This is a genomic window from Anaeromyxobacter sp. Fw109-5 (assembly GCF_000017505.1).
In the GTDB taxonomy this organism is placed as follows: Bacteria; Myxococcota; Myxococcia; order Myxococcales; family Anaeromyxobacteraceae; genus Anaeromyxobacter.
Window position 1 is genome coordinate 2,026,975 of record NC_009675.1, and the last position, 57,671, is coordinate 2,084,645.

The following is a 57,671-nucleotide window of genomic DNA, read 5'->3' on the forward strand; positions in this document are numbered from 1 at the left end:
GACGCCGCTCCTCCTCGCGCTCGCGCTCATCGAGATCTCGGACGTCGTGTTCGCCCTCGACTCCATCCCCGCGATCTTCGGCGTGACGCTCGACCCGTTCATCGTGTTCACGTCGAACATCTTCGCGATCCTGGGGCTGCGCTCGCTCTACTTCGCGGTGGCGCAGCTGCTCAACCGGTTCGAGTACCTGTCGGCGGGCCTCTCGGCCGTGCTGGTGTTCATCGGCGGGAAGATGCTCGTGTCGCGGTGGATCCACGTGCACCCGCTCGTGTCGCTCGCCGTCGTCGTCGCGATCCTCGGCGGCGCGATGATCTTCTCGTTCGTGAAGACGCGCCGCGCCGAGACGGCCGCGCCCGTGGAGCGGCCGTCTCCCTGACGCGACCGCCGCCCTGACCTCAGGCCGTCGCGCGGCGGTACATCGTGCCCGGCACGAGGGACAGCAGCAGCATCGCGATCGCCACGGCGAGGTCGTTCCAGCGCGCCGACGGCGAGCGCAGCGGCAGCACGAAGGCGGAGACGAGCAGCCAGGCCGAGAGGGCGGTGTTCGCGAAGCGGGCGCGCGCGTTCGTCATCCCGATCACCGCGAAGATGGCGGCGAGCAGCCCCACCACCCAGGCGTTGGTGAACGAGGCGGAGGAGCGCGGCCAGGCGAAGGCCGAGAAGAACAGCCACAGCGCGAGGATGAGGTTCAGCGTCCGGGCAGGCATTCGGACCTCCTGCCCCAGAAGATGGCGCGGACCGCCACGCGGGGCCCGCCGCCGCGCTCCCCCAGCCGGCGACCATCCGGGCGCCCGGTGCCGTGGGAGGGCCCCGCGCGAAGCGGCGCGAAGCGCGGGAGGGGCCCCACCGCCCTTCGGCAGGCTCAGGACGGTGGGCGGAGGGACGCAGTCCCCTCTCTAATCGAACACGACCGTCTTGTTCCCGTGGACGATCACCCGGTCCTCGCAGTGCCAGTGCACCGCGCGGGCGAGGACCCTGCGCTCGAGCTCGCGGCCGAGCCGCTTGAGGTCCTCCACGTCGTGGCGGTGCGTCACCCGCCCGACGTCCTGCTCGATGATCGGTCCGGCGTCGAGCTGGGCCGTCACGTAGTGCGCGGTCGCGCCCACGATCTTGACCCCGCGCTCGTGCGCCTGGCGGTACGGGTCGGCGCCCACGAACGCCGGCAGGAACGAATGGTGGATGTTGATCATCCGGTTCGGCCAGCGGGCGACCAGGTCGGGCGAGACGATCTGCATGTAGCGGGCGAGCACCACGACGTCGGCGCGTCCGTCGAGGAGCTCGGCGAGCCGCGCCTCCGCCTGCGGGCGGATCTCGCGCGTGTTGGGCACGTGCTCGAAGGGGACCCCGAACGCCTCGACGGCCGGGCGCAGATCCGGGTGGTTGGAGACCACGAGCGTCACGTCGCCGCGGAGATCGCCGCGCTTCCACGTCCAGAGCAGCTCGAGCATGGCGTGGTCGTGCTTCGAGACGAGCACCGCGATGCGCTTGCGCTGGGAGGAGAGCGTGAGCCGCCAGTCCATCGCGAACGGGCGCGCGACGTCGAGCGCGAACGCGCGCTCGAGATCCTCGATCGGCAGGTCGAGGCGGTCGGTCTGGAACTCCAGCCGCGTGAAGTAGACGCCGCCCTCCTCGTCGGCGGTGTGCTGGTCGAAGTCGGTGATGTTCGCCCCGTGGCGGAAGAGGAAGCTGGAGATCGCGGCGACGATCCCGGGGCGGTCGGGGCACTGGACGAGGAGGATGGCGCGAGCGGTGGTCACGGGTGGGGCAGGCTACCAAAAAAAGCGGGGCCGGCCGCGCGCACGCCAGCGCTCGCGCTCACGGCCAGCCCCGGCCCCCTCCCGGTGAACTCGTAGGCAGGCCGGTGCGCTGCGTCCGGTGTGCCAGCCGAACGTTTGGTGAAACCGTCGAGAGAACGGCAGGTTACGTGTGTGGTCCTCCATGGGATGCGCCTCCCGCCCCAGCGCCGGTCTCCCAGACATGGGGGATATGGCGCAAAGGTGGGGAAGCGCCCCACGGTGCGGCAGCGCCGCGCGTCGTACGCCGAGGCCGCTCTCGACGGGACCGGTCTCCCTGCCGGGTACCCGGCTCACGCCGTGCCTCGCGCCGGGCGGCCAGGGTGAGGAGGTGAGGACGGCTCGGTCCACATTCCGGCTCACCGCGGGCGCTCCCCAATGGTGCGGCGATTGAGCGCGGCGCGCTCCGCAATGGTGCGGCGATTGAGCGCAATTACGCCCCAAACATTGCGCCACGTAATGCGTCGGTGTTGATGTGCGACAAGGCCTCGCACGTGTCCCGAGCGTATCGGTGATCGAAGCATCGCGAGGCGGCGGCTTCCGAAGGGGGCAGGATGTCGAGGGCCGCAGGGAACCCGGCCGAGAGCGCGCCCCGAGACGGCGAGCGCGGGCCCGCGCAGCGTCCCGACCGAGGCGAGGAGACGCGCGCGCTCGAGCGGCTCGCCCGGGCCATCGCCCCTCGGTCGCTCGGGGACCTCGGCCTCGAGATCCCCTGGTACCAGCGGCTCTCCACCAAGCTCTTCGTGATGATCGGCTTCGTCGCGCTGGGCGTGATCGCCGCGTTCTTCTTCGCCGAGGTCGCGGTGCAGCGCCACCTGCTCTCGCAGGTCGTCGCCGAGTCCGACCTCCTCAGCCACACCATCCGCAACTCGCTCCACCGCGCGATGCTCCAGGACCGCCGCGGCGACGCCTACCTCATCATGCAGGACATCGGCGGCCAGCCCGGGATCGAGAAGGTCCGCATGATGGACGCGGAGGGCCTCATCACCTACTCGACCGAGCGGGGGGAGATCGGGCGCACCGTGGACCGGAACGCGGAGGCCTGCTCCGGCTGTCACGCCGCCGGCGAGCCGCTCCACCACGTCGACCTGCAGGACCGGAGCCGCGTCTTCCCCACGAACGGGCACCGCGTCCTCGGGATCATCACCCCCATCTACAACGAGGCCTCCTGCGCGAACGCGGCCTGCCACGCCCACCCGGCGCAGCGGAAGGTCCTCGGGGTCCTCGACGTGGCCGTCTCGCTCAGGCGCCTCGACGCGGAGACCGCCGGGTTCCGCTGGCGCACGCTCGCGGCGGCGGCGGCGGCGGCGGCGCTGCTCGGCAGCTTCGCCTGGCTGTACACGCGGCACCACCTGGTCCGACCGGTCGCCGCGCTCGTCCAGGCCACGCGACGGGTGGCGCGCGATCAGCTCGAGCTCGAGATCCCGGTCACCTGGAAGGGCGAGCTCGGCCTGCTCGGCGCGTCCTTCAACGACATGACGCGCTCGCTCCGCAAGGCGAAGGGCGACCTCGACTCCCTCATGCACGGGCTCGAGCGCGAGGTGCAGGAGCGGACCGCCGCGCTGCGCGCGGCCCAGGACCAGCTCGTCCGCAACGAGAAGCTCTCGTCCCTCGGCAAGCTCTCCGCCTCCATCGCCCACGAGATCAACAACCCGCTCGCCGGCATCCTCACCTTCGCGAAGCTCATCGTGCGGACCCTCGAGCAGGGCGTGCCGGACGAGGCGACGCGGGCGGCCCTCATCAAGCACCTCCACCTCGTCCAGCGGGAGACGGAGCGCTGCACCGCCATCGTGCGGAACCTGCTCGACTTCGCCCGCGAGCGGCCGCTCGCGGTGAAGGACGTGGACGTGAACGAGGTGGTGGAGGAGGCGGTCCTCCTCCTCGCCAACCAGATCCGGATCCAGGGCGTCACGCTCGACAAGCGGCTCGGCGCGATCCCGGTGGTCTCCGCCGACTTCGGGCAGCTCCGTCAGGCCTGCGTCAACGTCATCATGAACGCCATCGAGGCGATGGGGCGCGGCGGGCGGCTCGAGATCGAGAGCGCGCTCGTGGACGGCGGCCGCTGGGTGGAGGTCGCGTTCAAGGACACCGGCCCCGGCATCGCGCCGGAGCACCTCACGAAGATCTTCGACCCGTTCTTCACCACGAAGGAGCGCGGCACGGGCCTCGGGCTGTCGGTCGTGTACGGCATCGTCGAGCGCCACGGAGGGAAGGTCGACCTGACGAGCGAGGTGGGGAAGGGGACGCGCATCGCGTTCCGGATCCCGCCGCGCCCCTGGGCAGAGGCGCCGTCGGAGGTGAGGGGATGAACAGGCGCGCAGCGCGGGGCGGCGGCGAGGAGCCCGCCACCGCCGGGAACCGGAATGTCATCGATCTTCGTCTGGTGGATCGGTGAGGAGGAGGTCGATCACGAGCTGATGGAGCACGTGCGCCTCCACCTCGCCGCCGCGTTCGGCCGCCCCGTCTTCCTCTGGGACTCCCCGGAGCGGCCGCGCCACGCCTACGACGAGAAGCGGAAGCAGTACCGGACGACCCCGATCCTGGGCTGGCTCGGCGAGGCCGGGCCCGGCGCGGGGAAGGTGCTCGGCGTCACCGACGCGGATCTGTTCATCCCCATCCTCACCTACGTGTTCGGGGAGGCCCAGCTGGGCGGCGGGGCCGCGGTGGTCTCGCTGAAGCGCCTCCTGGATCCCGCCGGAGGCCGCGCGCAGCTCGTGGAGCGGCTCGCGAAGGAGGCGGTGCACGAGGTGGGGCACGCGTTCGGGCTCGTGCACTGCGGCCACGAGCACTGCGTCATGTCGCGCTCGCCGGCCGTGCGCGAGGTGGACGCCAAGGGCGTCGACCTCTGCGGCGAGTGCCGGGGACACCTCGAAGAGCTCGCTGGAGGAGCGTGAAGCCATGCCGACCGAGACGACCCGCATCCTGGTGGTCGACGACGAGGAGATCGTTCGCGAGTCGCTGGGCGGCTGGCTGGAGAAGGACGGCTACGTCGTGGCGCCGCTGCCCGACGGCCGCTCCGCCGTGGAGAAGCTGAAGAGCGAGCGCTGGTCCATCATGATCGTGGATCTGAAGATGCCGGGCATGGACGGCCTGCAGGTCCTGGAGGCGGCGAAGAAGCTCCAGCCGGAGCTGGCGGTGGTGATCATGACCGCCTACGCGACGGTGGACACCGCGGTGACGGCGATGAAGCTGGGCGCCTACGACTACCTCGTGAAGCCGTTCGATCCCGAGGAGCTGTCGATCATGATGCAGAAGATCGTCTCCCAGCAGTCGCTCGTGAGGGAGAACGCGGTCCTGCGCCAGGCGCTGAAGCAGGAGTACCGTTTCCGCGACCTCCTCTCGAAGAGCCCGGCGATGCAGTCGGTGTTCGAGCTCGCGCGCACCGCCGCCCGATCGAACTCCACCATCCTGGTGCTCGGCGAGTCCGGAAGCGGCAAGGAGGTGCTCGCGCGGGCGGTCCACGCGGAGAGCCCGCGCGCCGGCGGCCCGTTCGTGGCGGTCTCCTGCGCGGCGCTCACCGAGAGCCTCCTGGAGTCGGAGCTGTTCGGCCACGAGAAGGGGTCGTTCACCGGCGCCATCTCGCGCCGCAAGGGCAAGTTCGAGGCGGCGCACGGCGGCACGCTCTTCCTCGACGAGGTCGGCGACATCGGCCCGAAGCTGCAGCTCGACCTGCTGCGCGTGCTCGAGGAGCGGCGCTTCCACCGGGTCGGCGGCAACGAGCCCATCGAGGTGGACGTCCGGATCATCGCGGCGACGAACCGCGACCTGCGCCGGGCGGCGCACGAGGGCAAGTTCCGCGAGGACCTGTTCTACCGCCTCAACGTGATCCCCATCCTCGTCCCCCCGCTGCGCGAGCGGCGCGAGGACATCCCCCTCCTCGTCGAGAACTTCGTCGAGCGGCTCTCGGTGGAGATGAAGCGGCGCATCGAGGGGGTCTCGCCCGACGCGATGGGCGCCCTCATGGCCCACGACTGGCCGGGCAACGTGCGCGAGCTCCGCAACGTGCTGGAGCGTGGCGCGGTGGTCGCGACGGGGACCGTCATCCAGCTCTCCGACCTGGGGCTCCCGACGCGGCTCGAGGCCGCGTCCAAGCCCGGCACGCTCGCCTCGCTCGAGGAGGTCGAGAAGCGCCACGTCGCGGCGGTGCTGGCGCACGCCAACGGGAACGTGAGCCAGTCGGCGCGCATCCTCGGGATCGACCGGGTGACGCTCTACAACAAGATGAGGAAGTACGGGCTGCGTCGCGACGGCGAGGAGGCGGACGCCGCGCACGAGGGCGAGCGGAACGCGAGGGGATAGGGGGGCGGTTCGCCTACCGGGCGCGCCGGCGCCCTCCAGGCGGCGGCCCGACCCGCACGTTTGACACCTCGGGAGGGGAGCGGCGATCCTCCCCCGCCGTGAGAGACGCCTCCGAGATGGCTCCGGGCGAGCCCCCGCTCGCCGCCGGCGACCGCGCCGGAACACCTGGCTCGCCCGCGCTCGCCCGCGTCGCGCGCGCGCACGGTCCCGCGCTCGGGGCGGCCCTCGCCGGCGTGGTCTGGCTGGCGTTGCAGGTGGGGCTCGACGCCGTCGATCCGAGGAACGTCGGCTGGCTCATGCACGGCGACTGGGCCGCCAACCACCTCGGCTGGCTGTTCTTCCGGTCGGCGCCGTTCTCGCTGCCGCTGGGCGCCAACCCGCTGTACCCGTACCCCGTCGGCTCGACGCTCGGCTTCACCGACTCGATCCCCCTGGTGGCGATCGCGCTGCGTCCCGTCGCGTCCGTGCTTCCGCAGGACTTCCAGTACGTCGGGGCCTGGCTCCTCGCAGCGTTCGCGCTGCAGGGCTTCGTCGGCGCGAAGCTCGTGAAGCTCGCGACCCCGAACGCCGCGGCGCAGGCGCTCGGTGGCGCCCTGTTCGCGCTCGCGCCGCCGCTGCTCCATCGCCTCGTCGGGCCGCTGACCGGCCACGCGAGCCTGTGCGCCCACTGGATCGTGCTCGTCGCGCTGTGGCTCGCCCTCGCGCCCGTGGACCCCGCGCGGATCCGTGCCCGCCTGCTGGCCGCGCTCCTGCTCGTCGGGGGTGCGGCAGGTGTGCACCCGTACTTCGTGGTGATGACCGCCGCGCTCGCGGCCGCGCTGGTCGTCCGGCTCGCGGCCGTCGAGCGGCGTGGCGTCGCGCTTCTCGCGGGCGGCCTCGCCGCCGCCGCGCTGGCGGCCGGCGCCGGGCTCGCCCTCTTCGGCTTCGTCGGCAACGGCGTCCGGTCCAAGGCCGAGGGCTTCGGCTACTTCTCCTCCGACCTCGCCACCCTCGTGAACCCGATGGGCTGGTCGCGCGCCCTCGCGAGCCTTCCGGTTCGGGCCGGTCAGTACGAGGGGTTCGGATATCTGGGGGGCGGGGTCCTGCTGCTGGCGGCCACGGCGATCGTCCTCGCCCTCGTCCCGCGCGGCGCCCGGCCCTCGACCGGCGCCTTCGCGCGCGCGGCGCCGGTCGCCGCCGTGGCGGTGCTCCTGTTCGCGTTCGCCCTCTCCGACGCGATCTCCTGGGGCGGCGAGCGGATCGCGAAGGTCGGGCTGTACGCGCTCGTCCCCGCGCTCGGGGGCACGTTCCGGTCGTCGGGCCGGTTCGTCTGGCCGGTGCACTACGTCGTGCTCCTCGGCGCGATCGCGCTGCTCGCGGCGGCGCTGCGGTCGCGGCCCCGGGTCCTCGTCGCCGTCCTCGCGATCGCGCTCGGGGTGCAGGCGGCGGACGTGGCGCCTCCGGTCCCCGTCCGGCTGGGTGCGGAGCCGTGGCGACCGCCCGGCTCGGACGTCTGGGGGCTCGCGCGCGGCGCTTACCGGCACCTCGCGATGTATCCGCCCTACCTCATCGCGGGCGGGGAGCCGGTGGCGGAGCAGCCGGACGGGTGCGGGCCGCCGATCTGGCCGTGGGACGCGCAGGTCGGCCTCGCGCACGTCGCCTACCGGCTCGGGGCCACCTTCAACGGATCGTACGCCGCGCGGCTAGACCCCGAGCGCGCGGCCTCCTCCTGTCAGGAGCTGTACGGCGCGGTGGCCCGGGGGCAGCTCGACGGCGCGACGATCTACGTCGTGCATGCGCAGGCCCTCGCGCCGTTCCGCCGCGCCGGCGCGAGCTGCGGGGTCGTGGACGGCGCGCCGGTGTGCGTGAGCGGCGAGCGCAACGACCCGTTCGCGCAGGCGGTCCGGCTGAGCCCGCTTCCCTGAGGGACCGATCCGCGCAGCGGCGCGGCGGACGGTCGCGCGCGTCCGGGGCTCTTCATCAGGGGATTGCATCCCGGCGCGCCCTGCGCCGTCGCTGCGAAGTGGCCCCTTCCCGAGCGGCGTTGAATCCCTCCACGCCCGTGGAGTAACTCCTCAGCAGGGCGCGAATCGCACGTAACCGTGCGTGATCGCGGAGGGCGCCACCTTCGCCCCGGCGCGGGGTCGTAGAGCTTCTCGACGCTCGCCGGCGTCCCGCGAGGGCGCGGCGTCGCGGCGCGGTCGCGCGCCGGCTCCATAACCCACCGTAAACAGCGCCGTTCCGCGCCGCGCGTGCGCTCGCCTCCACGATGGCCCGTCGCGTGCTCTTGCGAGGAGTCGAGAAGAGCCACCACCCCGCAGGCCCAAAGGAGCTCGCCATGATGTTCGCCTTCGTGATCGCGCTGTTCGGAGTCGCGGTGCTCGGGACCATGAACCTCGTCGCCGCCAGCTAGCGGAGCCGGTTCGCCGGAGACGACCATGAGCATCGGACGCAGAGAGTTCATCAAGATCGCCGCAGTGACGGCAGGGGCCGCGGGCGCCGGTTCGGCGTCGGCGGCCACGCCGCACGCAGAGGGGACGGACGGGCCGGGCGTGCTCGTCGACACGACCCTCTGCGTCGGCTGCCGCGCCTGCGAGGCCGCGTGCGCCGAGAAGAACGAGCTCCCGACGCCGCCCGAGAGCGACGACGTGATGCTGCAGCGGCGGGACACCGCGCCGCAGGTCTTCACCGTCGTGAACCGCGCCGAGAAGGACGACGGCACGGTCCGCTTCGCCAAGAAGCAGTGCATGCACTGCCTCGCCCCCGGGTGCGCCTCGGCGTGCCCGGTCCGCGCGATGGACAAGTCGCCGGAGGGCCCGGTGGTGTACGACCCGTCGAAGTGCATGGGCTGCCGCTACTGCATGGTCGCGTGCCCCTTCGACGTGCCGAAGTACGAGTACGACAGCTGGAAGCCGCGCGTGCGGAAGTGCTCGTTCTGCGCGGACCGCCAGGCGAAGGGCCTGAAGCCCGCGTGCACCGAGGTCTGCCCCTCCGGCGCGCTGACCTTCGGCCGCCGCTCCGAGCTGCTCGAGCTCGCGAAGACCCGCATCTACACGAACCCCGGCAAGTACGTGCCGCACGTCTACGGCGAGCACGAGGCCGGTGGCACGAGCTGGCTCTACATCACCGACCTCGACCTCGAGAAGCTCGCGTTCCGCGCCGACGTGCCGGAGAAGGACATCCCCAGCCACGTCTCCGGCGCGCTGAGCGCCCCGCCGTTCGTGATGACCCTGTGGCCCCCGCTCTTGATGGGGCTCTACGTGTTCTCGCGGCGCAAGAACGGGGCCGAGGGCGAGGAGCACGGGAAGGAGGACCACCATGGCTAGCGTCCAGGCCGGCGCCGTCACCGCCCAGCAGTCGTTCGTCCGCGAGAAGATCCTGCTCGGCATGGGGTGGCGCGAGTACGCCCGCTCCTGCTGCACCAAGGGGAACGCCATCGCCGCGGCGATCCTCGTGGTCGGCTTGCCGATCTTCGTCTACCGCTTCATCGCCGGGCTCGGCGCCACCACGGCCCTCTCCCAGACCGCCCCCTGGGGCCTGTGGATCGGGTTCGACATGATGACCGGCATCGCGCTCGCCGCGGGCGGGTTCACCATCGGCGCGACCGTCCAGATCTTCGGCCTCGAGGAGTACCACCCCATCGAGCGGCCGGCGATCCTCACGGCGTTCCTCGGCTACGTGATGGCGGTGATCGGGCTGCTCGCCGACCTCGGCCGCCCCTGGAACATCGTGATGGCGATGTTCAACTTCGGCACCGCCTCGGCGCTGTTCGAGGTCGCCTGGTGCGTCATGTGCTACACGACCGTGCTCCTGCTGGAGTTCACGGTCCCGGCCTTCGAGTGGCTCGGCTGGAGGAAGCTCCACGCGGTGATGCGCAAGGCGCTCATCGGGCTCACGGTCCTGTCCGTGATGTTCTCGACCATGCACCAGAGCGCGCTCGGCTCGCTGTTCCTGCTCGCGCCGACGAAGCTCCATCCGCTCTGGTACACGCCCTTCATCTTCGTCTTCTTCTTCATCTCCGCGATCATCGCGGGCATCTCGATGGTCATCGTCGAGTCGATGCTGTCGCACCGCGCGTTCCACTCGCAGGTCGCGGGCAACCACGTCGACATGGACAAGCTGACGCTCGGGCTCGGGAAGGCGGGGGCGCTCGTCATGTTCGCCTACTTCTTCCTGAAGCTGCAGGGGGTCATCGACGGGCACGCCTGGGGCTACCTGCCCACCGCCTACGGCGCGCTCTTCCTGGTCGAGACGGTCGGGTTCGTGCTCGTGCCGGCGTTCCTCTTCGCCTACGGCGCCCGCAACGCCAAGGTGAAGCTGGTCCGCGCGGCCGGCGTGATGGGGGTCCTCGGGGTCATCCTGAACCGCCTCAACGTCTCGATCGTCGCCTTCAACTGGAACCAGCCGGTCCGCTACGTGCCGAGCGCGAGCGAGGTGATCGTCTCGATCACCCTCGTCACCATCGGCGTGCTGGCGTTCCGGTGGATCGTGAACCGCATGCCCATCCTCCGCGAAGACCCACGCTTCGCGGCCGGGCATCACTGAGGGAGGACGTCATGGCCCATGACTTCCTGAGCATCTACCCCGCCAAGCTCCTCGAGTACGCCCTCGCAGTCGGCTACCTGCTCCTCTTCATCCCCTTCTGGCGCTACGTCCAGGGCGGGCGGTTGAAGGAGGCCACCGTCCGCGTCGCCGCGCCGCGCCCCGTCGCGCGCGCCGCCGCCGCGGTCGCCGCCGGCGCCCGGGCGCTGCGGCCCACCGCCGGGTGGTTCCAGCTGCCCGCCGGCGTCCACCTGCACCCGGGGCACACCTGGGCGCGGCTCGAGGACGACGGCCTCGTCGCGGTGGGCGTGGACGACTTCGCCCACAAGCTCGTCGGTCCGGCGCGCGTGGAGCTCCCCGCCGTCGGCGCGATCGTCGCGCAGGGCGAGCCCGCCCTGGCGATGGGCGACCAGGCGCGCACGGTCCCGCTCCTCTCCCCGATCGACGGCACCGTGGTCGCCGTGAACGCCAAGATCCGGGACGGCAAGGAGCCCCTCGAGGATCCGTACGGCGCCGGCTGGCTGTTCAAGGTGAAGGCGCCCCGCCTCGCCGCGAACCTCCGCCAGCTCCTGACGGACGGTCCCGCGCGGCACTTCGTGGAGGACGCCGGCGAGCGGCTCGCGCTCCGGATGAGCCCCGAGCTCGCCCACGTCCTGCAGGACGGCGGCGCGCCCATCCACGGCATCGCCCACGCCCTCGCCGGCGACGACTGGGAGCGGCTCGCCCGCGAGCACTTCCTCACCTAGGCACGGAGACCGCCATGACGACGACGAAGCTCATGAGGATCGGCGCGGTGGTCGGGGCGCTCCTCGCCGGCGGTGCGCTGGCCGGTGACCTGCCGAGGCTGCCGCAGGCGCTGCCCCTGCCGCAGGGGGCGGAGAGCCCGGGGGAGGTGACCTTCCGGCACGACAGTCACGTCGACTCGGCGAAGCCGGCGTGCGCGAGCTGCCACCCGAGGCTGTTCAGCATCCTCGGCCGCTCGGCCGAGCGCCGCGACCGCGTGGTGAAGCACGCGGCGATGGAGAAGGGGGAGAGCTGTGGCGCGTGCCACGGGAAGCAGGCGTTCGGGTTCGACGACTGCACCATGTGCCACGCGCAGTGAGTGGGGTGGGACCTCGCCCGCCCCGTCCGCGCGAGCGGCGGGGCGGGTGGGGGTGGTGGCAGGACCGCTCGCGCCGAGGCGGTCGGAGCACGGGCGGGTCACGGGCGCGGCACGCAGGGCGCGCCCGGGAGAGCGAGGAGGGAAGCCATGTCCGCGGTGATCGAGGTCCTCCAGTCGGCCGGCGTGTTCCTCGGAGGCATCCTGGCGCGGTTCGGCGTGTTCCTCGCCATGATCGCGCTCTTCGCCGTCCCCGCGCTCGCGCTGGCGCTCGCGATGCGCGCCGTCGAGCGGCGACGCGAGCGGCGGCTCGGGCTGCACAGCGTAGGCGGCGTCCTCTTCCGTCCCGGGCTCGTCTACGCCCCCGGTCACACCTGGCTGCAGCCGCGGATCGGCGGCGCCCTGGAGCTGGGGGTGGACGACCTGGCCAATCGGCTCCTCCCGGCCGTGTCCGCGGTCGAGCTGCCGCGCGCCGGGACGCAGGTCGCCCGCGGCGAGACCATCGCCACGATCTCCGGAGGTGGCCGCGAGGTGCGCGTCCGGGCACCCGTACCCGGAATCATCGCCGCCGTGAACGCGGCGGTCGTGCGGGATCCCGGGCTGGTGAAGCGCGAAGGGTACGGCCGCGGATGGCTCGTCGCGATCTCGCCGGCAGACGGGTCGTGGGCGTCGCTCCCGCACGGAGAATCGGCGGAGAGCTGGATGCGGCGAGAGGCCACGCGCTGGAATCGCTTCCTCGAGGACCAGCTCGGCTTCGCCGCGGCCGACGGTGGCGAGCTCGTGGCACCTGCGCCCTGGCTGATCGGAGACGCGGGGTGGCGCGCGCTGGCGGCGGCGTTCCTCACGGTGTGAGGGGCGCCATGCTGCGGCAATCGACCGCGCCCCGCACGTCTTTCGCGGACTCCCCGCGTCGAGTTCACGGTATGGAAACGGCGCGGCAACCTGTCGCAGAGGCGGCAACGCGAGTGGTGCGGCTCCTTGCCGCACCGCTCGTGGCGCTCGTGGCCCTCGTCGCAGGCGCACTCTTCGTGATTCTCCTGCCCGTATGCGGGATTGCGTCGATCGCGCAGGGCCTCGCGATCGCCTGCTGGCGGTTCCTGCGCGCTGGAGCCCGTTCTGGTTCACGCGCTCGGGCCATTTCGCGTTGACGGTCGTCAATCCTCCTCCGCCTCGAGAGCGCGTTTTGCGAAAATTGCGCACTCGATGGAGGAGGCCTGCGACTTCGGCGAGTTTTGCGCGCCAGGCGGCCGAGCGGGCCTCTTCGAGAATGTCACTGCGTTTACGCGGCTTTATCCGGGTGAAGGCGTTGGACTTTCACCTGGCCTCCCTGGTAGGAATCGCTCGTCCGTTTTGTGCAACGGATTGATGACTCCCTCCAGGGTGGGCCAATGAAGAGATTTCTACTGCCGCTCCTCGTCGCGGTCGCCGCATCCCCGGCCTGGGCCGGGATCCCGGCGGAGTCCGAGGACTGTCTCGGCTGCCACAGCGACCCGGATCAGACGTACGACCTACCGAGCGGCGAGAAGCTGTCGCTCTACGTGAACCAGGAGGTGTTCGCCAAGTCGGTGCACGGCGAGATGCTCCGGTGCACGGAATGTCACACCGACAAGACGAGCGACCACGCGACCGGCGAGCTCAAGTTCAAGACCCGCCGGGAGGTGACCCGCGCGTATTACGAGCAGTGCAAGGGCTGCCACTTCGCGAACTACACGAAGACGCTCGACGGCGTTCACTTCGCGGTGATGGCGAAGGGCAACGACAAGGCCGCGCTCTGCGTCGACTGCCACGGGGCGCACGACATCTCCCGCCCCGGCCAGCCGCGCGCGCGCATCTCGAAGATGTGCTCCGGCTGCCACGCCTCCGAGGCGGACGTCTACGCGAAGAGCGTGCACGGCCGCGCGGCGGAGGGGAGCTCGGACGTGCCGGTGTGCACCGACTGCCACCGCGCGCACGACACCACCGACCCGCGCGACGGGGCGCTCGCGATGCGCACCCCCGAGATCTGCGGGCGCTGCCACACCGACGAGAAGCTCATGAAGAAGTACGGGCTCTCGACCAAGGTCGTGGACACCTACCTCGCCGACTTCCACGGCATGGCCGCGACGCTCCAGCAGGGCCAGAAGAAGGGCCCGGGCGTCCGCCTCGCCGCCGTCTGCACCGACTGCCACGGGGTGCACGACATCGAGAAGGCCGACAACCCGAACTCCGCCGTGATGTCGTCGAACCTCCAGAAGACCTGCGCGAAGTGCCACGAGGGCGCGAGCGAGAGCTTCCCGAAGGCGTGGCTCTCGCACTACGAGCCGACTCCGGAGAAGGCGCCGATCGTCTGGGGCGTGATGCTCTTCTACAAGCTGATGATCCCGTTCATGGTGGGCGGGCTCGTGCTGCAGATCGCGCTGCACCTCTGGCGCGTCGTGGTGAATCGATGAGCAACTACATCGTCCGTTTCAGCCTCAAGCAGCGGATCGAGCACTTCGTCACGATGACGACGTTCGCGGCCCTCTGCCTCACGGGGCTGCCGCAGAAGTTCTACACGACGGGGTGGGCGCACTCCTTCGTCGGCTTCTTCGGCGGCATCGACAACACCCGCTGGATCCACCGCTGGTTCGGGATCCTGCTCGCCATCTCCACGGTGGTGCACTTCGCGAGCGGGATCGCCGCGATCCTCTCGCGCAAGATCGGCTTCTCGATGGTCCCGACGAAGAAGGACTTCGAGGACGCCATCCAGCAGCTCCGGTACTACCTGGGCATGACGAACGAGCATCCCCAGTACGATCGCTTCACCTACAAGGAGAAGTTCGAGTACTGGGGCCTCGTCGCCGGCAACGTGATCATGGTCGTCACCGGGTTCATGCTCTTCTTCCCGGTGAAGGCCGCCATGCTGATCCCGGGCGAGATCATCCCCGCCGCCAAGGTGGCCCACTCCAACGAAGGGCTGATGGCGTTCTTCGTCATCACCATCTGGCACATCTTCAACGCGCACCTGAACCCGGACGTCTTCCCGTTCGACGCGTCCATCTTCACCGGCAAGGTCAGCCGTGAGCGCTACCTGCACGAGCACCCGCTCGAGCTGGCGCGCCTCGAGGGCGGGCTGCCGCCGGACGCGCACGGCCACTCCGCGCACGGGCACGCGTCCCCCGGCCACGGTGGAAAGCGCGACGTGGGCTGACATCCTGGCGCAGGCCATCTTCCACACCCTGGTCGCCTCGCTGCTCGTGGAGGCGCTGGTGCGGAGCTGGGGCGTGCGCGAACCTCGCCAGCGGATGGCCCTGCGCCTCACGGCGCTGGGCTATCCGCTGGTGCTGTTTCCGGCGCTCGTGGCGCTGTTCCCGGGCCGCGCCGGCGAGGGCTTCCGCGAGGACCTCGCGATCTTCGACGCGCGGAGCTGGGAGGCCGTCCGCCTCCTCGGCGTCGGCCTCTACTGGTGGTGGCTCGCCGCGTTCGCGGCGGTGGGGGCGGCGCTGTTCTTCATGGACCTCCTCCCCGTGCTGCGCGGGCGTGGGCGCCGCGCTCCGGAGGGCCAGCTGCCCGGCGCGGAGAGCGCGGCCGTGCTTGACGCGGAGCTGCCGCGCGCCGCCGCCGCGCTCGGCATCCCGGAGCCTCCGGTGGTGTTCCTCGACCGCGACCTGCCGGTGCTCTTCTGCACCGGCGTGCGGCGCCCGGCCCTCGTGGTGTCTCGCGGAACGCTGGCGCGGCTCGATCGGGACGAGCTGCGCGCGGCGCTCGCGCACGAGCTCGCGCACGTCGCCGGGCGCGATCCGCTGAAGAGCTGGATCCTCATGGGGCTGCGGGCGCTCATGTTCTGGAACCCGGCGTTCCAGGTGGTGTCGCGCGCCCTGGCCCGCGACGCCGAGTGGCTCGCCGACGAGCGCGGCGCGGCCGCGTGCGGCGACCGGGTGGCGCTCGCGAGCGGGCTCCTCAAGCTCCACCGGGCCACGGGCGGCGCCGCGGTGCCCCGCACGCTCCCCTTCGCCGCCGCGCTCGCCGAGCCGCTGGCGCGGGTGCGATCGCACGACATCGAGGTCCGCTGCCGGCGGCTGCTCGACGGCGCGCCCGCCCGGCTCCCGTACGGCGGCGCACGGGTCGCGCTGGCGGGCGCGGGCCTCACGGCGCTGCTGTTCTTCGTGGTATGACCATCGGTACGGCCATGACCGCGCGGGTGAACGCCGCGGGCGGCGAGATCGCCCGGATGCTCGCGACGCTCGCCTACGTGCTGGCGACCGCGGCGGTGGTCGTGGCCGGGCTGGGCGCGCTGCCGCGCCTGCTCACCGGTGACTCCGGCGCCCACCGCGCCGCCACGATCCAGGAGGCCGAGCGCCGGCTCGGCGTGCGCATCGTCCTGCCTGGCTACTACCCGCAGCGCCTCGCCTGGCCCCCCGCGGAGATCCGCGTGGCGGGCGGGCGGCACGGCTCGGTCAAGCTCGCGTTCGCGGACAGGGCCGGGGGGCCCGGGCTGCAGCTCCTCGCGGCCACCGAGCCGGGCGAGGAGATCGACCCGGCGCTCATGGGCGACCGCAACGTCCTGTCCTTCCGCCGGACCGCGGTGGGCGGCCACCCCGCCGTCCTCGCGACGGTGCTCCTCGACGGCGACGCCTGGCAGGAGCTCAACTGGATGGTGGAGGGGCGCGCCATCGTCCTCCGCACGCAGGGCGATCTGGACGAGCTCCTCCGCATCGCGCACAGCCTCCACGGGAGGCGCGAGCCGTGAGCGCGCCGGGATCGACCTCCGGCGGGGGGATCTCGCTCCGCACCCGCGTGTACCTGCTCATGGGCATCGGGATCTTCTTCCCGATCGTGCTCATGGCGGCGGCGGGCCTCTACTGGATCCGGGGCTTCGACGAGCGGATCCTCGTGGGGCGCAGCGCGGCCGCGGGCGCGGTGGCGGCGCACTTCGACGAGGGGCTCACGGCGGACCTCGAGTCGCTGCAGCGGCTCGCGTCGGCGCTCTCGGCCGGGTTCGGCGACGCCGACCACGCCGAGGAGCAGCGCCTCGTCCGGGCGGCCCACGAGTCGCTCCGCTATCGCGAGACGATCTTCGTGCTCGACCGCGAGCAGCACCTGCTCGCTCACGAGCCCACCGGCACCCTCACCGAGGTGCCCGAGGCGGCGCGACCGCTCGTGGAGGAGGTGCTCGCGACCGGTCGCCCCCGCATGTCGGGACTCTCCCTCGACGCGCGGGGAGCCGTGGTCCACGAGCTCGTCCCGGTGCGGAGCTGGACCGGGGAGGTGGTCGGCGTCGTCGGCGGCACCTTCCGCCCGGATCGCCGCGACTTCGGCCGGATGCTGCAGCACCTGCGCCGCGGCCGGAGCGGCTTCGCCGACCTGGTGGACGGGAGCGGCCTGGTGGTCGCGTCGAGCGACCGCGGGCGCGCCGGGAAGCCGGCCGGTTGCGGCGGCGGTCTCCGCAGCCTCATGTCGGACCGCCGCACCACCAGCGTCAGCTGCCGGGGGTGCCACCAGGACCGCAGCGTGCCCGAGCTCGGGGGCGAGGCCCTGCCGGACGACGAGCTGCTCACCTTCGCCCCGCTCGGCAGCGCGCCGTGGGCGGTAGTCGTCCGGCAGGCCATCGGGGAGGCGCTGCCGACGCAGGGATCGCTGCCCTGGTACGTCGTCGGCATCGGCCTGCTGCTCCAGCTCGCGCTGGTCGGCACGTTCGCCTGGGGCGCGGCGCTGAGCGTCACGCGGCCGGTGGGCGTGCTCACCTTCGAGGCGGAGCGGATCGCCCGGGGAGAGCTCGATTGGCCCATCCCGGACCTCGGCTCCGACGAGGTGGGCCGCCTCGGGGGGGCGCTCGAGCGGATGCGCGGGGCGCTGCGCGGGACGCTCGCGCAGCTCGCGGAGGCGAACGTCGGGCTCGAGCAGCGCGTGCAGGAGCGGACCCGGGAGCTGAACGAGGCGCTCGCCCGGGTGCGCGAGCGGGACGCGGATCGCTCCCAGCTCCTGCGCAAGGTCATCACCGCGCAGGAGGACGAGCGGAAGCGCATCGCCCGGGAGCTGCACGACGAGACCACGCAGAGCCTCGCCGTGCTCGCCATGGGGCTCGAGGCCGCGCAGGACGCGCTCCGGACCGGGCTGACGCCGCGGCTCGACGAGGTGAAGGCGGTGGCCCTGCGCACGCTGGAGGACGTCCATCGCCTCATCCTGGACCTGCGCCCGTCCGTGCTCGACGACCTGGGCCTCTTCTCGGCGATCCAGTGGTACGCCGAGCGGAGCCTCGAGACGCGCGGCATCTCCGTCCGCTGCGAGTTCGGCGAGCTGGACCGCCGCCTGCCGCCCGAGCTCGAGACCGCGCTCTTCCGCATGTGCCAGGAGGCGATGAGCAACGTCGCCCGCCACGCCCAGGCCAGCGCGGTGCTCGTGCAGGTGGGCGTGGAGAACGGCGCCATCCAGATAGACATCGAGGACGACGGCCGGGGCTTCGACGTGGAGGCCGCCGCGCGGCGCGAGGGACGGCGGCCCTGGGGCCTGCTCGGAATCCGCGAGCGAGCGGAGATCCTCGGGGGCTCGGCTCGGATAGACTCGGCGCCGGGTCAGGGGACGCGGGTGCAGGTGCGCGTCCCGCTCCCGCCGGCGGAGCCGGCGCAGGCCGACGGGGCGAAGGAAGGGCGTGGAGGAGTGGTGGCATGAGCAAGATCCGGGTCCTCATCGCGGACGACCACGCCATCCTGCGTGAGGGCATCCGCGCGCTCCTGCAGCTCCACCCCGACATCGAGGTCGTCGGCGACGCGGCGGACGGCAAGGAGGCCATCGCCCAGGTCGAGCGGCTCGACCCCGACGTCGTGCTCATGGACATCGCCATGCCCGGCCTGGGGGGCATCGAGGCCGCCCTCGAGCTGCACAAGCTCGGCAAGCGATCGAAGGTCCTCATCCTGTCCCAGTACGAGGATCGCGAGTACGTGCGGCGCCTGCTCAAGGCCGGGGTCGCCGGCTACGTGCTGAAGAAGTCGGCCGGGTCCGAGCTCGCGAACGCCATCCGCGCGGTGAACCGCGGCGGCCTGGTGCTCGATCCGGAGGTCGCCCGGACCGCCATGCAGGACGCCGGCCAGGCCACCCCCGGCGGCGCCGCCGATCCCTACGAGGCGCTGACCGACCGCGAGAAGCAGGTCCTGAAGCTCGTCGCGGAGGGGCGGTCCAACAAGGAGGTCGCCGAGGTCCTCGGCATCAGCGTGAAGACCGCCATGAGCCACCGCGAGCACGTCATGGAGAAGCTCCAGGTGCACAACCGGACGGAGCTCGTGCGGTTCGCGCTGAAGAAGGGCGTGATCCGGGTGGATGAGTGAGCGGAGCCCGGCTTTCCTTCAGTCTCGGGGAAACCACTCGCTCCCTGCGCCGACGGGATCCGCTCGCGTGACTGGCTTGAATCCGCTCGCCCTGAGCCTGTCGAAGGGCGAGCGGAATGTCGAGGACGGCGCTCGACTCAGCCCTGCCGCTCCTCCCGCGCCTGGCCCGCGCGCACCCGCCTCCGCGCAGTGACCCGCTTCGCCGGCCGCTTCCCGCTCGCCGCGAGCACCGCCTCCACCGCCTGCCGCGCGGACACCCGCCCGTTGCCGTAGCGCGCGTCCCATCCGGCCGCGCCGGCCGGCGTGACGGCCGAGAGGACGATCGCGCGGAGCTCCTCGATGGAGAGCGACCGCCCCGCGGCGCGGGCCTCCGCGAGCACGAGCGCGGCGAGCCCCGTCACCGCGGGCGACGCCATGCTCGTCCCCGACATCGCGATCGCGCCGTCGCTGGATCTCGCCGACGCCGCGACGACCTGGTGCCCCGGCGCACTCACCTCCGGCTTGTGCCGTCCGTCGCGGGTCGGTCCGGCGCTCGAGAAGAAAGAGATCGGCGCCGCCGCCCGGTGCGCGTCGAACGAGCCGACCACGATCGAGTGGTGCCCGCACGAGATCGACCCGAGCGTGTGGGAGTTGTCGAGCGGCCGCGCCGCGAACGACGACGGGCCTGCGTCGTCCCGCTCGATCCACGCGTGGAAGCGCCCGTCCTTCACGTCCGCCCCGTGGAGCCGCAGCGTCCAGGGCCCCGGCGGCGCGCCGACGTCCAGGAACACGTTCACGACGTTGTCGCCGTTGTTCGGGTCCTTCGCCCGGTGCGCCGCGAACAGCACGGTGCGGCCCTTCGATCTCGCGGTGGCGCTCTCTCCGAGCGCGACCCGCCCGGCCGACTCGCCGTCCGGGCCGATGAGCTCCACGTCGAAGCGGTCGTCGCCGTCGTACCAGAGCTCGACCTCGTTGGAGGTGTCGTCGCCGCGGCTGATCTCCCAGGAGACGTCCGCCGTCTTGCCGGCGCGGACGACGCCGGACGCGTGGATGCCGTCCGCGTACGCGTTCGACGCCGCGATGACGACGGCGCGGTCAGGGCGCGCCGCCACGAGCGCGTCGATGGCTTGCTCGACGAGCGTGCTGCCGTCGTGCGGGCCGCCATTGGTGCCGAGGCTGATGTTCACGGCGCAGGGCCTCTCCCCGGCGCGATCGAAGATGAACTTGAGCGCCTCGACGAGGTGGACGGAGTCGCCGAAGGTGCGGCCGACGACATCCGGGCCGTCCCAGGGGAGGTCGCCCGCGGACAGCTCGACGAAGACGAGGTCGGCGTTCGGCGCGACGCCCGGCGTGCCCGTGCCGCGGCCGTTCCCGGCGGCGATGTCCGTCACGTGCGTGCCATGCGAGCCGGGCTCGGGCTCGTAGCGGAGCGCGGCGTACGGGTCCTTCGCGCGCAGCGCCTTGTCGATGTCGGCGCGCTCGTGGACGCGGCCGTAGCCGGCGCGGCCCTTGGCGCGCGGCGTGCCGTCCTGGTCCCAGAGCGCGAGGAGCCGCGTGCTCCCGTCGGGGTTCCGGAAGTTCCGGTGCACGAAGTCGCAGCCGAAGTCGATGACGCCGATGACGACCCCCTGGCCCTGCGCGCCGCGCGCGCCCGCGGGCAGGAGGGTCTTGCGCGCCCCCATGCTCCGCGTCGTCGCGTCGAGGGTGGGACGCAGCAGCGTCGCCGCCTTGAGGCTCAGGACGGTGGGCTCCTGGCGGAGCGACTCGATGCGGTCGACCGGCACGCGGCCGGTGACGAGTACGCCGCCGTCCCTTGCAGGCCCGAGCTCAGTACCCTCGCGTATGTCTGCGAGCGCGCGCCAGGCGGCGGGATCGGCGACGCGGGCGATGACGGGGATCTCGCCGCGATCGGTCGACGCGGTCGCGCGCGGGATGAAGCCCCGGCGCTTGCGCTCGATGAGGGCCTGGAGGCGGGGATCGAGGGAGGGGAGGACGTCGCTCTTCTCGAGCTTCATGGGGACGAGCGTAGCAGACGGATGCGCCGGCGTGTCACCCCTTGTGCCAAGTCACGGAGAGAGAAAGTAGATGGAGTGGCAGGGATAGAGCTCTCATCACCCACCCGCGTTCAGCGACCTCACGAAGACCTCGGGGTCGGAGGTCGCAGTCCACACGGCTGTGTCCGAGTGGGGTGGTGGGCCGCGATCAGTGAACACGACGCACGGCCACGCATCCGGACCTACTACATGGCGAACGGTGACGCCGCGCTGCATGGCCCGCCATGTCAGAGGGTAGTCCCAGCTGTCGCCACCGATGTAGAGGCCCAGGCGGTCACAGTTCGTCGAGTTTAGTAGGTGGAGTACCGAGTCGTGGCTCTTCTTAAGGTCGGGCCGGTTCGAGTAGTACGTATCGTCCCTCGAGGTGATTCCGCCGAACGGCCGGCGACTGATGTTCATTCCCGCAACGAGGAGCCCGTGCGCCAACAGGGCCAGCACGGCGGCGCCGAGCGTGCGTTCGACGCAGCGCGGTCGCGACCGGTGCGCCCCCCCGAGCGCAGCGAGCGCGACAACGCTCCACGCGAAGAGCGGAGTCTGAAGGCGAGATACCCAGGCATTCTCGCGGACGAAAAGGTGGAACACGATCCAGGACGCCGTCAGCGCGACCAGCGAGGCCCGGACTCGCGGACGGAGGCGGGTCCATGAGAACGCCGACACCGCGAGAAGTAACGCGATGACTCCGGCATGCGCGGGGTTCCCCACCACATCCTCGTGTGGCATCAGGACGACCGCGAAGCAGATTGGGTGCGTGCCACAGGACTGGGTCACGTCGACCCCGATCGCCGATGCCAGGCTGCGTGGCAGGACCGCGTGATGCATGAGTCCGAGGATGATGTTGACCCCGCGCTCTCCCCAATCGCCCCACACCGGGAACAAGTAGCCCGCGAGGATTTGAACTCGGCCCGCGGCGGCATCGAGAGAGGTCCGGAGAGAACCGAGAGCCAGCGGGAGCGACAGCGCAGCGCCTCCCGCCAGCGCGCTCAGCGCCCGCACGCGGCCGCGCGAGCCGTCCAAGACCGCAGCGGCCGCCCCGGACGCTGCGAGGAGGATCACAGGAAGCGCGGCAATGATCGCGAGTGGCTTCACGAGTAGCGACGCTGCGCCCGAGATGCCCAGCAGCACGACATCAGCTAGACGCCACCGGCGACCCGACGCGTGAAGGAACGGCGTCGACGCGGCGAGTATCGCGACCGTCAGTACGGCAGCGACGAGATCGTTTTGCGTGCTCGTCGCCTGAAGGACGAGCATCGGCAGCCCGGCCACGAAGGGGCTCGCCCACCGACTCACCACGAGAGGCGCCCCGGCGATCCGGGCAAGGGACGGCGCCGCGACGACCACCACGGTCCAGCAGAAGAGTTGCAGGAAATTGGCGAGTCGGTCGGAGCCGGACACGACCTGAAGCACGAGTAGCAGGTACTCGGCGCCCGGGCCCAGCAGCACTTGCCGCGAAATGTTCGTCGGGTACGGCGCGACGGAACGGTTCTGGACCCAATGTGCCACCCGCGCCAGGTGGTACGTCATGCTGTCCCACGTGTTGGGCGCATAACGCACCGCGCTCAGGACGAGGAGCACGAACAGGGGGAGGACGAACACGCCTGGCGTCCCGAGCCGCGCAAGCGCCTTGCTGAGCGCGCCAGGAACGGAGCGCACGTAGTCGCCAACGCGTCGTGGGCTGGCCGCCAGGGCGATGATCACTGGGACGAGGTGCGCGACGAGGACGCCGTCGCGCGTGATCGCCTGGAGCGCCGAGAGGGCCGTGAGCACGACCGATTCGAAACATACGATCACCGCGAGCGCGATGGGAGCCACCAGCTGGCCGGGACGCTGGCGCACGAGTCGAACGATCGCAAACGCGAGCGCGTAGTCGGCGAGCAACACGGCGATCGCGATGCAGAGCCACATCCGGAGAACCTCTCGACGCGAGTCTTCTACCAGATCGCTCGTGCACGACGCTGGTCTGTCACGCGGCGCTTGGCGTGCCAATCCAGGAGGAAGCAAGCCCCCCACCAGAAGCTACGTGGCGGCGCGGAGCAGGGCGACATCGTCGTCTTCCAGGGGCCGCGCCGCGACGGCTCGATACAGCGCGCGGTACGATCTCGCGACGTGGTGCCAGGAGACGTGCTCGACACGCTGCGCCCCACGCTCCACCAGCTCTTCGCGCAGACGCGAGTCCGTCCACAGGCGTCGGATGGCGTTCGCCATCGCGTCCACGTCGTGAGGCTCGAATTGCAGCGCCGCGTCGCCGGCGATGTCCGAGAGGGCAGCCGCGTTGGAGCAGGCGACGGCGAGGTGGGCTCGGAAGGCCTCCTGGACGGGCATCCCGAACCCCTCGAACTCGCTCGGGAACACGAGGAGGCGGGCGAGGGCGTAGAGGGAACGGAGCTCCGCGGGGGTGACGAAGCCGACGAATCGCAGCAGGTGAGAGACACGAAGCTCGCGGGCCCGTCGCTCGATTCGCGAGCGAAGCACGGTCGTGCGACCGGAACACACCACGGGAACTTCGATGCCGTAACGATCCCTCGCGAGCGCGAGGGACTCCACCAGGCCTCGGTGGTTCTTGTGTCCGAACGTCTGTGCAGGGTAGAGCGCGAAGGCGTCCGGCAGATGGAACGTGCTGCGGACGCGCCGCTGCTCTGCTTCCGTCGGCTCGGGATAGGCATCGAGGACGGGGGCCCAGCCGACGACTGCGACCTTCGATGCAGCCATCCCGAACTGCTCTACGAGGTCACGCTTTCCGCTAGGCGTGAGCGCCACGACGCGGGAAGCCTGCGCGCAGAGCGCGCGATACGTGCCCTCTCTCCAGCGCAGCTCGGAACGCGAGAAGTATCCGGGAAGATGGCGGTGCTGCAGATCATGCGGGACGTAGAGGCTCGGCGTCGCCGTGCGGAACCCGTGCTGAAGCGCGAAGTGCATCACGTCGGGTCGCGCGGACTCCACCACGGAGACCGGCGGCGGAAGCTGAACCGGGCGAAACGCCGCCACCTCCTGGGAGACGCGATCGAGGACGCGCGATGGGACTACCGACCGGACCGCTGCGCGCCACCCTCCACGTCGCACGACGAGTAGCCGGCAAGGGCCCTGCAGGTGTGGCTTGAGCCAATCGCAGTCCTCGTACGAGAGGAACAGGTACTCGTCGTCCCCGTCGAGGCGGGACAACCCGTCCGCGAGGCCGATGAGCGTCTGTTGAACGCCCCCTGATACCCCGTCCGTCAGCCGGGCGTCGATGCACACACGAAGCTTGCCAGCGGCGGGCATCAGATAGCGGCCGGGGAGCGTGCTGGAGGGAGCACTCGGTGGACGTTCGCAAGTGCGGCGGCGAACAAGACGAGTTGAGCGGTGACCATCAAGATTCCCTGCGTGCCCGCGACGACCGCCCGAACTGGAATCCCTCACATCGACCTGGAGCGAACATAGCACGCGAAGGGGCGTCCGCAGGCTGCAGGGGAGACGAGCGTTCGGCGGTGTCGAGACGTTCCCCGGCGACTTCTTCGGCTCGCAACAGCGTCAAGGCATCCAGGCTGGTTGGGTCGGGCCTCGCGGGGTAGACTCAGCGCTCCCATGAAGCCCGAACGCGCGCTCGTGCGCCACGTCTTGGACATGTCGCTCGGGCGCGGGTCGACGGATGGGAGCCGCAGGTACGCTCGGCTTCTGCAGGCGGCTGTCGCCGCGCTCGCGAGCAAGGCGCTCGGGATTCTGGTGGGTCTTGCGATCGTGCCGCTCACGGTCCGGTACCTGGGGAGCGAGCGCTACGGGATCTGGATGACGGTGAGCAGCATCGTCGTCTGGTTGCAGCTCGCTGACCTGGGGCTCGCGAACGGGCTGACCAATGCGGTGTCTCGGGCGTACGCCCTGGACGATCGCATCGGGGCGCAGCGGCACGTCGCGAGCGCCTTCTGGCTACTCACGGTCATCGCGGCGGTGTTGGGGATTGCCCTTGCGGTCGCGTGGCCACATGTCGACTGGGCTTCGCTGCTGAACGTTCGCTCGCAACAGGTCAGGATCGAGGTGGGGCCTGCGCTTGCCGTCGGATTCGCGATCTTCCTCGTGGGACTTCCGCTTTCGATCCTGGAGCGGCTCTACGCGTCCCAGCAGGAAGGCTGGATCGCGAATGGATGGGCATCCGCGGGGAGCATCGCGGCGCTTGCGGCCGTGTGGATGGTCACCCAGGCTGAGGGCGGGCTCGTGTCGCTCGTCGCCGCGTATTCCGGGACGCAGCTCGCGACGTCCCTCCTCAGCGCAGGCTGGCTCTTCGGTCGTCACAAACCCCACCTCGCGCCTCGTGCATCGGCAGCCGAGTGGTCCAGTGCTCGACGGCTCATTCGCGACGGAGGGAAGTTCTTCGTCGTCCAGGTCGCCTTCCTGCTGGTGATGAGCACGGACAACATCATCATCGCGAGGGTCCTCGGGGCGGAGCACGTGACGCCGTACAGCGTGGCATGGCGGCTGTTCGGATTGCCGATGCTGCTGGTCGGCGTCTACCTCCCGTATCTGTGGCCCGCTTACACCGAAGCGATCGTGCGCGGCGACGCTCAGTGGACCGCGAAGACCTTCCGCGCCTCGCTGCTCGTGACCGGGATCGGCTCCCTCGTTCTCTCGCTCCCGCTCGCGATCTTCGGAACCGAGATCATCCGGTTCTGGGCGGGTCCACAGGCGGTGCCACCGCCTGCGCTCCTGTGGTGGATGGGGGCCTGGGCGGTGATCGGCGCGACCATGAGCGCGGTCGCCGCCCTGCTCAACGGCTCGGGTCACCTTCGCGGTCAGATGGTCTACGGCGTCGCCGCTGCCGTCCTGAATGTCGGGCTCTCGGTGTGGTTCGCCCGCTCTCACGGCATCACGGGGGTCATCGCCGCGACCGTGATTTCATTCCTCTTCGTCAACGTCGTGCCGGCAGCCGCCGAGAGCGCGTGGGTGCTGCGCTCGATTCGGCGTGCCAGCACGGCGCTGGAAGAAGCAGGGCGACGATGATGACGGTGGAGCAAGCTGTCCTTCGGCTGAGGTCCGATCCGGCGACGGCGGAGCGGATGCGTGATTCGTATCTGATGGAGGACGTTCGAGAGGCTGCGCGGTCATTCGCTGCCTCGGCAGAATTCCGGGCGGTCGTCGAAACGGTCGGGTCGCAGCTGGCGGGAGCCAACGTTCTCGATCTGGGCGCAGGCACCGGGATCGCGAGCTTCGCGTTCGCGACCGCCGGCGCTGCGCGCGTCGTGGCGCTGGAGCCGGACCCCAGCGACGTGGTCGGACAGGGGGCGATCCGCCGATCGTGTGCTGGGCTTCCCGTGGAGATCTCCCCGGGAACAGGGGAGGCGCTCCCGTTTACGGACGGCGCATTCGACGTCGTCTATGCACGTCAGGTGCTGCACCATGCGAGGGATCTGCGGCGGCTCGTTCGAGAGTGTGCTCGAGTCCTTGCGCCCGACGGCCTGTTCCTTGCCTGTCGCGAGCACGTCGCTGATGACGATGCGCAGCTGCGCCAGTTCTTGGCGGCTCACCCGGTTCATCAGCTTGCCGGGGGCGAGAACGCCTTCTCGCTGGATGCATATCGAGGTGCGCTCGACGACGCTGGCTTCCGGACCGTGGAGGTGATCGGTCCGTGGGACAGCATCATCAATGCGTATCCAGTCGTGAGAACCGAGGACGAGCGCCGTCGGTACCCGAGGACGTTGCTCTCACGAAGATTCGGGATGATGGGAAGAGTGGCGTGCCTGATCCCCGGAATCAACTCCCTCGTGTGGAGGCGCGTCGACGCACCGGCGCCGGGCCGGCTGTATTCGTTCGTCGCGCGAAGGTGAATGTTCCGGGTTCCAGCCAGCCTCGGCACGCGACGCCTCCGACCCTCGACGCTCCTCGCGGTCAGTGCGGTCACGCTCTGGAGCGTGCTCCTCGCCGGTTTCGTCCTGGCACGGTATGGCGGTGACGTGCGAGGCCTCTTCCTCCTCGGATCGACGCTACCGCATCCCGCGGCGTTCGCCGGGGCTCCCACCACCGGCTCCATCGGATACGATGGGCAGTACTTCGGCGCCCTCGCAACGGATCCCCTCCTGATCCACCCCGGGACGGCGGACGCGATCCACTCGTCCGTCTACCGCGCAGGGCGCATCGGGTTGCCACTCGTCGCCTGGCTCCTCGCGGCCGGGAACGCCAGCGCGGCGATCCACGTTTATCAGGCACTCTGCTGGGCGCTCGCGATCGTCGGCGTGTGGCTCGTAGCACGCTGGATCGAGGACGAGGGCTCCGCGGCCCTGTGGGCGGCGCCCCTCGTCGTGAGCGCGGGGCTCGTCTCGTCCATGGTGTCGAGCCTGCCGGATGGCGCCGCCGTCGCGCTCGTCGTCCTCGCGCTCTGGCTTCATCAGCAGGGACGGGGCGGCGTGCCGCTCGTCCTCACCTTCGCCTGCCTCGTTCGCGAGACGAGCTACATCGCGGCGCTCGCCGTCGCCGTCGCCGAGGTCCGCGCGGGGCGCTGGGCGCGGGCGCTCGCGGCCGTGATCGCTCCCGCGGCCGTGGTGCTGGGCTGGCGCCGATTCGTCGTCGCTCGGCTGGGGCAGGCGGACTCGAGCGGCGACGTGTTCGAAGTCCCGTTCAGCTGGGTGGCGCGCCGGTTCTCGGAGCCATTTCCGCCCTCCGAGGTCCTGGGCTTCCTCGCGCTCGTGCTCGCGGCGATGGCGGCGATCGTCTCGCTCCCGCGGCTCGTCGCCAGGGTTCGCCCGGAGCTGCTCGCGTTCGTCGGCTTCGTCGTGCTGACCGCCTTGCTGCCTTACGCCGTGTACGAAGGGGTCTGGAGCTACGCGCGAGTGACGCTCGCGCTCCCGTTCCTTGCGGTCGCCGTGGCGGAGGGGGAGGAAGACCGGTGGCGCCGCCGGCTCTTCCGCGCCGTCCCGGCTACCTTCGCGCTCGCCGGAATCGCCAAGGTGCTGCCGGAGGTCCTCGGCGTCGCGGTCCCGTGAAAACGCGAAGCTGCTCGCGCGCGATCACGGATTAGGACGAGAGATGAACATCCCCTCCCAGGCGAGGTTCGGGTCGTAGGTGGGCGTGCAGGGAGGAGGTGCGGTCCAGCATTGCATCCCTTCCACCGGCACGTTGACCTCGAGCCCGCTCGCCGTCACGCGCGGCTCGACGTGGGACTCCGGGTACGCCGGCCAGCGCACGAGCGCGGTCTCGTTCCAGGTCAGGTGACGCAGGGTCCACCCCGCAGCCGCGGTGGTGAACAGGGCACACAGGAGGGCGAGCGCCTTTCGCGCTCGGCGCGCTCGACGGTCCTCCGCTGCGAGCGCGACTGCCAGCGGCAGGACGGTGAGCGGCAGGAGGTACGTCACGCCGAACCGCGGGTTCGGTGCGGTGGCAAGCCAGAAAACGACTCCCGCCGCTGCGACGCCGCCAACGAAGCGGACGCTTCCGCGAGCGACGGCGCTCCTCAGACCCTCGGTCCCGAGGACGACCGCGCTCGCGCCGAGGGTGAGCGCCAGCAACGCGAAAAGCGGCAGCCGTCCGGCCTCGGCGAGGTAAGGAACCACGCGCGCGATCGGAGTCAGGAATCCGGCCTGCTCGAGTGGCGGCGCCCGAGCGAAGTTCACCGCTGCCGCTGTGACGCCTTCGGCGTTCTGACGCGTGACCGTCCAGGGCAGCGAGCTGAGGCACGTCGGGTACGCTGGGTAGGCGACACACCCGGAGGCGATGATCCCGCGTACCGTGTACGGGACAAGGAGCGCCATCGCTCCGCCGACCGCGGCGATGACGTGGGGACGGCGGAGTCCGCGCGCGAGGAGGACGGTGCCTGCCGCCGCGCCGACGACGAGCGGCACCGCTGAGAGCTTCATCGTCGCTGCGAATACGGAGAGCAGGATCGCAGCCACGGTGCGCCACGGGCGGAGACCGTCGTCGCTCTCGATCGCGAGCGCCCATAGCGCCAGCGCGAGAAACGCGACGAGCGTGAGCGGGTCGTCGTAACCGGGAAAGGCGAGGCTCTCGAGCGCGAGGCACGCGGGGATCGCGGTCGCCGCGAGCAGCCCGTCACCGAACGTCTTCGAGCCCTCTCGAGAGAGGCGCGCCAGGCCGGCGAGAGCGGCCCACGCTGCGAACAGTACCGCGAGCCCGTTCAGCACGAATGGGCTCTTCCCCGTGAGCCCTGGTATCTCCAGCATCGCCGCCACGACGAACCAGGACACTCCGTAGCCGAACGGTCCGTACAGTGAAGCGAGCCCTGGAGGCTGGCGGTGGTGCCGGATCCACTCGAGCACCTGAAGGTGGTAGAGGCCCGCGTCGTAACCCTTTCCGCCCGCCGACGAGAACTGCGTGAGGGCCGCGCACGCGACGGCAACCGCCGACACGTACCAGACGATCGGTGCCGCCGCGGACGGCAGGAAGACTCGTCGGCGCGCGATGACGAGCGCCCACCCGGTGGCGAACGCCACGGTGGGCCAGATAGAGCCGATGGGTGTCCAGGGATTCAACGCCATGCCGGCCGCGGCGAGGATGGCGAGGCCGAGGGACCCGCTGACGGCGGGACGAAGATCCGCGTCGATCCGGGAGGTGAAGACGCTCCCGAGCCCGAGCAGCGCGGGCGTCCAGAGTGTCAGCGCGAGCAGCGTCGGCAGCATGTGGAGGGTTACTTCTACGCTGGGTGCGCGAAGGATGCGAGCACCGAGACGACTTCCATCGCAACGAGATACGAGCGGCAAATGCCAGAATCGCCGCGCGGCGACGGGGTGCCCGTCAGTCGGCGGCGCTGCCTTCCAGCCGGAGCCTGCGTTCCTCGAGCCACCTCGTCTTCGATTCGCCGATCGCGCGCTCGCGTCCGAGGGCTATCCGCGTCCACGTCCGCAGTGCGCTCGCGGTCCTGACGGCGTAGTAGGCCAGCTGAACGGGGAGGACCGCGAGCGCCTCGCGCATCGGCTTGCCCTTGTAATGGAGCTCGTTGAACAGGATCGCTGCCACTTGAGCGCTCGCGCACAGCGCTGGGATGGCGAGGAGGAGCGGGTCGACGAGGCCGAGTGGCAGCGAGAGCACCGCGAGCCCTGCGAACATGATGTCGCGTCCCAGGAGCTTGCCGTGCTTGTACCAGTAGAGCGTATGCCCGCGTCCTGCGACGCGCGCCATTCGCATGTAGGAGGCGAAGTGGAGGGCGTGCTGGTGGTGGACGACCGCATCCGGCGCGAGCGCCACCACGTGGCCGGCGGCCCGTAGCCGCGTCGCGAGATCGTCGCCCTCTCCGTAGAAGATGGCCTCGTCGAGGCGGCACCCGAGGCTGCGCCGGTACCCCATGTTCGACTCCATGAGGTTCGGCGTCTTGCGGACGACGAGGCACGAGCCGACGTAGGCGCGCTCCGTGAGGTTCGTGGGCGGCTTGTCGAGGACCATGCCCGACACCGCGGGTGCACCCGAGCTCCGGAACGCCTTCACCATCTCCTCGATCCAGGTGGGCTCGACGATGCAGTCGGAGTCCGTGAAGAGAAGGAACTCTCCTTCCGCCGCGTCCGAGCCGATGTTCCGAGAGCCGGAGGCGCCGCGGTTGCGTTCGTTCTGGATGATCCGGATGCGATGAGCGGGATGAGCCGCCTTGAACCGCGCGAGCACCTGCGCCGAATCGTCAGTCGACGCGTCCTCCACGAGCACGAGCTCGAAATCCTGGAACGTCGAGGCGAGGAGGCTCTCGAGGCACGGCACGATCTGCCGCGCGCGGTTGAAGACGCCGATCACGACGCTGGCGGTCGGCGCCTTCACGTGCGGCGCGCCCCCATGCCGAGTCGCGCGCCGATACGCCTCGCGAGAGGGGGTAGCCCGCGGAGCGCGAAGCCGAGCTTCCCGACGGGAGCGAGGCCAGGGACGCTCAGGTGCAGCGTCTCGAGCCTCCGGAGCGTCCGGCGCAGGCCCCGGGCACGACCGAGCCCTCCGGGCGAGAGCACGTGCGTCGCGTCGCCAATGTCGAAGAACCGTTCCGAACCGCCCATCAGGGAGCGATTCGTGCGCGCCTCGGGTCCCTCCCAGCGGTCGCCGGTCGCCGCCTTCACGTGACCGTATCCGTGATTCTGGTGAACGAGCGTGACGGCGCCGGACGCGTCTACGAGGGCGATCCCGAGCTTTCGTGCTCGGTAGAGGAAGAAGTTGTCCCACCCCGGGCGGCCCACCGCGAACGGTGGCAGCTCAACGAGAGGGCTCTCGCGGGGGAAGACGAACACGTCGATGGCATCGCGGCGGTAGAGCTCGCCCTCCAGGAGGGCACGCGCGCGAAGCCGCTCGGCCCAGTCCGGCGCGCCGAAGTCGATCGGGTCCCGCACGTCGAGGTTCCAGCGCCGCGAGACGAGCAGGAACGGCCGCGTATCGACCCGACCGATGGCCTCGACGAAGTCGGGGACGAGCAGGATGTCCGCGTTCAGGAAGACGAGCAGCTCGCCTGTGGCCTCCGTCGCCACCCGCCGGAACGTCGAGCCGAGAAGTGGCGTCCCGTATTCGTTCCGCTCGACGTCTGGCAGCATCCGAGCCCCGACCGAGTGCGCCGCCTCCCGGGCGCCCGCCTCGTCGCCGCAGACGAAGATCTCCGCGCCGGGTGCGACGCGGCGCCAGCTCTCGAGCGCGTTTCGCTGGATGACGCCGATGTGGCCCGCGAACGGCTTCGGGATCGTGAAGAACGAGATCGACCCGGCGCGGGTGGCATCCACGGAGGGATCGACCGCGGTTCCGGCGCACGGCGAACCAGCCGCGCTCACGCGGTCGTCCTCCGCGGCGCCGGGGCCTGGGCCTCCTCGGAAGCGGTTGCCGCACCTGGCGACTGCCGGGTGGCATGCGACCGCCCCTCGTCCCGCTCCGCCGACAGGATCGCCAGCTCCTGCGTCAGCCGCCGCACCTGCTCGGTCAGCCGCGACAGCACGGTCGAGAAGTGAACGCTGATGAGGAGCAGGAAGACGAGCCCGAAGATGAAGAGCGTCGTCGTCGGGGTGACGGCGCCGCTGAGGCGGGTGAGCCACTCGACCAGGCCGTACCAGATCGAGAGCACCAGCATGCCGAGCGTCGTGATCACCCACAGGAACGAGTACTCCTCGCGGAGCTTTCGCCTGCGGATGAGCTCCAGGATCACGCCGAGCGTCACGACGCTCACGGCCATCGCGAACACGTGCTGGTTGGTCGTCATCATCGCTTCTCGCTCCGTAGGGGAACGAAGAACAGCGCGAGGGACATCCGGAACACGTAATAGAACGGCTTGATGAAGCCGCCGTGCATGCTCTTCCCGGGCGGCGACGGCAGCATGCGGACGGGCACCTCGGTGAGTCGCAGCCCGGAGCGCGCCACCATCGCGAGCACGTCGGCGTCCGGGTAGTCCACCGGATACCGCTCGTGCGAGTAGAAGTGCAGCGCCTCGCGCGAGATGGCCTGGAAGCCGCTCGTGGGGTCGGTGATCCGCTGACCGGACAGCGCGCTCGCGACGGAGCCGAAGAGCCACATCCCGAGCCGCCGGAGCAGGGGAGGGCGGTACGAGTCGCCATCGAGGAAGCGCGAGCCGACCACCACGTCCGCGCGCTCGAGCGCTCGGAGCAGCGGCGGAATCGACGCCGGGTCGTGCTGCCCGTCGGCGTCGAGCTGCAGCACCGCGTCGTACCCGTGCCGCAGCGCGTAGCGATAGCCCGTCTGGAGGGCCGCGCCGTAGCCGAGGTTGACCGGGTGCGTCGCCACCACAGCGCCGCCACGCCGTGCCTCGCCGGCGGTCTCGTCTCGCGAGCCGTCGTCCACCACGAGCACGTCGCCTGCGACTTGTCCGCGAACCGCCTCGACGACGCGCCGGATCTGCCGTGCCTCGTTGAAGGCCGGCATCACCACGAGAATCCGGGCGTTCTCGGAGAGCATCATCGCTTTCGCCGCAAGTGCACGGGACGTACCTGCGGCCTGGCCACGTAACACATCGGGAACGTGCGAGAAACTCTGCGCATGCCCGAGCCGAGCATTCGGCCTCTCGCGAAAAAAATGCGCTCCGGTGATGTTCGCACGTCTGGGAGGGAACGGCGGATAATGCGCCGCTCCGGAGGAGCCTTGAAGGTCAGCGTCGTGACGCCCTCGTTCAACCAGGGCGCCTACATCGAGAGGACGATCGAGAGCGTGCTCGCGCAGCGCGGCGAGTTCGAGCTCGAGTATCTCGTGGTGGACGGCGGCTCGACGGACGAGACCGTCTCCATCCTCCGGCGGTACGAGGGCCGGCTGCGGTTCGTGTCGGAGCCGGACCGGGGACAGTCGGACGCGATCAACAAGGGGTTCCGGGCGACCACGGGGGACATCGTCGCCTGGCTCAACTCGGACGACACGTACGCACCGGGCGCGCTCGACGCCGTCGTGACGACGCTGGCCCGTACCGGCGCGCGCTGGTGCTTCGGCGAGTGCCCGATCATCGACGAGCGCGACGCCGAGGTCCGGAGCGCCATCGCCCGCTACAAGGCCTGGGTCGCGCGCCGCTATAGCCTGCGCCGCCTCGTCGGCCGGAACTTCATCCCCCAGCCGGCGACGTTCTTCCGGCGCGATCTGATCGACGAGGTCGGGCCCATCGACGAGTCGCTCCACTACGCGATGGACTACGACCTGTGGCTGCGGTTCGCGCGCGTGGCGGAGCCGGTGTTCGTGCCGCGGCCGCTCGCGCGGTTCCGGTGGCACGGCGCCTCGAAGACGGGCGCAGGGTACTCGGAGGGTGCGTGGGAGTGCTTCCGCATCGCTCGTGCGCGCGCGCGGGGAGTCGAGCGGTTCGCGCTCGCGGAACACCTCGCGCACCTGGCCGCCCAGCTCGCCGTCTATCGCCTGCTCGACGCCGGTCGACGATGACGTGACGTGCGCTCGTCGTCGGCGGGCGCTGTCGACCGAGTCCGAGCCCTTGGTCGCCTCTTCATCCATGGGGCAGGGTGGGGCATATCGCCCACCTCGGACGCCGGGTGCGGCGTTTGACCCGCTGCGCCCCCGCCCGCGAAACCCGGGTACTCTCTGGAGCGACTGCGAGAGCGTGCTCCGGCGCATCGAGGCGCTTCGGCACGCGAGGTGCTTCGCGCGCGCCCACAAGTGCCTCAGCACGTCTCTCGTTCGAACGCTGCCGCAGGGTCACGTGCCGTGGGGGTGGGGCCGGTCGCGCCCGCCCAGCGGTATTGGATTGAGCACGATCAAAAGTCGCCCGGGTGCGTCAACGTTTCGCCGGGGCGGGCGTGTCTTCCGGTGCAATGCGGCCTACACTGGGGCCCTTCTTTTGAGCCATGAACCGGGGCTTGCGCGCAACCGCCGAGGCGTCGTCGCGCGAATGGCCATCCGCGGGGGAAGAGTGATGAAGCGTCAGGTCTTCGGCATCGCAGTCTCCCTCGCGGCGTTCGCGCTGAGCGCATGCTCGGCGCGCCCCGTCGCCGGCGAGGAGGAGACGGCGGTCGCGGCGACGTGCACGCGCTGCCACGGCGGCGACGAGAACTCCACCGGCGCGCCGCCGCGCGACGTGCACGCGAACACGAGCACGGAGCTCCGCTCGGTCGGCGCGCACACGGCGCACGTGATGGGCACGAGCCGGATCTCGCCGCCGCTCGGCTGCGACGCGTGTCACGTCGCCCCGCCGCCGGAGAACCCCGCGGCGCACATCGACGGGGACCCGGGCTTCGTGCCCGGAGTCCTCGCGCGCGCGGACGGCGCCGCCGCGGCGTTCCACGAGGCCGACGCGTCCTGCACCGTCTACTGCCACGGCGCGACGCTCCGTGGGGGCTCGAGGACGGCGCCGGTCTGGACGACCGTCGACGGGACGCAGGCCACCTGCGGGAGCTGCCACGGGCTGCCTCCCTCCGCGCCGCACCCGCAGCGGTTCGACTGCGAGCGCTGCCATCCCGACTCGCTCACGCCCGCCGGTCCGGGCGCCATCGCGCCCTCGCTCCACCTGAACGGCCAGGTCGAGCTCGCCGGCGGCTGCGCCACCTGCCACGGCAACGCGCAGCGCGTCGCGCCGAACGAGCTCGCCAAGGCGGCTCCGCCCACCGGCCTCAACGGCGAAACGGCCACCACCCAGCGCGCGGTGGGCGCGCACGAGGCGCACGTCCTCGGCGGAGCCGTCGCCGGGCCCATGGGCTGCGACAACTGCCACCTCGTCCCCGCCGCGGCGGACCACGCGGACGGAGTCGTGGACGTCGCGTTCGGCGCCCTCGCCAGCCGCGAGGGCGTGACGCCGGTGCTCGACAAGACGAGCCCGGAGAGCCCGAGCTGCAGCTCCACCTACTGCCACGGCGCCACGCTCGCCGGCGGTACCCTCAACAACCCGGTCTGGACCCAGGTGAACGGAACGGCCAACGCGTGCGGCGCCTGCCACGGCGCACCGCCCCCGTCCCCGCACCCGGCCGGCACCACCTGCTCCGTCTGCCACCCCGGCACCGTGCGGACGGACGGCACGATCAACCTCGTCAACGGCCTCCACGTGAACGGCACCGTAGACGTGAACGACTACCACCCGGCTGGCTGGGTCGTGCCCACCGCCCACGGCTACGCGGCGAACCGCGATCTCGCGAGCTGCAAGAGCTGCCACGGCGCCGACCTCACGGGCGGCATGACCGGCATCTCCTGCGACACGTGTCACCAGGCGGGTTGGCGGACGAGCTGCACGTTCTGCCACGGCGACGGAAACCGGGCCGCCAACAAGGCGATGCCGCCGGTCGGCACGCAGGGCGAGCTCGCGAAGACGGATCGCGCGGTCGGCGCGCACGAGGCCCACCTCGTCGCCGGCAAGGTGCGCGGGCCGATGCAGTGCACCGAGTGCCACACGGTCCCGACCGACATCGGGCACGTGACCGGGAGCGTGGACCTCGTCTGGGGCCCGCTCGCCTCCGCGAACGGCGCCACCGCGCCGTCCTTCACGACGGACCTCACCTGCGCGAGCACCTACTGCCACGGCGGCACGCTCGCCGCGGGCGGCACGATCACCGCGCCCCTCTGGACCAAGGTGGACGGCACGCAGGCCGCCTGCGGCACCTGCCACGGCAACCCGCCGCCTTCGCCGCACCCGCAGATGAGCAGCTGCAAGGGCTGCCACCCCGAGACGATGGCGACGGACACCACGCTCGATCTCGCAGGCGGCAAGCACCTCGACGGCGTGCTCCAGAAGACGAGCTATCACCCCGACGGCTGGTCCAACCCGGCGACGCACGGCCTCGCCGCGAACGCCGATCTCGCGAGCTGCAAGGGCTGCCACGGCTCGGACCTCACCGGCGGCGCGTCGGGCGTCTCCTGCGCGAGCTGCCACGGGGCGAGCTGGCAGTCGAACTGCAGCTTCTGCCACGGCGATCCGGCCCGCGCCGGCACGGCGCTCGTGAAGGCGGCGCCGCCCCAGGGCTCGCAGAACGAGACCGCCACCTCCGACCGCGCGGTCGGGGCCCACGTGAAGCACCTCACCGGTGGGGCGCTCTCCGGCGGCTTCGCCTGCGCCGAGTGCCACGCCGTCCCCGCCAGCCTTACGCACGTCGACGGCAGGCCCGCGCTCGCCTTCGGGACGATCGCCAACTCGGACGGGGTCGCCTCCACGTTCAGCGGGACGACCTGCAACACCTACTGCCACGGCGCCAAGCTCGGCGGCGGCTCGATCCCGGCGCCGGCGTGGACCACGGTGAACGGCACGCAGGCCGCCTGCGGCGCCTGCCACGGCCTGCCGCCCCCGGCGCCGCACTCGCAGAACCCGAACTGTGGCGGCTGCCACGACGGCTACACGCAGTCCTCCGTCAACAAGACGACCCACGTGAACGGCCGCGCGGACGTGAAGGCCATGACGTGCAGCTCCTGCCACGGTGACTCGGCGCGCGCCGGGTCCGAGCTCCTCAAGGCCGCGCCGCCGGTCGGCACCGGGGGCGAGACCGCCACGACCTCGCTCGCGGTCGGCGCCCACCAGGTCCACTTGCAGGGGAACGCGCTCGCCGGCCCGGTGGCGTGCAACGAGTGCCACGCCGTCCCGACCTCGATGGGCCACTCCGACGTGAAGGTGGACCTGGCGTTCGGCACGCTGGCCCGCACCGACGGGGCCGCGCCGACGTGGACGCGCACCACCGCGACCTGCGCGAGCACGTACTGCCACGGCGCGACGCTCGCGGCGGGCGGCTCGAAGACCAACCCGGTCTGGACCGGCGGGGCGTCGCAGGGCGCGTGCGGCACCTGTCACGGCGCCCCGCCGCCCGCACCGCACTCGCAGAATCCGGCCTGCGGCAACTGCCACGACGGCTACACCGCCACGACCGTCAACCTCGCCGATCACATCGACGGCGGGCTCGATCTCAAGGCGATGACGTGCAGCTCCTGCCACGGCGACTCGATCAGGGCGGGCGCGGAGCTCGTGAAGGCCGCGCCGCCCATCGGCGCGGGCGGCGAGACGGCGACGACCTCGCTCGCGGTCGGCGCGCACCAGACGCACGTGATCGGGAGCGTCCTCTCGAACGGCTACGCGTGCAGCGAGTGTCACGTGGTGCCCGCGACGATGACCCATCCGAACGCGACGGTCGACGTCGCCTGGGGCACGATCGCGACGAAGGACGGCGCCACGCCCTCCTGGAACCGCGCCGCCGCGACCTGCTCCAGCACCTACTGCCACGGCGCCTTCGTCGGCGGCGCGCCGCTCAACGCGCCGTCCTGGACGACCGTGGACGGTTCGCAGGCGGTCTGCGGCAGCTGCCACGGTGCCCCGCCGCCCGCGCCGCACTCGCGCAGCACCAACTGTGGGAGCTGCCACCCCTCGTACCCGCCGGGCGGCGTGAACCGCGCCGTCCACGCGAACGGCCAGCTGGACCTCCTGCCGATGACCTGCGCCTCCTGCCACGGCGATCCGAGCCGCGCCGGCAGCGCGTCCTTGAAGGCCTCGCCGCCTTACGGCACCGGCGGCGAGTCGGCGACCACCGCTCGCGCGGTCGGCGCCCACCTGTCGCACGTGATCGGCAAGGGCGTCATGCGGGCGCTCGCGTGCAGCGAGTGCCACGTCGAGCCCACGTCGATGACGCACCCCGACGGCGCGGTGGTGATGACCTGGGGCGCGACGGCGAAGCTCCACGGCGTGATCCCGAGCTGGAACGGCGCGACCTGCACCAACTACTGCCACGGCGCGTCGCTCGCCATCGGCGGCGGCTCGGCCACGGCGCCGACCTGGACGAAGGTGGACGGGACGCAGGGCGCCTGCGGCTCCTGCCACGGCGCGCCGCCGCCGGCGCCGCACCCCGGCAGCCCGCTGTGCGGGAGCTGCCACGACGGCTACACGGCGACGACCACGAACCCGGTGACGCACATCGACGGGACGGTGGACGTGAAGGCGCTCACCTGCACGTCGTGCCACGGCGACTCCGCGCGCGCGGGCACCGACACGCTCAAGTCGGCGCCGCCCATCGGCACGCACGGCGAGACGGCGACGACCCAGCGCGCGGTCGGCGCCCACCAGAAGCACCTCCTCGGCGGCGCGCTCTCGAAGCCGATCGCCTGCGAGGAGTGCCACGCGGTGCCGACCTCCACGAGCCACCCGGACTCGACGGTCCAGCTCGCGTGGGGCGCCAAGGCCTCGGCGAACGGAGTCACGCCCACGTTCAACACCGCCAACGCGACGTGCACCAACTACTGCCACGGGGCGCTGTCGACGACGGGCAGCAACAAGACCCCGTCTTGGACCGGCGGGCCGAGCCAGGCGGCGTGCGGGACCTGTCACTTCAGCCCGTCTGCCCCGGGAGCAGGCACCTTCCACTACATTCATCGGGGACTCTCTTGCGCCGGGGGGAATGGGCAGTGCCACCCCTCCGGTTACAGCCAGACCTCGGTGAACCTCGAGCTGCACGTGGACGGTACGAAGCAGGCCAGCGCCGTCTGCGAAGCGTGCCACTACTACGAGTGATTGAAGTCACTCGCTGTCCGGACTGCCGGCGCCGCTCTCCGGGGCGGCGTCCGGTACGGGCGCGGGGACCGCCTGATCCAGGATCTCGATCCGGACGACCTGCTGAACGCCGTCGACCTCGTCGAGCGACGCACGGACGCGCTGGCCTTCCTGGATGTCGTCGAACGACGCCTTGAAGTCGTCGATCCGGACCTCGGCGTCTGGCGCGATGAGGACGACCTCCTCTCGCGCCCTCCCGTCGAGCACCGTGACGCTCGTGTCGCCGGGGGTCACGCGCTCGACGCGCCCCTCGACCACCGCCCCTCCTTCATGGCCCTCGGCCGCTCCGTGGCTGACGGTGCGACAACCTGACGCGGCAAGCGCGGCGACGAACGCGACGACGGTTCGAATTCTCATGGCGTAACGCTCCTCCCCGGAAGCTGGTGCCCGAGCCGTCGGTTGGCATACCGAAGGTTCGGGACCGCCAGCGGAGGGTCCGCCACCTTTCCCCGCATTGCCTGAACGGGGCGTTGTGGATCATCATGCGGGCCCCCGAGGCCCGCGAAGAGGTCGCTGGGCAGCGTCATCTCACTCGCTCGGAGCTCCGCGTGCGTGCACTGGTCTTCCTGCTCTTCCTCCTCTCCGGCGCGGCAGCGCTCGTGTACCAGGTCGCGTGGGTGCGCTCGCTCGGGCTCGTGTTCGGCGCGTCGCACCTCGCGGTCACGACCGTGCTCGCGGTCTTCATGGGAGGCCAGGCGCTCGGGAGCCGCATCTTCGGCGGGCGCGCGGACCGGACGGACCGGCCGCTCTTCCTCTACGGCCTCCTCGAGCTCGGCATCGCCGCGTCCGCGCTCGCCTCGCTCGGCCTCATCCATGCCTTCCCGTGGCTGTACGGACCGCTGGCCCGCGTCGCCGAGACGAACGCCCCCTGGCTCACGTTCCTGCGCGTGACCTTCGCCGTGCTCGCGCTGGCGATCCCCACCACGCTCATGGGGGGTACGCTCCCCGTGCTCACCCGCTACGTCGTCCGCCGCGGCGAGGGGCTCGGCAACCAGCTCTCGTTCCTCTACGCGTTCAACACGTTCGGCGCGGTGGTCGGCACGGTGCTGGCCGGGTTCGTGCTCCTCAAGGCGCTCGGCGTGACGACCACCTTCGTCTTCGCGGCCGTGGTGAGCGCCGGCGTCGGCGTCGCCTCCGTCCTCCTCGGGCGCAAGGCGGCTCCGGATGCAGGGCCGGTCGCCACCTCCTCGCCCCGCGAGGCCCCAGCGCGTCCGGAAGGGGAGGGCGCCAGCGCGCTCGCGCGGAAGCTCACCGTGCTCGGCATCGGCGTGTCGGGGTTCTGCGCCCTCGGCTACGAGGTCCTGTGGACGCGGATGCTCACGCTCGTGGTGGGGACGTCCGTCTACAGCTTCACGATCATGCTCGCGGCGTTCCTCGCCGGCATCGGGATCGGCAGCCACGCCTTCGCGCTGCTGCGCGCCGCGCGGTGGGCTCGGCCGAGCCGGGGCGGCGTCCTCATCTTCGCCGGCACGCAGGTCGCCATCGGCGCCAGCGCGCTCGGCGTGACGGTCCTGATGCGCCACCTGCCCTGGACGTCGAATCAGCTCCAGGTGCTCCTCGTCGGCGCGGCCGAGGCGGAGTTCAGCGGGCGGCTCCTCGCGTCGGCCCTCATCGCCTTCGTCTTCATGTTCGTCCCCGCCTTCTTCATGGGGATGGCCTTCCCGGCCGCGGGGGCCATCTGGGCGTCCGCCGACGACGAGACGGGCGGGACGGTGGGCCGGCTCCTCAGCTCGAACACGATCGGCGCGATCCTCGGCTCCACCGTGAGCGGATTCGCCCTCGTCTACCTCTTCGGGATCGAGCGCTCCCTCCAGATGCTCGTCGTGCTGAACGTCGCCATGGGGCTCGCCGTCGCCGCGGCCCTGGTGACGGCTCCGCGCAAGGCCTTCACCGCGATCGCGACGGCTGCGGCGGTCCTGCTCGTCGCGCGAGGCGCGCTCCCTGACTGGGGCCGCGCGTGGGACCGCGACTTCTTCGCCGCGTTCCAGAACAACGCCCGCACGCTCGACACGCCGGAGACCATCAAGCGCAAGAACATCGACGTCCTCTACTACCACGAGGGCGTGAACGAGATCGTGAGCGTCATCCGCCCCAAGGGCAGCGTGCAGACCTTCATCGTGAACGGGCGCCCCGAGGCGTCCACGTACTCGGGGGACGTGCAGGTGCAGCGCACCCTCGGGCACCTCCCGATGCTGCTCCACCCGGATCCGAAGCGCGTATTCGTGCTCGGCACCGGCACCGCCATGACCCTGGGCGCCGTGGGGTCCCATCCGGAGGCGGAGCGCATCGTCCTCGGCGAGATCGAGCCGGCCATGCTGGGGGTGGCGCGCACGTTCTCCGCCTGGAACGGCGGCGTGCTCGACGACCCGCGGCTCCACGTCGTGTTCAACGACGGACGGAACTTCCTCTCCACCACGCGCGAGAAGTTCGACGTCATCACCGCCGATCCCATCCACCCCTGGTCGGGCGGCGCCGGGTACATCTACACGCGCGAGTTCTTCGGGAGCGTCTCGGATCGACTCGCGCCGGGCGGCATCGCCTGCCAGTGGCTGCCCATGTACGAGCTGACGGTGAAGGACGTGCAGACCGTGCTGCGCACGTTCGCGGACAGTTTCGAGCACGTGGTCGTCTGGCTCACGTACTACGACGCGGTGCTCATCGGCTCGCAGTCTCCCATCGTGATCGACGAGGCGGCGCTCGCGCGCCGACTCCAGACCCCGAAGATCCACGACGCGCTCGCGCCCATCCACATGGCCAGCGCCGAGGACTTCCTCTCCTTCTTCCTCATGGGGACGGAGGGGGCCCGGGCGTTCGGCGCCGGCGGAGCCCTCAACACGGACGACAACCTCGCGCTGGAGTTCTCTGCGCCGGCCTCCCAGGGCAAGCCGGGTCTGGACGGCGACAACGTGCGCGCGCTGTCGCAGCACCGGGAGAGCCTGTACGGTCTCCTGGCTCCCTCCGGCGACCCGGCGACGGAGACGGCGCGGAAGGCTCGCTGGGACCGGCACGTCGAGACGAGCCGCCTGTTCGATCAAGCCCACGCGGAGTTCCTCCAGGGCCGCCGCCGGGGTCCGCTCGCGACGCGGATCCTCGAGATCCTCTCCGTACGCGAGCCGACGTTCGCGCCGCTCCGCTATGCCCTCGACGAGCGGGCGTTCTGGGACCGCACGGAGCCCGCGCTGGTGCTCGACGTGCCGTTTCAGGTCCGCACCGCGAGCGGAGAGCAGGGCTCCCTGCGCCTGAGCGCGGTCCGCCAGTTCCTCGGCCGGGAGCGCGTGCTGGTCTCCATCGTGGACAACCGGCGGCGCGAGATCTACGGGCAGCGCTACCTCGACGGTCCCTACGAGGAGCTGGACGCGCAGGTGTCGAGCTACATCTCCGAGACCGTGGGCGCGCTCCGCGCCGCCGCCGCACGCGTGCAGCCCGGCGCCGCCGGAGCGCCGAGCGAGGCCGAGCTCGTGGACGCCCTCAAGCAGGAGGCGTCCAGCCGCGTCGGGCACCTGCCCGAGGTCGCCGCGCGCTGACTCAGCGCCGGCGGCCCCATCCCGGAAACGCGCGGGCACCTCCGTGAGGCGGTGCCTCGATGCCCGCCGCGACAATTGGTCGCTTCGCCTTTAAACGGTTCGTGACGCCGATCAGGTCGGAATGTAGTTCACCCTGATACCTAGCCTCCACTCGCCTGCACTCGCAGCGAAGTCGCGCCCGGTCCGCCGTGCGCGGTGGAGGAACCGTGAGGAACACCGTCCGCGCCGCGGCGTGCGCCGCGCTCCTGCTCGCCGCGTGTGGCCCCGACGCTCCGCCTCCGGCGACCGCGACGCCGAAGCCCTCGGTCCCGCGCGCGACCTCGTCCGCGCTCGTCGCCGGTCCGGGCGCCACCGCCCACGACCTCTACGCCACGAAGGGCATCGGCTGCGACGCTTGCCATCCGTGCGGCAAGCGGCTCCCGGGCGGTCACGCCCAGCCGTGGATGGACTCCGCGAGCGCGAGCTTCCACGCGTACTCCGCCAACTCGGGCCTCGCGGCGTGCACCGCCTGCCACGGCCCGGCGCTCGACGGCGTGGGCGGCTCGGTGTCGATCTCCTGCGCCCAGTGCCACGGCGCGAGCTGGCGCACCGAGTGCTCGCTCTGCCACGGCGGGCCCGACGGCGCCGCGCCGCCGCGCACGACCTGGGGTCACGCCGGCGACGCGCTCCGCGTGGGGGCGCACGCCGCGCACCTGAGCGCGACGCACGGGGTCTCGAAGCCGGTTTCCTGCGGGGCGTGCCACGTCGTCCCGGCGGACGCCCTGGCTCCCGGCCACGCGGACGGCGTCGCGGGCGTGGCGTTCTCCGGCCTGGCCGTCCCGCCGGTCGGCACGCCGGCCTGGGATCGCGCCCAGGCGACCTGCGCCTCGACCTACTGCCACGGAGGCCGGGCCGGTGGCTCGGTCCCGGTCCCGCTCTGGACGCGCACCGACGGCAGCGATCGCGCGTGCGGCGCCTGCCACGGCGCGCCGCCGCCGGTGCCGCACCCGGCCAACGCCGACTGCGGCGCATGCCACCCGGGCTACGCCGCCGGCGCGGTCAACGTCGAGACGCACGTGAACGGGCTCGTCGAGCTGGGCGGCGCCGGGCTCACCTGCTCGTCGTGCCACGGCGGCGCGCAGAACGCCGCCCCGCCGTACGGGACGCGCGGCGAGCTCGAGACCACCACCCTCGCCGTGGGCGCGCACCAGCAGCACCTCGGTGGCGGGTCGATGTCCGCTCCGGTCTCGTGCGAGACCTGCCACGCGGTGCCGGCCGACCTGCGCCACGCCGACGGCGTGGTCGAGGTCGCGGCGGCCGTGGGGTGGAGCCGCGAGACAGCCACGTGCACGACGGCCTGTCACGGCGCGTTCTCGCCGGTCTGGACGCAGGTGGACGGAACCCAGGCGGCCTGCGGGACCTGTCACCTCGCGCCGCCCCCCGCGCCGCACTCCCAGAACCCCGCCTGCGCGAACTGCCACGAGGGCTACACGCAGACCTCCGTCAACGTCGCGCTCCACCTGGACGGCGACGTGGACGTGAAGGCGCTCGCCTGCAACTCCTGCCACGGCTCCGAGGTGAACGCCGCGCCGCCGCTCGGAACGGGCGGGGAGACCGATGCCACCGCGCGCGCGGTCGGCGCGCACCAGGCGCACCTCGCCGGCGGCGCGCTCCGCGGCCCGATGGAGTGCGCCGAGTGCCACGTCGTGCCGGCCTCGATGGATCACGCCGATGGCGCGGTCCAGCTCACCTTCGGTCCGCTCTCCAGCACCGGTGGCGCGACGCCGGCCTGGGACCCTCAGACCCTCACCTGCGCCTCGACGTACTGCCACGGCGCGGTCCTGCGGGGCGGCGGGACGAACCAGGCGCCGGTCTGGACCGGCGGGGCTTCGCAGGCGGCCTGCGGCACGTGCCACCTCGCGCCGCCGCCGCCGCCGCACCCGCGCACGCAGATCTGCGACAACTGCCACCCCGGCTACACGCTCACGAGCGTCGACGCCGCGACCCACATCAACGGCGTCGTGGAGGCGACGAACCTCACCTGCTCGTCGTGCCACGGCGACAACTCGCGCGTCCTCGTCATGCAGGCGGACCCGCTCGCCATCGCCGCGCCACCCTACGGCTCCCGCGGTGAGACGGACTCCGCCTCGCGCTCCGTCGGCCAGCATCAGGCGCACGTGAACCGCGGCAATGGGATCGCGATCCCGAACAAGTGCCGCTACTGCCACGCCGTCCCGACGACGTTCGATCACGCGGACGGCACCTCCCAGGTGACGTTCGGCAGCCTCGCCACGATGGACGACGCCACGCCCACGTTCGATGGCCAGACCTGCTCGAACACCTACTGCCACGGCTCGACGCTCGGCCGCGGCGGCACGGACCACAGCCCGACCTGGACGAACCCCTCGCCGGTCGGCTGCACGACCTGCCACGGCGCGCCGCCGCCGGCGCCGCACCCGCAGGACTCGGACTGCATCCGCTGCCACCCTGGCTACACCGAGACGAGCGTCCGCAAGGCGACGCACGTGAACGGCGTCTCCGACTTCCCGAGCGGCTGCAACAGCTGCCACGACACGCCGCCGATGACCGGCGAGCACCTCGAGCACCTCCACGAGCGCGTCGCGTGCGACCGCTGCCACGCCGGCTACACGGCCACGACCGAGAACCCCGCGCTCCACCGGAACGCCCGCCAGGACGTGACGCTGTCCGGCTGGGACCCCGTCCGCCGCACCTGCAGCAACCTCTCGTGCCACGGCGGCGAGTACTGGGGCCGCACCGGCCAGGCGGCCCGCCAGAGCTGCAACCAGTGCCACGGCGTGCCGCCCGCGTCCGGCGAGCACTTCGAGCACAGCGAGTACGCGTGCAGCCGCTGTCACGGGACCGGCTACTCGACGACGACCACGAACGCGATGACGCACATGAACAGCGTCGCGGACGTGCCGTTCGCCTTCTACAACCGGACGACGCGCACGTGCTCGAGCACGGGCTGCCACGGCGCCGAGTACTGGGGCACGCCGAAGCCGGTCACCCCGAACTGCGCCAACTGCCACGGCTTCCCGCCCGGCCTGCCCCACCCGCAGGACTCGGCGTGCCAGAGCTGCCACCCGAGCATGCAGTCCAGCGGCGTGCTCACCGAGGCGCACAACGACGGCACGCTCGACATCGCCGGAGAGGGCTGCCAGAGCTGCCACGGCGCTCCGCCGACCTCCACGCGGAGCGGCGGCGTCCATACCACCGACACCAACTGCTACGGCTGCCACTCGACCACGGTCGACGCGTCGAACCAGGTGGTGCCCAACGGGACGCACAACGATGGGTACGTCCAGGTCGGCGGCGGCGGCGTCGGCACCTACGGATGCCAGAGCTGCCACGGTGACCAGGCGCGCCAGGCTCCCGCCGGCGCGGACGCGCACGTGAAGTCCGCGCCGCCGCTCGGCACGCGCGGCGAGGCCGAGGCCACCACCCGCGCGGTCGGCGCGCACCTCGCGCACGTGAGCCCGGCAGCCGGCACGCTCGCCGGCCCCGCGCAGTGCGGCGAGTGCCACGCGGTGCCGACCTCGATGAGCCACGCCATGGGCTCGGTCGTCATGCAGTTCGGCGGCCGCGCCACGCTCCAGGGCGCCGCGCCCGTGTTCGACCCGGTCGCGGTCTCCTGCTCGTCCACCTACTGCCACGGCGCCACGCTCGGCGCGGGTGGCTCGAACCACGCTCCGGCCTGGACCGGCGGCGCGGCCGAGGCCGCCTGCGGGACCTGCCACGGCGCGCCCCCGCCGGCGCCGCACACCCAGAGCACGAGCTGCGGCGGGTGCCACGAGGGCTACACCGCGACGAACGTGAACCTCGCCACGCACGTCAACGGCGCGGTCGAGCTCAGCGCCATGGCCTGCAACTCGTGCCACGGGAGCGGCATCAACGCCGCCCCTCCTTCCGGGACGCAGGGCGAGACGCTGACCACCTCGCTGGCCGTCGGCGCGCACCAGCAGCACCTCCAGGGCGGCGCCTACTCGAACCCGATCGCCTGCTCGGAGTGCCACGTGCCGCCCACCTCGCTGGATCACGCGGACGGCACGGCGCAGCTCGCGTTCGGCGCCCTCGCCACGACGGGCGGGGCGGTTCCGGCGTGGGACCCCATCACCGGGACCTGCTCCTCGAGCTACTGCCACGGTCAGTTCGTGGGGGGCGACCTGCTCAACGCGCCGTCGTGGACCACCGTGAACGGAACGCAGGCCGCCTGCGGCACCTGCCACGGCGCGCCGCCGCAGGCGCCGCACACCGCGAGCACGGCCTGCGGGAGCTGCCACACCGGCTACACGCAGACGAGCGTCAACCTGGCGACGCACGTGAACGGGATCGTCGAGGCCGTCGCCTCGCCGCACGCGGCCGGCTGGGCCGAGCCGGCGCAGCACGGCAAGCAGGTGAACCTCACCGGCCTCACGGGCTGCAAGAGCTGCCACGGCGATCTCGGCGCCACGAGCTCGTGCGGGACCTGCCACGCGAGCGCCGGCTTCGCGACCTGGGACACGAGCTGCACCTTCTGCCACGGCAGCACGGCCACCGGACGCCAGAACCCGCCGGTGGACATCCAGGGCCGGACCGTCGCGACGAACGTGAGCGTCGGCGTCCACGAGGCCCACGCGACGACGACGATCGCGACCGCCGTCGCCTGCACGCAGTGTCATCCCGCGCGCACGGCGAGCGTCACGACGGACACGGCACACATCGACGGAAACGGCGTCGCAGAGGTCGTCTTCGGCGCGCTCGCGAAGACCGGCGGCGCGAACGCGACCTACACGCGGTCGAGCGCGACGAGCGCCACCTGCGCCTCGACGTACTGCCACGGTCGATTCAGCGGCGGGGTGAACTCCGGCTCCGGCGCGACCGTGGGCTGGACCAGCACGACGCAGGTCGGCTGCACGTCCTGCCACGGCAATCCGCCCTCGAGCGGCAGGCACTCGAAGCACTCGGGGTCGAGCTTCCGCTGCACCAACTGCCACAACGCCGTGGTGAACTCGTCGAACGGGTTCGTGGACAGGACGCTCCACGTGAATGGCGCGGACAACGTGAAGTTCGGCGGCACGTACAACAGCCGCACCGTGACCGGCACCTGGAATCCGACGAGCCGGTCGTGCTCCGGCCTGAGCTGCCACGGGAGCGAGTCGTGGTGACGCGCACGGCGAGGGTGGACGCGATGACGAGCCGGGTCGAGTGTGAGCGCCGCGACGGGGAGATCGCCATGAGCACCAGGCGAGCTGTCGGTGAGGTGGGGTCGAAGAAGGCCGGAGCGCGGGCGATCCCGGCGCTGGCGGTCCTGGCTGCGCTGTCCGCGTGCGGGCAGGGCGGGGCTCCGGCGGTCCCCGCGGATCCTTCCCGGCCGCTCACGGCGCACAGGGCGGCGGTGATCTCGGGCGCCGATTGCCCCGGGACGGACGTCCACCAGAAGCACCTCAACGCGTTCGCGTGCAGTACGTGCCATCCGACCGGAGCGACGTTCGGGTTCGACGTGCCGTACACGTTCGTGGGCGGCACGACCACGGCGGGCGGGAGCATCACGCCGCGGACCGCGACGACACCGACGACGTGCACGGTCGCCTGCCACTTCCCGAAGGGCGCGCTGGCGAAGAGCGTCGCCTGGAACACGCCGGGCCCGCTCGAGTGTACGGAGTGCCACGCCGCCCCGGCGCTGCCGCCGACGCACCCGGCGGTGAGCGCGAACGCGACGCGCGCCGACTGCCAGACGTGCCACGTCCTCGGCAACCACATGGACGGAGCCGTGGCGCTCGTCGGCCACGAGCCGGCCTGGAAGGATCCGGCGAACCCGCGGTTCCACGCCTCCTCCGCCAACGCGGGGATCGACTCCTGCCGGAGCTGCCACGGCGCCGACCTCTCCGGCGGCGCCGCGAGCTCGGCGTGCGCGACCTGCCACGACGTGGGGCTCCCGGCCGGCGTCGCGAGCTGGAAGGTGAACTGCGTGATGTGCCACGGCGGCACGGAGCTCGCGAACGGCGCGCCGCCGGAGCCGACCTGGGGCAACGCCGCCGACGCGGTCCGGACCGGCGCGCACACGGCGCACCTCACGGCGACCGATCGCGCTCCAGCGGCGCCCTGCGCGGCCTGTCACACCGTCCCGACGGACGTCTTCACGCCAGGTCACCTGGACGGCGGGACCGCCGAGGTGGTGTTCGCGCGGTCGATCCCCGGCGCTCCCGCGCCGGCCTGGGACCGGACGACGGCGAGCTGCGCGAACACCTACTGCCACGCAGGCGCGGCCGGCGGCTCGCGCCCGGCGCCGGTCTGGACGAACGTCGGGCAGGGCGAGGCGGCCTGCGGGAGCTGTCACGCGGTGCCGCCCGCCGCGCCGCACCCCACGGTCGCGGCCGGCCTCACAGGCTGTACCGAGTGTCACCCTGAGTCGATGGATGCCGCCGGAGTCCTCATCCCGCCGTCGCAGGGCGGCATGCACCTCGACGGCTCGCTCCAGGCGAGCGGACACCCCGACGCGTTCAAGGACCCGGCCAGCCCCGAGTTCCACGCGTTCGAGGCCAACCGCGGCCTGAGCCCGTGCCAGGGCTGCCACGGTCCGGCGCTCGATGGCGTGGGCGGATCCACGCGGGTCTCGTGCGCCAGCTGCCACGGCACCGACTGGACCACGCGGTGCACGATGTGCCACGGCGGCGTGGCGAACGCGACCGGCGCACCTCCCGACGCGACGTGGGGCAACGCAGGCGATCCGCTCCGCGCCGGCGCGCACGAGAAGCACGTCATGGGCGGCGCCCTCTCGCGCCCGATGGCGTGCGAGAGCTGCCACACGGTTCCCGTGGACGCCTTCGCTCCCGAGCACCTGGACGGCGGCTTCGCCGAGGTGCGCTTCGGAGGAGTCGCCGCCGCAGGCGGCGCGACCCCGGGCTGGAGCCGCGCCGACGGGACGTGCTCGAGCGTCTACTGTCACGGGGCGACGACCGCGACCGGGACGAACAAGACGCCGTCCTGGACCGGCGGTCCCTCGCAGGCAGCCTGCGGGACCTGCCACTTCAACTCGGCGGTGACCGCGACGGGCTTCCATTACACGCACCGCCGGGTCGCCTGCGGCGGCGGAAACGGCCAGTGCCACCCCGGCTACACCGGCGCGAGCGTGGTGCTCGAGACTCACGTGGACGGCGTGCTGCAGGCGAGCGCCGTCTGCGAGGCTTGCCACTACTATGAGTGACGCATGACTGCGACGCCTGACGGAGAGGCGTCACTGCCCGATGGCTCTGCGCCGTCGCTCCAGGAGGAGGAGCACGGCCAGGGCGGCCACGCCCGCCGCCGACGCGGCGAGCCCCCAGGTCAGCTCCGGCGGTGCGTAGCGCATCTCCAGCACGTGGCGGCCGGCCGGGAAGGGCACGGCCCGCACGAGCACGTCGGCCCGCTGGACCTCGACTGGCACGCCGTCGAGAGTCGACTGCCAGCCCGGCCAGAATGCGTCGTTTACGACGAGCAGCGCGGGCCCGTCCGCCTCGGCCTCTATCCGGACCAGGCCGCCGCGCCGCTCCCAGGCGAGAACCCGGCCCGAGGACATCCCCGGCGGTGAGGGTCCTTCCAGCACGACCTCGGGGCGACCGAGGGAGAGCTGCGTCGCGAGCGCGACGTAAGCCTCCTGGGCATCGCGCGCAGCGAACACCCCCTGGGCGAACGACGCCCACGGGCGATGCGGGACCTCCCAGACGCCGAACCCGTAGTCGGCCTCCTGCAGCACCTTCACGCCGCCCTCGACCGACGCGGCGACGCTCGGGAGCTGGTCCGGGAGGAGCGCGCGCGGCGCCGACACGTGGGTCAGCCCGAGACGGCGCCAGGCCTCCCAGTGGCGCACGCCGAGATCGCGTTCGACCGCCTCCGAGAAACGGTCGAAGTGCACGGAGGCGAACCCGCTGTAGCAGTCGAGCTGATCGATGGCGGTCGCGGAGGTATAGGGCGCGGCGCCCAGCCGCGACTGGAAGGCGGCGAGCCGGTCGGCGGGGTCGAGGTCGGGGCGGGGGAGGGCGGGCGTCGAGACCACGGGCGTCGTGATCCGCACCGGTCCCTCCTCGGTCCGCAGCGCCGCGAGCGGCTGGCGCTCGATCGCACCCTGGGCTCCGGCGTGCAGGGCGAAGCTGGCCGCGGCCCCGGACTGGAGCGCGACCGCCGCGGCCGCCGCGGGCGCCGCCCAGCGAGGCGCGTTCCGGCTGGTGATGACGACCGCAGCCAGCAGCGCCGCCGCGAGCGCGAGATGGCCGAGCCCGACCAGCAGCCGCTGCCGCAGCGCCTGCGCCGCCTCCGCCGACACGACCGCCTCCGGCCATGTCGCCATCGCCCCGGCCGCGAGCATGAAGACCCCGAGCGCAATCCCGATCGGGAGGAAACCGCGGATGAACGAATCCGGCTCGCCCTGCTCCCGGATCCGCTCACCCTGAGCCTGTCGAAGGGTGAGCGGACCCGGCTGCGCCACCCGGTCCGTCCCCAGCGCCGCGAGCACCGCCAGGCACAGCGAGAGTGGCCCCACCAGCTTCTCGGAGTAGCGGAACGCGCCCCAGACCGGGACTCCGCCGAGGAGCTGATCCGCCCCGGCGTTGACCCCGAGCGCCAGCCACAGGGCAACCCCCGCTGCGCCAGCCAGGACGAGCCCGGTCCTCGAGCGCCGCACCGCGAGGGCGGCCAGGACGATCGTGAGCGCCCCCACGAAGACGCTCGGCACGAAGGACGTCGTGTGCCGCCCGACGTCGCCGCCGAGCTCGCGGAACACCGGCGCGACGCCGCTCCCCGGAACGCCGTTGAAGAATCCCGGCAGCACCAGCTCCGCGATCCGCCAGAACGAGAGGTCCCAGAGCGCGCGCTCCCAGCCGGCCACCGACGCCGTCCGCGAGGTCTCCGGCAGGAACGCGAGCGCCGGGAGGAGCTGCACGCCCGCGAGGAGCCCTCCCGTCGCGCCCACGAGCACCGCGCGCAGCCCGCCGCTCCAACCGCCGGCCTCGAGCGCCAGGACGCCGCCGATCAGCAGCCCCACGATGAGCCACTGGGGATCGCCGGCGAAGACGAGCGCCGCGACCGCCAGGCCGCCGAGGAGCACGCCCCCTCGGCGGGCCGCGCCGGTGAGCCGCAGGCCAGCCACCGCCCACGGCGCGGTCGAGGCGCCGGCAAGGTACGTCAGGACGCAGCTCATCCCCAGCACGTAGCCGGAGAGCCCGTAGGCGAGCCCCGCCACCGCGGCGGCCCACGGCGTCGCGCCGAGGACGCGCGCGAGGAGCCAGGCGCCGGCGGCGGCGAGCGCCAGGTGCAGCACGATCTGCAGGTCCATCGGCGCGCCAGGCGCGACGAACGCCGCGACGAGGGACACCGGGTGCAGCACCCCGTGCATGAGCTGGGCGAGGAGCGGCAGCCCCAGCGCCTCGTGCGGTTGCCACAGCGGCAGCGAGAAGGCGCGGAGCTCCGCCTCGACCGCCGGCCGGAGCGACCCGAGGAGCCGCGCCGTGTCGCGCCAGGAGAGGGTGTACCCCGCGACGAGCACCAGGAGCGGCGGCAGCGTCGTGCCGGCGACGGCGACGGCGACGGCGACTGCGGCAGGCAGCGCGGCGCGCCCGCGCGCGCGAAGGGAGCCTGGGGCGGTCTCGGTCATTGGGTCGTGGACTCTATCGCGACTCCCTCGGGGCGCTGCCGCCACGCTCCGCGAGCCCGCGCACGGGGGCCCGGGGGAAACAGCGGCTCGTCTCGCGCGTCAGATCGCCGCTCCCCGTCCTGTGACCTGGCGAGAACCCGGCGGCGTGTACACGAATCGTCAAGGCATTTTTCTGCTTGCTTGGGTCTGTTGATGGCCGTCAATCGCCGCGGCTGCTTGCTCTGGCATCTTGCTGAATCAGTTCGCCGCCACTCGTGTCGGTCGGCACCCGGGGGGAGATCATGATGGTCGTGTCCAGGCGTACGCGGACGTGGGTGGGCCTCGTCGCGGTCCTCGCGCTTTCGGGGCTGGTCTCCGCGTGCGGCCTCGAAGAGCCCGTCGCGCAAGAGCCCGAGGCCAGACCGACGTTTGCCGCCGAGCGCAGCGCCGTCCAGGTCGTCTCGGGCGCCGTGTGCACGGGCACGGGCGCCCACGACGCGCACGAGGGCTTCGCGAACGGCTGCATCACCTGCCACCCCTGCGGCGGGGCACTGGGCTTCGCGCCCGACGCCACGCTCCCCAGCGGCCGCCCCGTCTCGGGCAACATCACCACCGACGCGACCGGCACGAGCTGCACCGTCGCCTGCCACACGCCCGAGGGCCAGCCGTCGACCGCGATCTCCTGGAGTGCGACGGGGCCTTTCCCGTGCTCGCAGTGCCACTCGCAGGGGCTCGCCGCCCCCGCGGGCGGCTCCTCACACCCCGCCGACAACAGCAGCGTCGAGGCGAACCGCACGGCGTGCCAGTCCTGCCACGACACCTCGCGGCACGTGACCGGGACGCCGCTCGTGAAGACGCCGAACGGCCCGATCGAGATCCCGCCGGGCGGCTCGGTCGAGGCGAACGGCGTCTGCGAGCAGTGCCACCTGGGTGATGGTCTGGTCCTCGCCGGCAAGTCGCCGCCGTTCCTCGTCGGCTGGGAGAACACGACCACGGGCGATTGGCACGGTGCCAGGGCCGGCACCGGCTCGGGCGGCACGCTCGCGGCGCCGTACGCGCGAGGCCAAGGGCCGTTGCCGTGCACGGTCTGCCACGACGCGCACGTCTCGCCGAACGCGTTCATCTTCGCTTCCCAGGTGAACGGCGTCTCGATCCCCGCCGGCGCCATCGGCCGCGCCGGCGTCGGCGCCGAGCAGCTCTGCAGCGCATGCCACCTCGGCAACCGCCATGCCTACTGCACGACCTGCCACACCTCCGACCCGCAGCCGGCGGGCAGCCCGTGCTTCGCGTGCCACGGCCACGAAGGGATCCGCTACATCCCGATCCCCAACGTGAAGCCCCACAACATGGCGCCGAAGGAGGGTAGTGGTTGCGCGCACTGCCACAGCCCTGGGTGGAGACCGGTCGCGGAGTCCGTCCCTCCGACGATCACCGTCGCTCCGGCGATCTCGAACGTCACCTCCTCGAGCGTCACCGTGCGGTGGACCACCAATGAGCCTTCGTCCTCGTACGTCGAGTACGGCGTCGGCTCGCCCGGCCAGGTCGCCGGCACGCCAGAGGTCGTGACGGACCACGTCGTCGAGCTGATCAACCTCTCCGGCCCGACGACCTACGTGTTCCGCGTTCGCTCCGCCGATGTCTCGCGGAACGTGGTGCAGTCGGCGCTCTCCACCTTCGCGACGAGCGATCCGAACGCTCCGATGCCGCCGCTCCTCGACGTGGAGCCCACCTTCTACTCCTACGAGTACATCCAGCCCGTCGAGCTGACCTGGACTGCCGTCAGCTCCCCGATAGCGGGCAACGGCGTTCAGTACCGCTGCGTGGTGGAGTTCGGGGACGGCAGCGTCGCCTCCGATTCCGGCTGGATCTCGACCCCAAGCTACAATGCCCAGCTCTACACGCTCTGGTGGCCCGACGAGTATCGCTGGCGCGTGAAGGCCCGCGACGCGGTGACGGGCGTCGAGTCGGTCTGGTCCGACTACAGCACGTTCGGCATCTGGTCTCCCGAATGGTGACGTGGGCGCGCGGTCTACGCGCGCGATGAGGTTCCCGGGGCGGGCGCCGCGAGGCGACCCGCCCCGAGCTTTTTCGGGCTCCGCGCGCGAGCTGTGCGCCGATGTATGCGGAGCGCGGCCGTCTCGCGTTCACGGGACGGCGGTGGGTGTGGGCGCAGGGTGGGGCAGATCACGCAGCCCGGGTGCTAGCCCCCAGCCCGCAGCCGACTTCACACCCCGCTGATCGTGATCTCGCGGACTTACACGAGCCACGGCGTACCCGGGTTCGGGCACGCCCGTTGCTCTAGGGGCTCGACGCCGGCGACGTCAGGCGCAGGGGCCGAACGAAGGCGGCGAAGCACGCAGGGCGGGTTGCCGGTGGGCAGCTCGAGGGAACTTTCAGCAGTTCAACAGGGGAGAATAACCAATGAAGTTCATGAAGCTCGCAGTCGCTGCCGTCGCGTCGTTCGCGTTCGGCAACGCCTACGCCTTCCACTCCGGCGGCGTCGCCGAGTGCGAGGGCTGCCACACGATGCACAACTCGCTGGACGGCCAGCCGATGATCCCGGCGGACGTCATGGCGGCGAACGGCCTGGCGCAGTACGAGGCCGGCCCGTACCTGCTGCAGGGCAACCAGTCGGAGAACTGCCTCAACTGCCACCAGAACTCCAGCCAGGATCCGCTGGCCCAGGACAAGGGCCCGACCGGCTACCACATCTCCACGCAGCCGTCGCAGCTGGCGCTGGCCGGTGACACGGCGGGCGTTCCGGCAGTCCCGATGCAGATGACGCCGGGCGGCGACTTCGGCTGGATCCGCGCGGACGTGCCGTACGCGGTCCGCGGCACGCCGGCCACCAACCACGGCAGCGCCCGTGGCCACAACATCGTCGCCCCCGGCTACGGCTACACGGCCGACCCGGTCAAGACGACGGCGCCGGGCGGCTCGTTCGTCGCGGCGAACCTGATGTGCTCGAGCTGCCACGACCCGCACGGCCGCGCCCGCGTGCTCGACTCGACCACCGCTGACGTGCAGGTCGTTCCTGCCCTCGGCGGCGCGACGGCCCCCATCTACACGTCCGGCTCCTACGGCGCGACGACGAAGCCGGGCCTCGCCATCGGCGTGTTCCGCATCCTCGGCGGCGTGGGCTACGCGCCGAAGTCCTACAACGCGGGCGCCTTCACCGCCCCGGCGCCGGTCGCGGCCGCGCCGTCCAGCTACAACGCGTCTGAGGCGGTCTCCGAGACGGTCGTCGCGTACGGTAAGGGCATGTCCGAGTACTGCGCGAACTGCCACCCGGCGATGCTCCAGAACGGCTACGTGAGCGGCACGTCGATGCAGGTCCACCCGGCCGGCAACGGCGCGCCCCTCGGCGCGACGATCGCCGCCAACTACCTGGCGTACGTGAAGTCGGGCGACCTCTCGAAGACGGGCGCGAACTACACCTCGCTCATCCCCTTCGAGACGGGCGTCGTCGACACGGGCGCGCTCAGGCCGCTGTCGGGCCGCCTCGCGCCGGGCGCCGGCCCTGTGGCCGAGGCGACGGACAACGTCTCCTGCCTCTCCTGCCACCGCGCCCACGCGTCGGGCTTCGACTCGATGCTCCGCTTCGCGCACGAGAACGAGTTCATGACGATCGCGGACGCCACGGGCGCCGCCGCGTTCGACACGAACGCCGCCGAGGGCAAGGTCAACCGCGGCTTCTACGGTAAGGTCGCGCAGGAGACGCAGTACTACGGCCGTCCGGCGACGAAGTTCGCGCCGTACCAGCGCCTCCTCTGCAACAAGTGCCACGCGAAGGACTAGTCTCGCGCTGGCGTAGCAGCACGGTGTGAAGGGGAGGGGGCCGCGCGAGCGGCCCCCTTTTCTTTTTCCCGCTCCACCCTCGGCGGCGCCTTCGGCTAGAGTCGTCGCTCTCCAACCCAGCGGCTCGGCGGTCTGACGATGCGACGCCCATTCACCCTCAGCGCCGCCCTCGCGGTGCTTCTCGCCACGACGGCGTGCCGTCCCGCCGTTCGGGCCACGCCTCCCCGGGCCCTGCGGGGCGACCAGGCTGAGCTGGCCGTCTACGTTCAGCCCCTGGCCGCGGGGCCGCTGGTGCTGGAGCTCGCGACGATCGCGGCCACTCGCGAGGACGGGCCGCCGGTGCCGCTGGAGCTCCACCTCGGACGCCTCTCGCCCGAGACCGCGACGCGCCAGCGGCTCGTCGCCTCCGGGCGGCTTCCGCCTGGAAGCTACACGGGGCTCGCCGTGGCGCTCCGCCGCGCCACCCTCGCGCCCAACGGTGGCACGGGGGCGGCCCTGGCCATCCCCGAGGAGCCGCTCGTCGCGCTGGTGCCGTTCGCCGTCGCGTCCGGGCGAGGCCAGGTCCTGCTCCTGTCGGTGCGGCCCGAAGCCGTCAACGCGGGGGCGGTCCTCGAGGGCTCCGCGCTCGCCGCGTATGCGCCCGACCGTCCCAGCGCGCCGCTCCTCGGCGTCTCGGCGGTCGACTACGCCGATAGCCTCCTTCTATTCGACCGTCGGGCGGGCGGCGTCGTCGCTCTCTTCCCCACGGGGCCGGAACCGCGCACGGTCGCGATCGACGCGTTCCGGCAGCGCGTATACGTGGCGAGCAGCGGCGCGAACCGCATCGACGCGTTCGATCTCGCCACCTTCGAGACGCTCGACTCCACCCGGCTCCGCGTCGGCGATCGGCCGCTTTCGATGGCCCTCACCCCGAGCGGCGGGCTGCTGGTGGTCGCGAACCCCGGCTCGGACACCGTGAGCCTGGTCGATCCCATCGGCGGGCAGGAGCTGGAGCGCGTCTCGGTGGCGGGCGAGCCGTCGTGGGTGACCCTCGACCGTCCCGGGTTGCGCGCCTTCGTGGCGAGCCGTCGCACCTCGACCGTCAGCATCATCACCACGGACGTCGCGCTCCTCACGTCGGGGTCCGCGGCCGTGCTGGGCTCCTTCTCCGTGGAGCCCGACCCGATCCGGCTCTTCGTCGAGCCTGCCGGCGACCGGCTCATCATCGCTTACGCCCGCACGCCGTACGTCACCGTGCACGCCCTCCCGAGCGGAGCGATGGCGGACCGGATCTTCACCGGAGCCCCTGCCTCGGCGCTCCTGCGCGACCCGCGCAGCGGCGCCCTCGTCGTGGCGACCGCGGACGGGAAGCTTCAGCTCTACGACCCGGGAACGCTCCTCGCGACGGCCACGATCGCGTTGCCCGCGCCCGCCACGTACCTCGTCATCGACGACGCCGAGAACGCGCTCCTCGCGCTGCTCCCCGGGCGGGGCTCCGTGGCCGTGGTGGATCTCACGGCGCGCAAGCTGCGGGGCGAGTTCGAGCTCGGGCCCGGTCCACACGACCTCGCCCTGGTGGCGGAGCGGCGCTAGCGGATGCGAGCCCGCGTCATTCTCCGGATCGTGTGCCTGGGGGGGCTCCTCGCGCTCGGTGTCCCCGCTCGCGGAGGGGACATCAACCTGCGTTACGCGCCGGACTACCGGCTCCAGCGCACGCGGGTCCTGCGCGCCGACGGCGTGGGGTTCGATACCGAAGGGCAAACGCTGGCCCAGCGGGTCACCCTCGGCTTGAGCCAGACCTTCACCCCCACGCTCTCGTGGGCCGGCGACGGGCTCTTCGACTGGGACCAGTCCTGGGCCCGGGACGCCGACGATGTTTGGGTCTCCTCGGAC

The 57,671-nt window shown here is 71.8% G+C and carries 41 protein-coding genes (2 of these 41 only partly in view); 29 read left to right on the forward strand and 12 right to left on the reverse strand.

What is annotated here, in order from left to right; translation table 11 throughout:
• Positions 1-376, forward strand: partial view of a TerC family protein gene (locus ANAE109_RS09140; protein WP_012096572.1) — the 3' portion only. The gene continues 581 nt to the left of window position 1, outside the view; 376 of the gene's 957 nt are visible here — the last part of the coding sequence; the start codon falls outside the window, past its left edge; it ends in the stop codon at positions 374-376.
• A 19-nt stretch (positions 377-395) separates the two neighbouring features.
• Here ANAE109_RS09140 and ANAE109_RS09145 read toward each other — a convergent pair whose 3' ends face one another.
• Together ANAE109_RS09145 and purU are read right to left on the reverse strand one after the other, a co-directional pair.
• Positions 396-707, reverse strand: coding sequence for a hypothetical protein (locus ANAE109_RS09145; protein ID WP_012096573.1), 312 nt, complete (start codon positions 705-707; stop codon positions 396-398).
• Between the two features lie 189 nt (positions 708-896).
• Positions 897-1,757, reverse strand: coding sequence for a formyltetrahydrofolate deformylase (gene purU / locus ANAE109_RS09150; protein WP_012096574.1), 861 nt, complete (start codon positions 1,755-1,757; stop codon positions 897-899).
• Between the two features lie 590 nt (positions 1,758-2,347).
• On the opposite strand from purU, the gene ANAE109_RS09155 reads away from it, so the two are divergent.
• The 16 genes from ANAE109_RS09155 (at position 2,348) to ANAE109_RS09225 (ending at position 18,992) form a co-directional block, all read left to right on the forward strand.
• A complete protein-coding gene (locus tag ANAE109_RS09155; RefSeq protein WP_012096575.1) occupies positions 2,348-4,102 on the forward strand; it encodes a sensor histidine kinase in 1,755 nt (584 codons plus the stop codon).
• A gap of 54 nt (positions 4,103-4,156) precedes the next feature.
• Entirely contained in the window at positions 4,157-4,687 is a 531-nt protein-coding gene (locus ANAE109_RS09160) for an archaemetzincin family Zn-dependent metalloprotease (RefSeq protein ID WP_012096576.1), read from the forward strand.
• A gap of 4 nt (positions 4,688-4,691) precedes the next feature.
• Complete coding sequence (locus ANAE109_RS09165; RefSeq protein WP_012096577.1) at positions 4,692-6,092, forward strand: sigma-54 dependent transcriptional regulator; 1,401 nt, start codon at positions 4,692-4,694, stop codon at positions 6,090-6,092.
• A 98-nt stretch (positions 6,093-6,190) separates the two neighbouring features.
• Complete coding sequence (locus tag ANAE109_RS09170) at positions 6,191-7,996, forward strand: DUF6311 domain-containing protein (RefSeq protein ID WP_012096578.1); 1,806 nt, start codon at positions 6,191-6,193, stop codon at positions 7,994-7,996.
• 356 nt (positions 7,997-8,352) lie between these two features.
• Positions 8,353-8,484, forward strand: a complete 132-nt coding sequence (locus ANAE109_RS26000) for a hypothetical protein (RefSeq protein WP_255342629.1) — start codon at positions 8,353-8,355, stop codon at positions 8,482-8,484.
• Positions 8,485-8,509: 25 nt separating this feature from the next.
• Positions 8,510-9,397, forward strand: a complete 888-nt coding sequence (locus ANAE109_RS09175; RefSeq protein ID WP_012096579.1) for a 4Fe-4S dicluster domain-containing protein — start codon at positions 8,510-8,512, stop codon at positions 9,395-9,397.
• The gene (nrfD, locus tag ANAE109_RS09180; protein ID WP_012096580.1) at positions 9,390-10,616 is read left to right on the forward strand and encodes an NrfD/PsrC family molybdoenzyme membrane anchor subunit; all 1,227 of its coding nucleotides are present in this window, start codon (positions 9,390-9,392) and stop codon (positions 10,614-10,616) included. The genes ANAE109_RS09175 and nrfD overlap by 8 nt, the downstream gene beginning before the upstream one ends.
• 11 nt (positions 10,617-10,627) lie before the next feature.
• Positions 10,628-11,359 carry a glycine cleavage system protein H gene (locus ANAE109_RS09185; protein WP_012096581.1) on the forward strand — a complete coding sequence of 244 codons (732 nt, stop codon included), beginning with the start codon at positions 10,628-10,630 and terminating at the stop codon, positions 11,357-11,359.
• A gap of 14 nt (positions 11,360-11,373) precedes the next feature.
• A complete protein-coding gene (locus tag ANAE109_RS09190; protein ID WP_012096582.1) occupies positions 11,374-11,715 on the forward strand; it encodes a cytochrome c3 family protein in 342 nt (113 codons plus the stop codon).
• Positions 11,716-11,862: 147 nt separating this feature from the next.
• Positions 11,863-12,564, forward strand: coding sequence for a glycine cleavage system protein H (locus tag ANAE109_RS09195; protein WP_012096583.1), 702 nt, complete (start codon positions 11,863-11,865; stop codon positions 12,562-12,564).
• 536 nt (positions 12,565-13,100) lie between these two features.
• The gene (locus ANAE109_RS09200) at positions 13,101-14,141 is read left to right on the forward strand and encodes a cytochrome c3 family protein (protein WP_012096584.1); all 1,041 of its coding nucleotides are present in this window, start codon (positions 13,101-13,103) and stop codon (positions 14,139-14,141) included.
• On the forward strand, positions 14,138-14,881 hold the full coding sequence (locus ANAE109_RS09205; RefSeq protein ID WP_012096585.1) for a formate dehydrogenase subunit gamma: 744 nt from the start codon (positions 14,138-14,140) through the stop codon (positions 14,879-14,881). The genes ANAE109_RS09200 and ANAE109_RS09205 overlap by 4 nt, the downstream gene beginning before the upstream one ends.
• Positions 14,859-15,845 carry a M56 family metallopeptidase gene (locus tag ANAE109_RS09210; RefSeq protein ID WP_012096586.1) on the forward strand — a complete coding sequence of 329 codons (987 nt, stop codon included), beginning with the start codon at positions 14,859-14,861 and terminating at the stop codon, positions 15,843-15,845. The genes ANAE109_RS09205 and ANAE109_RS09210 overlap by 23 nt, the downstream gene beginning before the upstream one ends.
• Complete coding sequence (locus ANAE109_RS09215; RefSeq protein ID WP_012096587.1) at positions 15,842-16,420, forward strand: hypothetical protein; 579 nt, start codon at positions 15,842-15,844, stop codon at positions 16,418-16,420. Before ANAE109_RS09210 ends, ANAE109_RS09215 begins: the two co-directional genes overlap by 4 nt.
• Positions 16,417-18,339, forward strand: a complete 1,923-nt coding sequence (locus ANAE109_RS09220) for an ATP-binding protein (protein ID WP_012096588.1) — start codon at positions 16,417-16,419, stop codon at positions 18,337-18,339. The genes ANAE109_RS09215 and ANAE109_RS09220 overlap by 4 nt, the downstream gene beginning before the upstream one ends.
• Entirely contained in the window at positions 18,336-18,992 is a 657-nt protein-coding gene (locus tag ANAE109_RS09225) for a response regulator transcription factor (RefSeq protein WP_012096589.1), read from the forward strand. Before ANAE109_RS09220 ends, ANAE109_RS09225 begins: the two co-directional genes overlap by 4 nt.
• A gap of 137 nt (positions 18,993-19,129) precedes the next feature.
• On the opposite strand, the gene ANAE109_RS09230 is transcribed toward ANAE109_RS09225, so the two are convergent.
• From ANAE109_RS09230 to ANAE109_RS09240, 3 genes are all read right to left on the reverse strand, one after another.
• On the reverse strand, positions 19,130-20,986 hold the full coding sequence (locus tag ANAE109_RS09230) for a S8 family peptidase (protein WP_012096590.1): 1,857 nt from the start codon (positions 20,984-20,986) through the stop codon (positions 19,130-19,132).
• A gap of 96 nt (positions 20,987-21,082) precedes the next feature.
• Complete coding sequence (locus ANAE109_RS09235) at positions 21,083-22,927, reverse strand: hypothetical protein (protein WP_012096591.1); 1,845 nt, start codon at positions 22,925-22,927, stop codon at positions 21,083-21,085.
• A 111-nt stretch (positions 22,928-23,038) separates the two neighbouring features.
• Positions 23,039-24,442 carry a glycosyltransferase family 1 protein gene (locus ANAE109_RS09240; protein WP_234945277.1) on the reverse strand — a complete coding sequence of 468 codons (1,404 nt, stop codon included), beginning with the start codon at positions 24,440-24,442 and terminating at the stop codon, positions 23,039-23,041.
• A 141-nt stretch (positions 24,443-24,583) separates the two neighbouring features.
• Here ANAE109_RS09240 and ANAE109_RS09245 point away from each other — a divergent pair, with 141 nt between their 5' ends.
• The 3 genes from ANAE109_RS09245 to ANAE109_RS09255 all read left to right on the forward strand — a co-directional run bounded on the left by ANAE109_RS09245 (position 24,584) and on the right by ANAE109_RS09255 (position 27,966).
• A complete protein-coding gene (locus ANAE109_RS09245; RefSeq protein WP_012096593.1) occupies positions 24,584-25,990 on the forward strand; it encodes a lipopolysaccharide biosynthesis protein in 1,407 nt (468 codons plus the stop codon).
• A complete protein-coding gene (locus tag ANAE109_RS24830) occupies positions 25,987-26,814 on the forward strand; it encodes a class I SAM-dependent methyltransferase (protein WP_012096594.1) in 828 nt (275 codons plus the stop codon). The genes ANAE109_RS09245 and ANAE109_RS24830 overlap by 4 nt, the downstream gene beginning before the upstream one ends.
• A 126-nt stretch (positions 26,815-26,940) precedes the next feature.
• Positions 26,941-27,966: a hypothetical protein gene (locus ANAE109_RS09255; protein WP_143827938.1), complete on the forward strand. Its 1,026-nt coding sequence runs from the start codon at positions 26,941-26,943 to the stop codon at positions 27,964-27,966.
• A 24-nt stretch (positions 27,967-27,990) separates the two neighbouring features.
• Here the strand turns inward: ANAE109_RS09255 and ANAE109_RS09260 are convergent, their stop codons facing one another.
• The 5 genes from ANAE109_RS09260 to ANAE109_RS09280 all read right to left on the reverse strand — a co-directional run bounded on the left by ANAE109_RS09260 (position 27,991) and on the right by ANAE109_RS09280 (position 32,857).
• A complete protein-coding gene (locus tag ANAE109_RS09260; protein WP_041448232.1) occupies positions 27,991-29,616 on the reverse strand; it encodes a hypothetical protein in 1,626 nt (541 codons plus the stop codon).
• A gap of 115 nt (positions 29,617-29,731) precedes the next feature.
• Positions 29,732-30,739 (reverse strand): glycosyltransferase family 2 protein, encoded by a 1,008-nt coding sequence (locus ANAE109_RS23385; RefSeq protein WP_012096597.1) that lies wholly within the window; start codon positions 30,737-30,739, stop codon positions 29,732-29,734.
• Positions 30,736-31,674: a hypothetical protein gene (locus tag ANAE109_RS25280; RefSeq protein WP_158305881.1), complete on the reverse strand. Its 939-nt coding sequence runs from the start codon at positions 31,672-31,674 to the stop codon at positions 30,736-30,738. The genes ANAE109_RS23385 and ANAE109_RS25280 overlap by 4 nt, the downstream gene beginning before the upstream one ends.
• A 44-nt stretch (positions 31,675-31,718) precedes the next feature.
• Entirely contained in the window at positions 31,719-32,147 is a 429-nt protein-coding gene (locus tag ANAE109_RS09275; RefSeq protein ID WP_012096599.1) for a DUF2304 domain-containing protein, read from the reverse strand.
• Positions 32,144-32,857, reverse strand: coding sequence for a glycosyltransferase family 2 protein (locus tag ANAE109_RS09280; protein ID WP_012096600.1), 714 nt, complete (start codon positions 32,855-32,857; stop codon positions 32,144-32,146). Before ANAE109_RS09280 ends, ANAE109_RS09275 begins: the two co-directional genes overlap by 4 nt.
• 180 nt (positions 32,858-33,037) lie before the next feature.
• Between ANAE109_RS09280 and ANAE109_RS09285 the strand changes: the two genes are divergently transcribed.
• Positions 33,038-33,814, forward strand: a complete 777-nt coding sequence (locus tag ANAE109_RS09285; RefSeq protein WP_049768556.1) for a glycosyltransferase family 2 protein — start codon at positions 33,038-33,040, stop codon at positions 33,812-33,814.
• A gap of 487 nt (positions 33,815-34,301) precedes the next feature.
• Positions 34,302-38,855 carry a CxxxxCH/CxxCH domain-containing protein gene (locus ANAE109_RS23390; protein ID WP_083776840.1) on the forward strand — a complete coding sequence of 1,518 codons (4,554 nt, stop codon included), beginning with the start codon at positions 34,302-34,304 and terminating at the stop codon, positions 38,853-38,855.
• Between the two features lie 6 nt (positions 38,856-38,861).
• Here the strand turns inward: ANAE109_RS23390 and ANAE109_RS09295 are convergent, their stop codons facing one another.
• Positions 38,862-39,251 carry a hypothetical protein gene (locus ANAE109_RS09295; RefSeq protein ID WP_012096603.1) on the reverse strand — a complete coding sequence of 130 codons (390 nt, stop codon included), beginning with the start codon at positions 39,249-39,251 and terminating at the stop codon, positions 38,862-38,864.
• A 191-nt stretch (positions 39,252-39,442) separates the two neighbouring features.
• On the opposite strand from ANAE109_RS09295, the gene ANAE109_RS09300 reads away from it, so the two are divergent.
• From ANAE109_RS09300 to ANAE109_RS09310, 3 genes are all read left to right on the forward strand, one after another.
• Entirely contained in the window at positions 39,443-42,418 is a 2,976-nt protein-coding gene (locus tag ANAE109_RS09300; RefSeq protein WP_012096604.1) for a fused MFS/spermidine synthase, read from the forward strand.
• Positions 42,419-42,624: 206 nt separating this feature from the next.
• Positions 42,625-47,562: a CxxxxCH/CxxCH domain-containing protein gene (locus tag ANAE109_RS09305; RefSeq protein WP_012096605.1), complete on the forward strand. Its 4,938-nt coding sequence runs from the start codon at positions 42,625-42,627 to the stop codon at positions 47,560-47,562.
• Between the two features lie 68 nt (positions 47,563-47,630).
• Positions 47,631-49,601, forward strand: a complete 1,971-nt coding sequence (locus ANAE109_RS09310) for a CxxxxCH/CxxCH domain-containing protein (protein ID WP_012096606.1) — start codon at positions 47,631-47,633, stop codon at positions 49,599-49,601.
• Positions 49,602-49,631: 30 nt separating this feature from the next.
• On the opposite strand, the gene ANAE109_RS09315 is transcribed toward ANAE109_RS09310, so the two are convergent.
• Complete coding sequence (locus tag ANAE109_RS09315) at positions 49,632-52,022, reverse strand: hypothetical protein (RefSeq protein ID WP_012096607.1); 2,391 nt, start codon at positions 52,020-52,022, stop codon at positions 49,632-49,634.
• A gap of 290 nt (positions 52,023-52,312) precedes the next feature.
• Between ANAE109_RS09315 and ANAE109_RS09320 the strand changes: the two genes are divergently transcribed.
• The 4 genes from ANAE109_RS09320 to ANAE109_RS09335 form a co-directional block, all read left to right on the forward strand.
• Positions 52,313-54,016: a fibronectin type III domain-containing protein gene (locus tag ANAE109_RS09320; RefSeq protein ID WP_143827939.1), complete on the forward strand. Its 1,704-nt coding sequence runs from the start codon at positions 52,313-52,315 to the stop codon at positions 54,014-54,016.
• A gap of 406 nt (positions 54,017-54,422) precedes the next feature.
• The gene (locus tag ANAE109_RS09325) at positions 54,423-55,799 is read left to right on the forward strand and encodes a hypothetical protein (RefSeq protein WP_012096609.1); all 1,377 of its coding nucleotides are present in this window, start codon (positions 54,423-54,425) and stop codon (positions 55,797-55,799) included.
• 138 nt (positions 55,800-55,937) lie between these two features.
• Positions 55,938-57,371 (forward strand): YncE family protein, encoded by a 1,434-nt coding sequence (locus ANAE109_RS09330; protein ID WP_012096611.1) that lies wholly within the window; start codon positions 55,938-55,940, stop codon positions 57,369-57,371.
• Positions 57,372-57,374: 3 nt separating this feature from the next.
• Positions 57,375-57,671, forward strand: the 5' end (the start) of a protein-coding gene (locus ANAE109_RS09335; RefSeq protein ID WP_012096612.1) for a hypothetical protein. 1,902 nt of this gene lie beyond the right edge of the window; the window shows 297 of its 2,199 coding nt (coding positions 1-297); the start codon lies at positions 57,375-57,377; its stop codon lies beyond the right edge, outside the window.

What these genes read in the sequence shown, in the direction of transcription:
- ANAE109_RS09280 (WP_012096600.1), bottom strand. Translation starts at nt 32,857, where the DNA reads ATGATGCTCTCCGAGAACGCCCGGATTCTCGTGGTGATGCCGGCCTTC.
- ANAE109_RS09260 (WP_041448232.1), bottom strand. Translation starts at nt 29,616, where the DNA reads ATGCTGCCGACGCTGCTCGCGCTGACACTCTGGACGCCCGCGCTGCTC.
- ANAE109_RS09185 (WP_012096581.1), top strand. Translation starts at nt 10,628, where the DNA reads ATGGCCCATGACTTCCTGAGCATCTACCCCGCCAAGCTCCTCGAGTAC.
- nrfD (WP_012096580.1), top strand. Translation starts at nt 9,390, where the DNA reads ATGGCTAGCGTCCAGGCCGGCGCCGTCACCGCCCAGCAGTCGTTCGTC.
- ANAE109_RS09145 (WP_012096573.1), bottom strand. Translation starts at nt 707, where the DNA reads ATGCCTGCCCGGACGCTGAACCTCATCCTCGCGCTGTGGCTGTTCTTC.
- ANAE109_RS09235 (WP_012096591.1), bottom strand. Translation starts at nt 22,927, where the DNA reads ATGTGGCTCTGCATCGCGATCGCCGTGTTGCTCGCCGACTACGCGCTC.
- ANAE109_RS23390 (WP_083776840.1), top strand. Translation starts at nt 34,302, where the DNA reads ATGAAGCGTCAGGTCTTCGGCATCGCAGTCTCCCTCGCGGCGTTCGCG.
- ANAE109_RS09245 (WP_012096593.1), top strand. Translation starts at nt 24,584, where the DNA reads ATGAAGCCCGAACGCGCGCTCGTGCGCCACGTCTTGGACATGTCGCTC.
- ANAE109_RS09230 (WP_012096590.1), bottom strand. Translation starts at nt 20,986, where the DNA reads ATGAAGCTCGAGAAGAGCGACGTCCTCCCCTCCCTCGATCCCCGCCTC.
- ANAE109_RS09155 (WP_012096575.1), top strand. Translation starts at nt 2,348, where the DNA reads ATGTCGAGGGCCGCAGGGAACCCGGCCGAGAGCGCGCCCCGAGACGGC.
- ANAE109_RS09225 (WP_012096589.1), top strand. Translation starts at nt 18,336, where the DNA reads ATGAGCAAGATCCGGGTCCTCATCGCGGACGACCACGCCATCCTGCGT.
- ANAE109_RS09195 (WP_012096583.1), top strand. Translation starts at nt 11,863, where the DNA reads ATGTCCGCGGTGATCGAGGTCCTCCAGTCGGCCGGCGTGTTCCTCGGA.
- ANAE109_RS09160 (WP_012096576.1), top strand. Translation starts at nt 4,157, where the DNA reads ATGTCATCGATCTTCGTCTGGTGGATCGGTGAGGAGGAGGTCGATCAC.
- ANAE109_RS09190 (WP_012096582.1), top strand. Translation starts at nt 11,374, where the DNA reads ATGACGACGACGAAGCTCATGAGGATCGGCGCGGTGGTCGGGGCGCTC.
- ANAE109_RS09175 (WP_012096579.1), top strand. Translation starts at nt 8,510, where the DNA reads ATGAGCATCGGACGCAGAGAGTTCATCAAGATCGCCGCAGTGACGGCA.
- ANAE109_RS09330 (WP_012096611.1), top strand. Translation starts at nt 55,938, where the DNA reads ATGCGACGCCCATTCACCCTCAGCGCCGCCCTCGCGGTGCTTCTCGCC.
- ANAE109_RS09310 (WP_012096606.1), top strand. Translation starts at nt 47,631, where the DNA reads ATGAGCACCAGGCGAGCTGTCGGTGAGGTGGGGTCGAAGAAGGCCGGA.
- ANAE109_RS09275 (WP_012096599.1), bottom strand. Translation starts at nt 32,147, where the DNA reads ATGATGACGACCAACCAGCACGTGTTCGCGATGGCCGTGAGCGTCGTG.
- ANAE109_RS09215 (WP_012096587.1), top strand. Translation starts at nt 15,842, where the DNA reads ATGACCATCGGTACGGCCATGACCGCGCGGGTGAACGCCGCGGGCGGC.
- ANAE109_RS24830 (WP_012096594.1), top strand. Translation starts at nt 25,987, where the DNA reads ATGATGACGGTGGAGCAAGCTGTCCTTCGGCTGAGGTCCGATCCGGCG.
- ANAE109_RS09200 (WP_012096584.1), top strand. Translation starts at nt 13,101, where the DNA reads ATGAAGAGATTTCTACTGCCGCTCCTCGTCGCGGTCGCCGCATCCCCG.
- ANAE109_RS09295 (WP_012096603.1), bottom strand. Translation starts at nt 39,251, where the DNA reads ATGAGAATTCGAACCGTCGTCGCGTTCGTCGCCGCGCTTGCCGCGTCA.
- ANAE109_RS09315 (WP_012096607.1), bottom strand. Translation starts at nt 52,022, where the DNA reads ATGACCGAGACCGCCCCAGGCTCCCTTCGCGCGCGCGGGCGCGCCGCG.
- ANAE109_RS09165 (WP_012096577.1), top strand. Translation starts at nt 4,692, where the DNA reads ATGCCGACCGAGACGACCCGCATCCTGGTGGTCGACGACGAGGAGATC.
- ANAE109_RS09205 (WP_012096585.1), top strand. Translation starts at nt 14,138, where the DNA reads ATGAGCAACTACATCGTCCGTTTCAGCCTCAAGCAGCGGATCGAGCAC.
- ANAE109_RS09325 (WP_012096609.1), top strand. Translation starts at nt 54,423, where the DNA reads ATGAAGTTCATGAAGCTCGCAGTCGCTGCCGTCGCGTCGTTCGCGTTC.